This window comes from Bacillus sp. AR13-1 (assembly GCF_008042285.1).
Classification (GTDB): Bacteria; Bacillota; Bacilli; order Bacillales; family Bacillaceae_G; genus Bacillus_A; species Bacillus_A mycoides.
On record NZ_QNUA01000012.1, the window covers coordinates 57,672 to 115,342 of the forward strand.

Consider the following 57,671-nt stretch of genomic DNA (forward strand, 5'->3'; position numbering starts at 1 on the left):
TACAAAGTGGATTTGCAGCGAATAACCAAGAAGCAATTGCATTACTAGGTTCTGATGTCATTCAAGAATATGCTAAAAAACAGTTAATCGTACCTATAGATGAATATGTTAAAAATGATACCAATTTAAAAAAGGAAGATTACGGAAAAGGATTTATAGAGCAAGCAACAATTGACGAGAAGTTATATGGCATTCCGTTTTACGGTACAACGCAAATTTTTTATTACAATAAAAAAGCATTGGCGGAGAATGGCTTTACAAAAGAGGATTTAAAGACGTGGGAAGGTGTAGAAAAGGTAGCAAAAACAGTCGCAAAACGTGGTGAAAACGGAAATGTTTCATATGCTGGCTGGATGCCAATGTGGGGGACGTCAAACTTAATTGATGCAGTTCGCAGTGCTGGCGGTAATGTATTAAGTGAAGATGGTAAAAAAGTATTAATTAACGATGATACTTGGGTTACGGTATGGGAGGAATTCCGCACATGGCTTCATGAAGATAAAATTATGAAAATACATTCAGGTGGTACTGGATGGGAATATTGGGATAAAACAGTAATTGATTTAGTAGAAGGCAGAACATTAGGGTTTACAGGATCATCTGGTGACCAAGGATTTGTTTTCAAATCATTAGGTAAAGGAATGACGGAAGAAGAACGTCTTAACACGTTTGACGCATTGCCACAACCAGCTTGGGGTAATAATAAACCAGCGCCAAAATTAGAAACATATTTATTCACATTAACGAGAAATATTGATCCAGAAGTAGCGAAAGGTGCATATGACTTTATGAAATTTGCGACAAGTACGGAGAAAACGGCTGAATGGTCAATGGCAACAGGCTATATTCCTGTTCGTAACAATGTAACAGAGTACGGTCCATATGCTGAATTTGTTAAAAAACAACCACAAGCATTAGTTCCGTTAGAACAAGCCAACAATAATGGAGTGGGACCATTTGTAGATCCAACGGGCGGAAAAATCAATGACGCTTTAAATGTAGCAAAAGATAAAGTAGAGATTGAAGGGGTTCCAGCAAAGAAAGCATTAGATGAAGCAGCTAAAGTTGCGCAAGAAGAGTTAGATAAAGTTTTGAAAAAGAAGAAGTAAACCTGTTTGTAGTACGAACGTGAGGTGCTTTTGAACGAAGGAAGTGCCTCTAAAATTCACTTGAAAAGGTGTGAGAACTATGATCGAAATAACAAGTACGATAACACTCTCTTCATTCGTAAAAAATAAACACTGTTTCCAAATGGATGAAACTGATATTACAAACTTTACATTAACAATTGATCAAGGGGATAGCCGAAAAATTCCGCTTTTACTAATCTTAAGAGATCCTAACGGTTATGTACGTATACAATATCAAACTCCAATTGTAAATGAAAAACTAGTCGTTTCGAAAGATTCAAAGTTTTGTTCTGCTGGTTGTATTGGAGGAGACATACAGTCAGGTAATTGGGAATTAGAAGTCGTATATATCCCTCATTGTGCAAAGAAAGTAGTGAAATTTACTGGGGAAAAAGTTGACTATACAGTAAATATAGAAGTGAATGATCAGTTGGAGCGAAAGTATAATAGAGAGCATTTTTGTAAGGGCAATGTTTTTATCGATGAAGACCGTTTTAATAAGGTAGTAAATGAAGAACATCGCTGGTACAAAGGGGATTTTCATGAACATACAGATTTAACAGATGGCGAGATAGATGATGAACTTGGAATGGGAGTATGTGAAAAACAAGAATTAGATTTTTTATATGCGACGGAGCACAATATTGTTATGCCATCATATCAAAAAGGAAACACATTAATTATACCATCTATGGAACTTACAACTCCTTATGGTCATTACAACATATTTGGTATAAGAGAATTCATTGATTTTACAGAGTACATAGATGAATCATTTAGCGCTGAAAAAATGAATGCACTATTTTCACTCATGAAAGAAAAAGGCTATTTATTGAGTGTGAATCATCCATTTATGAAGCCTTGGGCGAACCAAGTTAATATTAATTTAGAAAATGTTCATACGATGGAAATTATGTGTGATCCAACTTATAAAAAAAGTAAATCATCTACTTTAGAAGCTTTACGTTGTTTCGATCAAATGTGGTCAAATGGTCTTAAAATCTGGGGAATAGGAGGAAGTGACTCTCATTTACATCCGTCTAAAACATTCCCAGGATCAAAAGACCCATCCATTTACGGTGATCCAGGAACATATGTATTATGTAACGGTTTATCAATTAAAAACTTGAAATTTGCGATCAAAAACGGAAGAATTTATTTCTCTCGATTTAGAAAATTAGCGATAGATATTCAAAACGAAGGTGAAACGATTGCTGTCGGCGATGAGGCTAAAGGAAATATTGTTTATAACGTTCAAACAGATAAACCGTGTGAGTGGAGACTACTTATAAATGGAAGAACGATTGAAAAAGAATACGGCAGCGATGCAACTTTTGCATTCTCTTTAAATGAAGGGGCGTACGCTAGAGTTGAGGGATGGGAAGAGGACGAATTAGTGGCGTTTATTAATCCTATTCATAATAAAGTTCAGATTAAAAATATAAAAACATGGAATGAAGTTATAGGGGGAATAAAGGGTGAATAAAGCGATTATTTTTGATAAAGATGGAACATTAATACAGTTAGATTCAGTTTGGTACAAAATTGTGCATCGTGTGTTAGATGATATATTTCAAACGTATCCAAATGAAAAAAGTAAACGAGATGACTACTTAACGATTATTGGTATGAATGATAACGATTTTGAGAGTACGAGTTTACTAGCTTGTCGCACAAATTACTTTATTGCGGCTGCATGGTATTCGTTGCTAGAAAATCAACATGTGAATAAAGAGGGTTTTATTCAAAATGTATGTCTTCTATTCAAAAAGTACTCTACTGCAGATGATCTTGTATTTACAGAAGTGGAAGGTGCAAAGGAAACGTTACGATATTTAAAAGACAATGAATATATTATTGGGGTTGTTACGGCAGACGATGTTGATGCAGCTATTCATTCTCTGAAAATGACTGAGTTATATGATTATGTAGATTTTTTAGGTGCAGATGATGGTGTGAATAGAACAAAACCTGAAAGTGACTTTTATCATATGTTTAAAGAAAAATTTTCACTAACTGAAGAAGATGTGCTTATGGTAGGTGATACATTAACAGACGTTACATTTGCAAGAAATAGTAACATTAAAGTAGTGGGCGTCTTATCGGGTGCGAGCAGGAAGGAAGATTTAGAAGGAAAAGCGGATTATATTTTAAACAGTATGAAGGACATTTCGAAGATTTTATAATTCATGTCATCATAATTTTTAACAATATCTATAAATATAGCTCGAATTCTAGGAGGATATTATGGCTCAACTATCATTCAAAAACATTTACAAAAAATATGATCATGATGTGACAATCGTAAAAGATTTTAACCTAGAAGTAAATGATGGAGAATTTATCGTTTTGGTTGGCCCTTCAGGGTGTGGGAAATCTACAACATTACGTATGATTGCAGGACTTGAGGAGATTTCAGAGGGCGACTTTTATATTGATGGAAAGCGTGTAAATGATGTTACACCGAAAGATAGAGATATTGCAATGGTATTTCAAAACTATGCGCTTTATCCGCATATGAGTGTGTATGAAAACATGGCGTTTGGATTAAAACTACGAAAATATAGTAAAGAAGAAATTGACCAGCGTGTGCAACATGCAGCAAAAATTCTTGGACTTGAGCAGTATTTAAGCCGAAAGCCAAAAGCACTTTCAGGTGGGCAACGTCAGCGTGTTGCCTTAGGCCGAGCGATTGTTCGAAATGCAAAAGTATTTTTAATGGACGAGCCTTTATCAAACTTAGATGCGAAGTTGCGTGTTCAAATGCGTGCTGAGATTACAAAATTACACAAGCAGCTGCAAACGACATCTGTATATGTCACGCATGATCAAATTGAAGCTATGACGATGGCGACGCGCTTAGTTGTACTAAAAGATGGGATTATACAGCAAGTCGGTACACCGAAAGAAGTGTATGATAATCCAGAGAATGTATTTGTCGGCGGATTCATCGGCTCTCCTGGAATGAATTTTTTCAAAGGAGTATTAACAGATAATGCAGTTATGATTGATAAGTGGAAAATTGAAGTGCCAGAAGAGAAGATGAAAGGCTTGCGAAATAAGGGCTATACGAATAAAGAAATCATAATAGGAATACGTCCAGAAGACTTTTATTATGGAAAAGAAATCGAGGATTTACCATATAACACAAAAGTAATGGTATGTATTGATGTAGCAGAATTAATGGGGGCAGAAACATATCTATATTCTAACATTAATGGCCAATCCTTTGTTGCACGTGTGGACACATCTTTAGATGTGCAAAGTCAATCTAATATAGATCTAGGTTTAAACATGGACAAAGTGCATTACTTTGATTCAGAAACTGAGAAACGAATTGTTTTTTAGATAATAATTAATATGATTATACCTTTAGAATTTCTTCAACTACTACAAATAAATGAATAGCAAAAAGCCGATTATCCTTTAGATTACAGGGAATCGGCTTTTTTATATAAAAGATCGCTTAGCGTACGAAAATCGCTTTTTGTTGGCAGTGCCCTGTCACAATCAAGCTGAGAAAAACAAATAATCCAAAACGAGAAAATTCTTAAGTTGATGGATGTGTGATGCTACTCCTATGTTAAGGTTCGAGTCATTTGAAACAGCACCCTCTATATTGAGTGGTGTTAAAGCGACGTATATGATAAAAAAGATGTATCGCTTGTAAAAAAAATGCATCACCTTGAATGAGCTAATACGACAAGAATCCGTTTCGGGCCTAATTAGGGAATGCAGTACAGATCAGTATATAGTATACAAGCATTCCCTTTCTATAAATACGGTATGTTTTTAATATAATTAAAAGAAAATTTTTGTGTTCTTTAATATGATGTCACATAATACCAGTTTTTTTCTATTTTTGTGATTTCTTTATATTCATTATTAAAGTCGTATTTGTTTGGTCTAGTATCATTTGGTGTATAAATAAATCCTGAAAAATTATCTAATATACCACGATAAGTAAAAAAGAAAACAGAAATACCATTTTTATTTTGTTGAATAATTACATCCCCACCGTTTTTGGAAGTGGATGCAAACTGTTTAGGTAAATGAATTTGTCTACTATCATAATGAACATTAGGAGTTAACTCTTTATGTTCTATAAGTGCTATAACTTTTTCACGGTCTTCTTTATAGATAATAAAATCTAAATTTATATAAATCTTATTAAATGGTATACACATCCAAGTAATTATTATGATTAATTGAATAATTAACGGTTTCCAGTTTTTGTATTTGATAAGATGTATGATTGTGAAAATTAATATTAAGAAAAACAATCCATGAACTATTATTGAAAGAAATGGCATAACAAATGGGGTAAGGAATTCAACTAAATACCATTTGAAAAAATGATAAAGTATGAGAGCGAGACCGCTTATTAATGTAATTTTGGTTAAATTCTTATTCAAATTTTGAATCTCCTTTCTATACTAAAAACATATGATTTTAGTATGAATATAAAATGTGTTTTTCATAAATTTCCCTTAGTTTCATTTTATTAACTTTGTTTGATTAATATTTTGAATATATCATAGATTTGAAATTAAATAAACGGACATTAAATTTTTACATTTTATATAGAATAAAAGTGAGGGAAGTTTTCAAAATAGACTAGTTTTTTATTTGAAATGTAATTTGATTAGTTTCATGAAATAGATCCAGTTCCGGTAAAATCAATTGCAACAAGTGAACATTACGAAACTAAGAGGAGCATATCAAAGTCGGTGACACTGACTTATGGGACAGTTCACTTCTGATTGTGGAAACGGGGCAGTACAGAAGTGGAAAAATTCTGTGTTTCTTTTTAATTAATATATTTATTGGGAAAAACTTCGAAATTTCCGGCACAAATGCTCCTTCTATCCTATAATAGAAGCTATTCTGGACGTAAGTAATTTGTAAGGAATGAGTAAGAAAAAAGAGATTTTCATAGTATAAAATATTTATTATACCTACGTATAACACCTACTACTAATAATGTGTTATAATACAAATTAGCAACATAAAGGAAAGGAATTAGAAAAAATGACCTTACAAAATACTAAAAATTTAAAAAAACAAGTTGCTCCTTTTGAAAAATCAACGGCAAAAAAAAGTGTTTGGCAAATCATCAATACGGTAGTGCCATTTATTATCTTATGGTACCTTGCTTATAAAAGTTTGTCCGTTTCTTATTGGTTAGCATTAGTTCCAGCTGTGTTAGCCGCGGGATTTATGACACGGGTTTTCATTATTTTTCATGATTGTACCCATCATTCTTTCTTTAAAAGCCGTCGTGTAAATAGAATAGTAGGGACATGTATGGGTGTTTTAACTTTATTCCCGTTTGATCAATGGGGGCATGAGCATTCCGTTCATCACGCTACAAGTGGTAATTTGGATAAGCGAGGTACAGGAGATATTTGGACACTTACAGTGAATGAATATTTGGCAGCGCCATTTAGACTCCGTTTAGCATATCGTTTATATCGCAATCCATTGGTTATGTTTGGGTTAGGTCCGATTTATGTTTTCCTACTTAAAAATAGATTTAACAGAAAAGGTGCTAGAAAGAAGGAACGCATGAATACCTATTTGACGAATGTTTTAATCGTTGCTTTAGTAGGGTTACTTTGCTGGACACTCGGATGGCAATCGTTTCTTTTAGTACATGGTTCCATATTCTTAATAGCAGGTTCAATAGGTATTTGGCTGTTTTACGTACAGCACACATTCGAGGATTCTTATTTTGAAGAAGATAAAGAGTGGGAATATGTGAAAGCGGCAGTGGAAGGAAGTTCTTTTTATAAACTACCTAAAATCTTGCAATTTTTAACTGGTAATATTGGATTTCATCATGTTCACCATTTAAGTCCAAGAGTACCTAATTATAAATTAGAAGAGGCACACAATAATACGCTTCCTTTAAAGAATGTACCAACGATTACTCTTGCTACAAGTTTGCGGTCACTCCGTTTCCGTCTTTGGGATGAGCAAAACAACAATTTTGTTAGCTTTAAAGAAGTTAAAAATTTAGTGAAAAATAATGTTTCTATTCCAGTGAAATCAGAACTATAACTTCATCAAATATGACTGACTCCCCTTAATCATTTTCGATTTAAGGGGAGTTTTTGTTTAACTAGTAGATGCACGATATGGAGAAAACTTAAATGATTTAAATTGTAATGGAGGTGGATTAAGAAATAGTAATTAATATTAGAGAACGATAAAAATATTATGTTAACAATTTGGGGAGATTGATATTACTTTTTTCAATAGATATTATGCTTAGTCTCTGAGTATATTTCATCTGGTGTGTATCATGTCTTACAAGAAACGTATGATTTAAAACTTGATAAAATTTGCAGCAAATACATATGAAAATGATGTTCCCTTAATAATAAAAGGGTATTACGCTATAAAATAAATGATAATAAGAACAGGCTAATTATTTTAGGATAATAAAATACAAAACAGACAAACTCAATTCCCCTTGAATTTGTCCGTTCAGTTACTGGTGAAAAAGGAGGAGTATGTAAATGAAATGTGTATATAGTCTAAAACTGTTTAAAGATATGTGAATGTATTTAAAGTGGGTTTCTTTACACTAATTTATTACTTTTTAGTTTGCCTAGATAGTTCAACAGATTTTTGCGTACAACGCTGCATAGCTGAAATGATGGCTGTTCGTAAGCCTTTTTCCTCTAATGTTGCTACAGCTTCTATAGTTGTTCCGCCAGGAGAACAAACCATATCTTTCAATTCACCTGGATGTATGCCTGTTTCTAGTACCATTTTTGCAGAGCCTAACACAGCTTGAGCAGCGAATTTATATGCTTGATTTCTAGGCATACCATCTAATACAGCTGCATCTGCCATCGCTTCTATAATCATATATACGTATGCTGGCGACGAACCACTTACAGATGTTACAACGTCCATTAATTTTTCGCTTACGATCTCTGTTTGACCAAAGCTATTGAAAATGTTTAGCACATCTTCTAAATCTTTTTCTGTCACCATTTCATTAGGGCATAACGCAGACATTCCTTCTCCAACAAGAGCAGGGGTGTTAGGCATTACTCTTACAACCTTTAATTTTTTAGCAAAAGCCTCTTCAGTACTTTTAATGCTTTTCCCGGCAGCGATCGTTACGACGATAACATCGTTTTTGATTATTTCTTTTATTTCGTTAATGATTGATGCGTATAGGTCTGGTTTAATTGATAAAATTAAAATATCAGCATTTTTAGCTACTTCATTGTTGTCAGTAGTTGTAGTTAGCCCATATTTTTCACTAGCATTTTTTAAATTCGTAGTGTTTAAATCCGAACAAAGAATATTATTTGCAGACACTATCTTTTTGTTTAGCATCCCACCAATCATAGCCATTCCCATATTTCCGCAACCGATGAATCCAATTTGTTTATCCATAATAACTCAATCTTGCTCCTTTTATAATAAATTATATCATTTTGAAATTGTTATCTTAAAATAACAATAACATCTCCATGCAATATAAAGAAACATTCTAAGAGAATATATTCCTTTTTGCAACACCAAAAGTTGAAAATCAATTATATTCGACAATATGTAAATATATACACTTTAATTTTAGGTTTTATGTTGATGAATATGAGTTAAACTTATATCGATTTGTATTTTCATTCAGTAGGGTAATAATTTCATACAAGTAACTTGCCGCTCTATTTATTTTTAAAAATACTTCTTGACACCAAATCAAATTATATCGCATAATATAAAAAATTAAACCGAAAATCGTTGAAGGGAAATAGTACATATGTCTTCTTGCGAAAGAGAGTGGAATTCACCGGCTGAAAGATTCCTCGTATAGAATATATCGAACCTATCCCTGAGTCTTAAATGAAAGTTTAGGCGTTCGCCTGCGTTATAGGCGCCAAGTGGATATCTATGTATATCAATTAAGGTGGTACCGCGGAACAATGACCGTTTCGTCCTTTTTATTTTATTAAGGGCGAAGTGGTCATTTTTATTTTGCTCTTTAATAGGCTAGGTGCAGCACTGATAAGAATAGAAGCCGCTGTAAGCTGTATGAATAGAAGTGAAATTTATAAAAAACTTTGATTTTAGACTTGGGGGATACAAAAGTGAAAAAACAACGAATTGTTGTAAAGATTGGGAGTAGTTCCTTGGCAGATAGTCACGGAGGCATTTCTAAAGAACAACTTTCAGATCACGTTGCCGCATTGGCTCGATTGAAAGAGGAAGGGCATGAAGTTTTACTAATTACATCCGGGGCAGTCGCTGCAGGTTTTTCTGCTCTAGGGTATCCTAGCAGACCTGTGACAATTAAAGGGAAACAGGCTGCTGCGGCTGTCGGGCAAAGTTTATTAATGCAGGCATACACGGAGGAATTCCGTAAATATGGTATCGTTACTGCACAACTTTTACTAACGAGAAGTGATTTTTCTAGAAAAGAACAATACAGTAACGCTTACGCTACTTTAGGAGAGCTACTAAACCGTTCTGCTCTTCCTATAATCAATGAAAATGATTCCATTTCTTTAGAAGAGCTAACGTTCGGTGATAATGATATGCTGTCAGCTTTAGTAAGCGGACTTGTTTCGGCAGATATGCTCATGATTTTTACAGATGTGAACGGTTTATATGACCAAAATCCTCAGAAAAATGCGGATGCGAAAAAATATCATTTCCTTCCTGAGGTAACGGAAGAAATTGCTTCTCTTGCAGGAGATGCTGGTTCAAAACTTGGGACTGGCGGTATGAAATCAAAAATCGATGCTGCAAAGACGGCACTATCTCTTGGAGTGAGTGTATTTATCGGAACGGGATGTGGACAGGAGAAGTTTTTAGATGTTATGAAGGGCAAAGGTGATGGAACATATATCGGGAATGCTCCTCAAAAAGTGATTAAGATGAACAAGCAATGGATCGCCTTGCATTCGCTTGTTAGCGGACAAATTGAAGTAGATGCGGGGGCAGTTTCTGCCATCATTCAGCATGGTAAGAGTCTTCTTCCTGCTGGTGTTACAAATGTGTCAGGATTTTTCCAAGTGGGTGAAGTCGTGGAAGTAATCACGCAACAAGGGCGCGTAATAGGAAAAGGACAATGCACATATAGCGCAGAGGAACTAAGGAATTTAAAAGGTATGCAAAGCCAAGATATTCAAGCAAGAGGCGAAAGGCATAATTATGAAGTCATCCATAGAGATCACTGGGTTTCATTTTAAGAAAAGAGAGCACTCAAATTTTAATGGGCAGGAAAGATTTAGATACTGGTGTTAAATAGTTCTCAAATAAAAACTGATTAACCTTAAAAAGGAGGAAATAAAAATGAATGAAGTGTTGGCAAAGGGGAAAAAGGCGAAAGAGGTTGCTAGAGAACTTGTGCTTAAATCTACAGATCAAAAAAATGAAGCACTTGCCGTAATTGCTGATCAGCTGATATTAGAAACAGCTTATATTTTAGAGGAAAACAAACGGGATATTGAAGAAGGGAAGACAAAAGGATTTTCTGAGTCACTCCTTGATCGTCTTATGCTGAATGAACAGCGTATCATTGATATGACTGAAGGTATTAAGCAACTAATTGATTTACGTGATCCTGTTGGAGAGCGTGTTAGTGCATGGGAACGACCAAATGGATTATCTATTCAGGAGATGCGCGTACCACTTGGTGTTGTCGGAATGATTTACGAGGCAAGGCCGAATGTGACAGTGGATGCTGCTACAATTTGCTTAAAAACGGGAAACGCAGTAATACTACGTGGTAGTTCTTCTGCTATTCATTCTAACAAAGCCATCGTTAGCGTTATTCACAGGGCGCTCAAACAAACAAGCTTGCCTTCAGAAAGTGTGCAGCTCATAGAAGATACAACGCGCGATAGTGCAAAGCAGTTGTTTACATTGAATGAGTACTTGGATGTTCTTATCCCAAGAGGTGGCAAACAATTAATTGATACTGTAGTGAGAGAAGCATCTGTTCCAGTACTTGAAACAGGTGCGGGAAATTGTCATATTTTTATTGATGAAACAGCGGATAAACAAATGGCATTTAATATTATTATAAACGCAAAAACGCAGCGTCCATCTGTATGTAATGCAATTGAAACGATTATACTTCATGAGAATTGGGCGCAGCAATTTGGTAGCGAGTTGTTTTCTTCCTTGAAGGAAAGAGGCGTGGAGCTACGTGGTGATAATAAAGCATTGGCAATTGATTCTTCTATTGCATTAGCTTCAGAAGAAGACTGGGAAACAGAGTTTTTATCTCTCACACTGGCAGTTAAAGTGGTTTCCACTACGGAAGAAGCGATTCATCATATAAATACGTATGGATCCATGCATTCCGAAGCGATTATTACAGAGAACGAGGAAAACGTCAGCAAATTTTTCACATCTGTTGATGCCGCGGCACTTTATCATAATGCATCGACTCGTTTTACGGATGGATCTGAATTCGGATTCGGCGCAGAAATTGGCATCAGTACACAAAAGCTACACGTAAGGGGACCAATGGGGTTACCTGCATTAACTTCCACAAAATATGTGATTCGTGGGAATGGACAGATTCGGGGATAAGAATTATAAAAGAACAAGTAATAAGATGAAGACACCCAATTCAGTTTAAGTGTCTTCATCTTATTACAATTATTCATTTACCATACAAAAAGCCCCACAAGCATAGCGCTTAATAAGGAAACAGCCATTCCGCTAACAAGAAGCTTCCAAACATTTTTACCGATTATTGATGATTTTTCCCCGCCAAATAATGAATTGTAAGTTCCATAAATCATACCTACTGTACTAAAGTTTGCAAAAGAAGCTAGAAATGTAGTTGCAACTGCAATTGTATGTGGTTGTAAAGATTTTAAGTTTGATTTTAAATCCATCATTGCAACAAATTCATTCGTTGTGATTTTGATCCCCATTAATTCAGCTACATACATAGCATCTTTGCCTGTTAAACCGAGTAAAAAAGCAAAGGGACTAAAGATAATAGAGAAGATTTTTTGAATTGTTAAACCTGTTACAAAAAAGCTTAAAATACCATTTAAACATGCTGTTAAAGCTACATACCCAATTACCATCGCTAAAATAACAATAACCATATTCATCCCAACTAACATACTGTTTGAAATAGTAGAAAAGAAATCTTTTTTTTCATTTTTTGAAGGTGAATAAATAACATCATCTTCTTTAGTAACTTCTACAGGATTTAAAACATTAGCCAAGATTAATGCGTTAATACAGTTTAAAGGAATAGCGCTGAAAATATATGTTGCTGGAACCATTGATAGATAAGCACCAAGAATGGATCCGCTGACACTACTCATACTCATAATTCCAAAAGTCAACAAACGATTTTCTTTTAACACAGATAATTGATCACGAACAACTGCAAGTGCTTCCGTATTTCCTAAAAACATCATTTGAATGGAAAAGAAGCTTTCTAACTTTGGTAAACGAGAAATCTTTGAAATGATTGCACCAACTTTATCGATAATCCAAGTTAAGATTCCAAAATACGAAAGAATATCAAAGAAAGTGATAACAAAAATGATAGGAAGTAAGGCGCTAAAGAAGAAATCAACTGTTTGATTTTCCATAGCTGAAGGAAATACAAATCGAATTCCTTCATTCGCACATGATAGTAGCCAACTGAAAAATGACGCAATTTTATTAATGATAATACTGCCCAGTTTCGTGCCTAACATAAACCACGTAATAAAAAGCTCCAATATTATTAGAATAACAATTGGTCTCCATTTTATTTTTCTTTTATTAGGCGAACATAGGAAAACGATTAATATTACAACGAAAATCCCTAACATATTTAATATGAAATGCATGTCAACAACTCCTTGAGGCTTATTATTTGTATATAAAAAAGCCCCTATTCTTCCAAATTTGGATTATGATCAGAAGTTATGAAGAATGTAAATTATGTTTGGGATTAGTCTATTTCAATTTATGTACTAAAAATTAATGTTTTTTCGCTTTATAAAGGATATGTATTAATAATGTAAAGCAACAAAATAAATCTATTGGTAGAACGAAGGACAATTAATAGCTGCATCCATTTTTAAATTGTTTAGGTGAAATACCAGTATATTTTTTAAAGATCTTTGTAAAATGACTTTGGCACGCTGAATATATTCATTTAGAGAAATTCTAACTTCCTTTTGATGTTTAGAAGGTTCTAAAAGAACAATACGGCGCCGTTGTAGTAATTGCAGAAACAAACTTAGGCTTTCTAAATCATTTTTCTTACTGCAATAAATTCTCCTTTCTCTTCAATAAACCTGCCTCATAGTTGAACAAGAAAATTAACTGTAGCTTAAATTTAAAAATTTGTAGCAATATAAAGTTTCAGAAGATTTTAAAATTCTAAAAAATTAGAAGGTATAATTCGATAAATATAGAATTTAATAATTAGCAAATAAGGAGGGGATTAAATGGAAGTCTTTCACGTAACGAGTAGAAAGAGGGAAACGTACAACGTTCAAATGAAGTATTCGATACTTTTCGAATGTGCACTTGGCATTGCGGCAGTTACTCATAAAAGGTTAATCGACACGCTTGAAAAATCTCAAAGTGAATGGGAAAAAATTAGACAATCATTATCGGTAGAGATGAGAGAGCATTTACAGTTCGTAGAAGAAAATAATACATGGAAAGCATTACTTCAGTTATTGTATGAGGGAGATTTTCAGGATCTATCACAGTTTATTGCAAATATCGATTCACTTTCAGAAGAAGATTTAAAGTATATATGTTTACCGTTTTTAGGAGAAGCGTATCAAGCGAAAAGACGTTTAGCTGCAAGCGGAGAAGTATCTGTAATACATGAACTAAAGGAACTGACACATGATCATCAGTTTTTCTCTACGTATATAGAGTTTGTATGTCATGCCGATGTGCGCGAACTAAAAACGCATTTAATCGCCGTTATGACAGGTTGGTATGACAGTGTTGTAAAAAAAGAGGCAGAAGAAATTGTTTCTATACTACAGCGAGATTATGAAGCGAAAAATGAAATGAATAAAAAGATGAAACCGGAAGAGTTTGTCGAGTGGGCTACAGGTGGAGTTACATATATGCCAGAGCCAAGTGTTCATCACGTACTTCTTATCCCGCAAATTACATACAGACCGTGGAACATAGAAGCTGATATTGAAGATACGAAAGTGTTTCATTATCCAGTCGCAAATGAAAGTATACATCCAGAAGATCCGTATGAGCCGAGTTATTTTTTAGTTCATAAACATAAGGCGCTCGGGGACGAGGCAAGGCTTCGTATTGTAAAACTACTATTTGAACAAGAGCGTACGCTGCAAGAAATAACGGAAAGATTACAACTAGGAAAATCGACAGTACATCATCATTTGAAACTTTTACGTTCAGCAAAGTTAGTTGATATTCAAGACGGAAAATATGTGTTGAGAAAGAAAGCAGTGCAGTCTTTAGCGAAAGAATTAGATGCATTTTTGAATAGATAATATACAACGAGAATGTACATAAAGGGAGGAATTTAATAGAAAAGTTGGTGAGCTATAGTGAAGAGTGTATTGAAAAACCGTTCATTCTTTTTTATGTGGATAGGTAGTGCGATTTCGGAATTAGGCGGGGCTTTCGGGACGTTATGTAATTCAATTCTCGTTTATGAATTAACAGGATCAAAAACAGCATTAAGTAGCATGTGGTTACTATATTTTATCCCGTCGCTCATACTACAACTTATAAGCGGTCCATATATTGATAAATGGAGCCGAAAGTGGATTATGATTTTTTCACAATGGATACGAGCGTCCGTATTTTTACTACCTTTGGCGATGCTAGTTACAGGTAATATAGAAGTTTGGCACATTTATGTTGTTCAAATTATAGTTGGACTTATTACACCGCTTTATACACCTGCAAGTCAAGCAATTACACCGAGCATTGTAAGTAAAGAGCACCTTCAAAATGCAAATGGGTATATTGATGGGATGACTCGTCTTATGATGTTTCTTGCGCCAGTATTAGGTGGCATCGTTATTCATTTTATTGGAATGAAGCTAACACTGTTCTTTGTGTGTATTTGTCTATTCATTAGTGGAGGGTTGTTGCTTTTCATTAGAGAAAAGAGGATAAAGCAAGAGCTTAGAAAAACGTGGCTAGAGCAGTTTCTTCATGGATTTACATATTTTTTCACAAGACCAGTTATCGTTTGGCTTGGTATCTTTCTAACATTCGTTCAATTTGGAGTAGGAGTAACGATGGTTACGAATCTTCCTTACATTAAAGATGAACTATCGGCAGGGTATGCTGAATACGGTTATTTTATGGCCGGTTTCCCACTTGGCTATGTAGTTGGATCAATATTAGTCGGAAAAGTAACATATAAAAGCCGGCGAATACTTATGCTTGGAGGATTGTTTATAGGTGGCCTTACATACATTTCTCTAGGGTTCAATCACAGTATTATAATTGCGGTAATTATTGAAGTAATTGCAGGTATTTGTATTTCATTTTTCAATGTTCATAATACGACGATATGCCAACAAACAGTACCAAACAATATGATAGGGCAAGTATTTTCAGTGCGATTATTTTTCATACGATCGGCAATGCCATTAGGTGTGTTATTAGGGGGAATATTGAGTGAAATGTGGGGAGTGAGAGTACTATACTTTATCATTGGCTCGATTATATGTGTCACTTCTTTAATAGGAATATTGCTTCCGTATTTCAAATTTTTAGATGAGGCGATTGAGGAGAAGTCAGCATAATTCTAAAGATTTGAAACTTTATAATTGAAAATAATTATCATAATCAATTATAATAGAAGAATACTAGTATTCGTATTACAAAGAGGGAGTGGAATATATGTTTATCGAAACGAAGACATTTACAGTAAAAGAAGGTACATCAGATATAGTTGTAGAGCGTTTTACAGGAGAAGGCATTATTGAAAAATTTGAAGGATTCATCGACTTAAGTGTTCTCGTTAAAAAAGTAAGACGCGGAGACGAAGAAGTTGTAGTTATGATTCGGTGGGAATCGGAAGAAGCATGGAAGAACTGGGAAACAAGTGAAGAGCATTTAGCTGGACATAGAGCGGGCCGTGGTAAACCAAAACCAGATCATATCATTAACGTTGAACACGGTGTTTATTATGTGAAATCATCGAAATCGGCTTATCAACAGTCGTAAAATATAATTAGAGGTAGAGGATATTTGTTTATTAATAAACAAATATCCTCTTTTTTGATTTATAGTAAAATATGGATGTTATATATATTTATTTGTTTAGTTATAAATGGAGGTAAACGAAGTGAAAAAAATATTACTAATGGCAGCTTTAGCAACGACATTATTATCAGTATGTAGTGATAATAATGTGAAAGAAGATGTATCTAAGAATGAGGAAGAAAAACGTAAAAGCAGTGCAAAAATAGTAGAGCAGAAAGAGTATATCGTTATTGATAAGAATTATAATGAAATATTTCTAAAAGATGCTAGCTCAAATAAAGAAGAGAGCGTGAAAGTAAGTTTAAGTAATTTAAACCCAATAAAATGGAAGGCGCCTAAAAGAAACGGTAGCTTAGATATAGGTGATCATATCTCTTTGGAAAAAGAAGAGGGTAAATATACACCTACATTAGTAAAAGATCTTGTAGGTGAAATAAAGTATGATGGTTCAATTAAATATAAAATTTTAGAAGCAACTAATAAGTCAGTAAAGTGGTTACCACTAAATAAAGAGAACAATGGAGGGAGTGTTCCACCAGAGATGGTAAAAGTGGTGAATGCTTCGAAAATAAAAGGTGGAGATATTGTAACGATTCAAGATAAAACAAAAAGCAGTAAAGACGCAATTGTATATGAACTGACAATTGTTGAATAAGTATGTAGAAGATTAAAGGTATTAAGAGAAGTAAAATATATTTAGGTAACGAATAAATCTATAAGAATGTGTTTGGAGGTTACAAATGTTAGAAACACAAATATCTATTAAACATGAACGACATAAAAAATTAGTGAAAACAATAGTAGCTGAAATCTTATCTATAGATAAGGTAACTGGATGTATGCTTATTGGTTCTGTCGCAAGAGGTGATGCATATCCTGATTCGGATTTAGACTTATATATTCTTTTAGAAGACGGACAAAAGAAGCGATTTTATTCTGAAACGAGAGAAGATATTTTAGTTGAATATAAGAGTGCAGATTTTAATCTAATACAAGTAAACTTTAAAAACAATCCGATGGAACTATACTCATTTTTAGAAGGGAAATTTTTATTTGATAAAAGCGGTGAGTTGAAAAAGTTAAAGGAAATAGCTAAACATGAATTTGAAAACTACCGTGTTTCTAGTGATAAAGTAAAAGGCGTTTCTCATTGGTTACATAGTTCGCTAATTAAAATTAAGACTGCTCTGAAGGCAAAAGATGAGTTAAAAGCATCATATATAGTTCAAACATCAACTTGGACATTGTTAGAGGGAATATGGGCTATTAATAACAAGCCAGTACCGCCAGCTGGATCTGTTTTGAAATATATTGAAACATTATCTAAAGTACCAACGAATTTTGCAGGTTTTATAAATAAATTGTTTTTAGGTGATACGACAGAGCGCATCTCTTCAGCAATTTTCTTGATTGAGTGGGTTTTACTTAATTTGGAGAATAAATAATATGGCTATAACACTTGTCAATTTATATAGGTAAATCGATACTCCATGTCGAATTGTTCATATGATTGCATTCATTTCGAAAAACGTTCTAAGCTATAGGAAAAAGCATAAGACTATTAAAAAATAGTCTTATACGGAACACTTGAATATCTTTCCTTACATATGTAAGTGTTATTAATATGAGTATATATACCCTCTGCTTAAAAGGAGATGAGTGAATGAAGTTGAATCATTTAAATCTATGTGTTGATGATTTATCAGAAGCTAGACATTTCTTTGAAACATTTTTTGATTTTCAATTTTTGGAGCAAAAGGGAAAGGCACTTGTAGTAATGAGTGATGAGAGTGGATTTATACTTGTGCTAAGTGATCCAAAAGCATTTAAGGGGAATAAGGAAGTTATGTATCCTGAAGCTTTTCATATTGGTTTTTTAGTGGAAACTTCAAGTGAAGTTGATCAATCATATAATCGTTTAGTAGCTGGTGGCATTGAAATAGGCAAGGAACCTTATACGATGAGAGGTAGTAGTTATGGTTTTTATTTTACAGTATTTAATGGCTTATTAATCGAAGTGTCTTGTATTGATTATAGAGACGGTAAGAAAGTTTCAAAATCCAATGACACTCATCAAGAGTAATTGTTTGAAGGTGTATATGTAGCCCCTTATCCAGTTTGGAAAGGGGCTTGATACCATTTTAATCCTCTTTTTTAATGGAACACTAAAGTGAAAAAGAAGCGTCTTTTAGTCAGAAATCCGACTTATGAGACAGTTCCTTTATTTTTGTTTTCATATTTTATTATAACTGAAACAATTCTCATTTTTTACAATATAATCAATTAATTTAAATATTTAGAAAAATAGGATGTTTATGTGTTAAAATAAATATAGAAAACCATTTATTAACTATCGGCAGGTTAATAGAAAAAGGGTGTAAATAGTTAATAATGTCACAATTAAAATGCAACTAGATAGTTAGGAGGAATGATTATAATGGATACTACACAACAAAACAGTAATGCATGGGATAAGAAGGTTGAAGAAGGTTCTAGATACACTCAACCTGTAAGTAGTGAGGTTATTGAAAAAAGTAAATCAGGTGAATGGGAAATCACAGTCACCACAGAAAAATCAGTTCCTAGAGATTGGTTTCCAAAGTCATTAGAGGGATTAAAGATACTTTGTTTAGCATCAGGTGGAGGGCAACAAGCACCAGTACTGGCTGCTGCTGGAGCAGATGTAACAGTTACTGATATATCTAAGAAGCAATTGGAACAAGATGAAATGGTAGCGGAACGGGATGGATTAACTTTAAAAACAGTACAAGGAGATATGTCAGATCTTAGTGATTTTGAAGATGAATATTTTGATATTGTCGTAAATCCTGTTTCTAATTTGTTTGTAAAAGATGTTCATCTTGTATGGAATGAGATTTCAAGGGTTTTAAAGAATAAAGGTATTCTTATTTCTGGATTTACAAATCCTTTACTATGGATTTTTGATGACAACCAAGAACAAAAGGGTATTTTGGATGTTAAACATTCAATACCTTCATCAACATTGGATTATTTACCAGAGGATGAAGTTCAAGATTATATTAATTTAAATCAAACAATAGAATACGCACATACTCTAGAAGATCAAATCCAAGGTCAAGTTGAAGCTGGTTTTGTTATAACGGGTTTTTACGAGGATGATTTTGGTGGAACAAGGATATTAGATAAGCATATTAAAACTTTTATTGCTACAAAAGCTATAAAGTTAAAGGTTGATTAAAATTTTTGGCTCGTTAGTCGAAGAAGGAAACTTGAAAACAGTAAAAGTTCAATGTATGTCAAAAAGGATGGCAAGTGCCATCCTTTTCCTTGTGTAGTTTGAGTGTCAAAACAAGTTTTACTCCTCTTAACTGAACCCGTTATAATAAATAGTCCATCTTTTCACATTAATTTTTCACATCATTATATAGTTCCAGCGCCTCTTTCACATTCAATCTATTTTTTACAATGCCATGAATCGCTTGAATCATCGCAGTTGGATGTTCGGATTGCCATATGTTTCGGCCCATGTCTACTCCGATTGCGCCTTCTTGCAGCGCATTGTACGTAATGTTTAATGCGTCTTCGATTGAATCTAGTTTCGGTCCGCCCGCGATTACGACTGGAGCAGGGCATGTGCTTGTGATTTTTTCGAATCCTTCGCAGTAGTACGTTTTAATAATATCAGCTCCCATTTCAACACATACGCGGGAGGCGAGTGCTAGAAAGCGAGCTTCACGTTTTTGTAGTTCTTTCGCAACGGCGGTAATACCGAGTACTGGCAGGCCGTAATCGTGAGCTTCAGAGACTACGTTTGCGAGATTTGAAACAGTTTGTGTTTCATAGTCTGATCCAACAAAGACAGAAACGCCGACGCCAATTGCGTTTTGTTTTACTGCTTCTTTCACAGGTGTAACAATTGTTTCATTCGCTAAATCTTTGCCTACTACAGTTGCCCCGCCTGATACACGCATAACCATCGGTGTGTTGCAGTTTTCAGGAATACAGGAACTTAATACGCCTCGTGTTAAAAAGAGGGAATCAGTATATGGAAGCAAGTTTTTAACTGTTTCTAACGGTTGTTCAAGTCCGTGAATTGGCCCTAAAAAGTAGCCGTGATCTATCGCTAACATAACCGCTCTGCCGTCAGGTAAAATTGTGTTTAATCGATTTTTAAATCCCCAAGTCATTAGGAATCACTCCTTAGTTAATGTTGGATTTTCAGTTTGTACAGTATCTTTATTTGGTAAATGTGGTGACTTTATAAAAACAGCTTTAAAAGGCTTATCAGAATGGTTAATAAGATAATGGGATTCATGAGGTCGAACTTGCAAGACATCCCCTTGTTTGATCGGAACTCTCTCGTTATTCACATAGAAATCTATTTCGCCTTCTAACGCATAGAAGACCTCTTCGCACGTTGTATGATAGTGATTTTGAAACTCTTGCCCAGGCTGAATCACGACTAGGCCAAGATCGATATTTGGACCTTGTATTAAATATTTAGGCCCGTTATCACCGAAGCGATAGGAGAAATCATTTTCATTCGCTTTTAACATACATTTCACTCCTTTATGTAATGTGTTACAGAGCACCGGGTGCAATCCACATATGTGAGGTGAGCCCTTTATCGGCTAAAGCGAGCTGACTGTTATACACAGTTTTCCATGTTTCATAGAATTCCTTATATAGTTCATGATTTTCAGTGACTGGCTCAAATGTTTTTTCCCACTGTACAAACTGTTCGGCAGTCGCTGCCATAGATGAATATATACCAGCACCAACCCCAGCAGCAATTGCAGTTCCTAAAGCTGCCGCTTCTTTTACAACTGGTACTTTCACTGGGATTCCAAGAACGTCTGAAAGAATTTGCGGCCAAAGTTTTCCTTTAGCAGCGCCGCCAGCAAAAATCACTTCAGAAGGAAATTTCCCTGTGAGAGCCTCTATTAATTTCAAGTTGCCGAATGTAACGAAGGCGGCATTTTCTTCTATTGCCCGGAACATTTCTTTTTTACCGCATTTTTCAGCATCTAAACTTAAATTTAAAAAGGATGGTGCAGCATGTCGCCAAGAAATATAATTCATTACATTTGAAAAAGTGGGGATTATGCCATGTGAGCCTACAGGAACTTCTTTCGCTTGTTCTTCTAGTAATTCATAAGCATCTACACCGAGTTTTTCAGCGAGCCGTTTTTCTTCATGGCAAAAGGCATCTCGAAACCACCTCATAACAAGGCCAGGGAAGAAAGCAATTGTTTCGTATTGCCATAGGTTAGGAATGACGTGGCAATTAACACGAATCGCCGCATTTGGATCAGTTTCTGGTTTTGTTATATTTACTTCTTGTTGCCAAAAACTGCCTCCGCATATAAATGTTTGTTCAGGCTTTACAACTCCAGTTCCAAGCGATGCCATTTGTGCATCTCCGCCGCCAGCAACGACCGGTGTTCCTTCATGTAATCCTGTTAACTCAGCACTTCGTTTTGTGATATTCCCGATAACTGTACCAGCTTCATTTACTTTTGGAGAAAAGGCTAGAGTAAGACCGCATTGCTCAGCAACCCAGTTATCCCAAGCTCTATTTTGTAAATCGAATATACCGGACGTACATCCGTTTGAAGGATCAATTTGTAGTACGCCGCACAATTTATATAAAATCCAATCGTTTAACATCGTGAAAGAATGAATGCTCCTGTACACGTCTGGTTCATGTTTTTTAATCCAAAGTAAGCGAGGTAAAGCACCTAATGAAAAAGTTTGACCGGATTTTTTATATAAATCCTTTTCAATTTCAGAACGAATTTGTTTTAGTTCACTAACTTCCGCTGACGCGCGGCCATCAACATTTGCACAAGCCCATATTTCCTGCCCGTTTTTATCGTATAAAACAAAGCCTTCACGCATACTCGTTGCACTAATACCTTTAATAGAAGAGGAGGACGTATTACTTTTTTGAAGAACCTCTTTCGTACATTGTTGAACGAGCTGCCAGTTTTCAGTTACATCAAAATTCATAGAACCAGGGTAACGACTATCTGATTTATGAATCCATTCTTTTTGACTAACAGCAAGTTGATTACCGTTTAAATCAAAAAGAACTGCTCGAATGCTCCCTGTACCAGCGTCGTAAGCTAATAGAGTAGACATTGAGAGTCACCTTCCTTTCTTAATAAGGAGAGGGCAGTTTCTTCATCGGTAATTAATGTATGAATGAACTTTCCTTTTAAGGCGCCGTAAATTGCAGCTATCTTTTCCGTACCGCCAGCTACACCAACGACATGTTTCATATTTTGAAGAACAGAGAGTGGTGTGCCGATAAGACGGTTATGATGGGGAAGTTCTAATTGTTTTCCGTCAGTATTATAAAATTGCCCTAAAATATCTCCAACCCCGTTTTGACTACGTATATAAGTCATTTCACGTAGTGTTAATTTTTCTTCTTTCACAATTGTGGCGTCTTGAGATAAGCTGCCAATGCCAACTACTGCTGTATGAGCGAGTGAAGCGACGTGAAGCATATCTTTCACGCTCGGTTCAGATAGAATAATTTGTGTCATTTCGTTTGTAGATGTTAGAAAAGGGGTAGGAATAATATGAAGATCGCCTTGCATGTAGTTTAAATAGCTTTGATTTCTTGGAATATAGTGATTTACGCCTCCTGTAAGAGTAACGATTGAAAGACTCATAGAGCTATCAAAATGAATGTTTTCTAGCATTTTACTTATCGTCTCTCCCCAGCCAATCCCAAGTAAATCTCCTTGTTGCAGATGAGTTTCTAAATATTGTGCGGCAGCTTTTCCGAGTGAAAATGCATAATCTTCTGCTGGCGTTGGAATAACGAAAGCATCTTTTAGATGGAATTTTTTCATAAGATCACGTTCGATGCTTAAACAGTGCAAACCAGTACCTTTTACGTGAAATGTGACGACACCTTCCGTCCGTGCTTTATCTAACAACCGAACGACTTTATTTCTTGAAATGTGAAGAAGTGAAGCAATTTCTTGCTGGGTTAATTGATCTTTATAATAGTACCAAGCTACTTTTGTTAACAAATTGTCTTCAAAGTTCAGCTGTGACATGCTCTTCATCCCTTTCAACAATTGACCACTGCTTAAACATATGTGTTCGTTATTTTGTTTATTCCAGTTGAAGCGATAAATAATCCAGTGAAAAAAGTGTTCTAGATATGAAAAAAGAAATATACAATGCTACAAAACAAGTAGAACAAAAAATCATTTTCTCAAAAAATGTTCTGCATAAAGGCAGGTGACAACATGTGGAGAACGTGCCCTTATTACAAGTCACAAAGATGAGTAAATCATTTGCAGATCAACTCGTATTAAAAGAAGTGAATTTACAATTAGAGCCTGGAGATGTATACGCTTTAGTCGGAGGGAATGGTGCTGGGAAATCAACGTTAATGAAAATATTAACGGGCTTGTATTCATACGATGCTGGCAAGATGTATGTGAAAGGGAAAGTACAACAGTTTTCAAACACAGCAGAAGCACATCAACATAGCATATATTTAATACCACAAGAGCCACTCATCTTTCCGCATATGACAATTGAAGAGAACATTTGTATCGGAATGAAAGCGAAAAAGAAAGAACTTCGAAATAAAATTAATAAGTTGCTAGAGGGCTTAGGTTGGAACATTCAACTTCATAAGCTAGGGTTATCGTTATCCATTGCCCAGCAACAATTAGTAGAAATATTGAGGGGATTAATAAGGGAAGCTGAGATTCTTATTTTAGATGAGCCAACATCGACATTAACAACTCACGAAATTAAGAGTCTTTTTGTGTTGATAAAAAGCTTAAGAGAAAAAGGAATTGGCATGATATACATTACGCATCGTTTTCCAGAAATCTTTGAAATTGCAAATAAAGTAGCAATTTTGCGTGACGGTATGATTGTAAGTCAAGGGGATGTATCAAGCTATACATATGACATGCTAATGGAGGGGTTATTACCGAAAGATTATAAACTTGAGGAGAAGAAAGAAATCGCGCAAGAAGAAATAGAGCATTCGGAAAAAGTATTAGATGTCATGAATGCGTCTAGTTATGCTTTTCAAAATGTATCATTAACTGTACACGCTGGAGAAATTGTCGGGATTTCAGGTATTGTCGGATCAGGTAGGACTGAATTAGCTGAATCAATATTTGGATTAATGCCTTTGAAATCAGGTTCCGTTTTATTAGAGGGAACATCCATTACGAAGTATTCGGTACATAAGCGAATAAAGGAAGGTATGGTGTATGTACCGGAGGACCGGGCAGGGAATGGTATATTTTCAATTGCGTCTGTTAAGGAAAATATAACATCTGCATCTTTAAACAGTATGAGTAGCTTCTTTTTAAACAACAAAAAAGAAAGCGCTTTATCAGAGTTGTATATAAAACAGTTTCGAATTGTTGTCCCTCATATGAATGAGAAAATGACGTCTTTATCAGGTGGGAACCAACAGAAGGTCGTGCTAGCAAAATATCTTGCATGTAATCCGAAAGTGATTATTCTTGATGAACCGACCCGCGGTATTGATGCGAAAGCAAGACTAGAAGTATACGAAACGATACAAAGTTTGAAGAGAGAGGGACTTGCGATCATATTAATCTCTTCAGATGTAGAAGAAATTGTTCAATTAGCGAATCGGGTATATGTGATGAGAAACGGAGAATTCGTCTCTCATTTAGAGAAGAAGGAAATTTGTATTGATGAAGTTACACGCCTTGCGTACGGAGGAAAGAGAGGTGTAACGGAGTGAAACGTTTATTTAAAATGCATGAGACGTCTATTATTATTTTATTACTTTTTTACATAGCCTTCGTTGGAGTAATGAATCCGAGTTTTGTGCAGTTTAGCTCTTTATCTTTAATTATGAAATCAAGCGTTATTTTAGTTGTTTTGGCAATTGGTCAATCTTTCGTATTGTTTACGAAAAATATAGATGTATCAGTAGGGTCTATTATGGGATTAAGCGCTGCGGTTTGCGGGATGTTGTTAACAGATGGATACAGTGCCTTTATTTCGATATTTGCGGCAATTATTTTTGGTGCTCTTATTGGTATGGTAAACGGAATTGGCGTTACGAAATTTCGAGTGCCAGCTATCATTATGACATTAGGAATGCTCGGTATTATTAGAGGTGCAATGTTAATATTTACGGGCGGAAAGTGGATTGAAGATATTCCGAATGAGTATAAACAAATTGCTTCTATTATGATGTTAGGCCTTCCGATAACGGTATGGACCGTTCTTATCATATTACTACTACTATATTTCTTTTTAATGAAAGTTCAAATTGGAAGATATTTTTATGCGGTCGGTGATAATGAAGATGGTGCAAGGCTTATTGGAATACATGTAGATAAAGTGAAAATATACGCGTTTATCATATCAGGCATAAGCGCTGGGCTCGCTGGATGTATATTCGTAATGAATATTGGATTCGTTCCAAATCAAACAGGTACAGGAATAGAATTGCAAGTTATCGCCGCTGCTGTTTTAGGTGGTATTCATTTAAAAGGAGGAACAGGCTCTATATTTGGAGCGGCATTAGGTGCATTCTTCTTAGAAGTGATAAGCAGTTCACTCGTCTTTTTAAAAATACCTGCATTTTGGAATAGTGCTATTTCAGGATTTTTACTTCTACTCATCATCGTATTAGATAGTGTCTTAAAAAAATGGAAGAAACTCCGGCAATTAGAAGAAAGGAGGGTGAATCTATGAAAGGAATACGTAGCTTGTATAGATGGGAAGGGGTTCTTCTCATATTGCTTCTCGTAGAATTCATTCTCTTTAGTTTCATAAATAGTGATTTCTTAAACATTAGTAACCTCCTTTTTAGTATGAACGATTTCCTCATTATTTCAATCGCGGCTATTCCGATGACATTTGTCATTGTAACTGGTGGAATTGATGTTTCAGTAGGATCTATTATGGGGCTTACTTCGATTCTTATCGGAGTACTTTGGATGAATGGTATGCCTATACTGTTGGCTGTTATCATTGCGCTCGTAGTAAGTTGTATAGCGGGCGGATTAAATGGACTTATTATAAAAATGACAGATGTAGAACCTCTTGTTGTTACACTTGGAACGATGTTTTTATATGCGGGAATCGCCCTTGTTATTTCAGGTGGTTCGGGTGCAGCGGGCTATGAAGGAATAAGTGGTTTACCAGATTCGTATGTGCAACTGGCAAATGGTAGTTTTATCGGTATACCTAATCTATTATGGCTCCTTGTCATTTTAACGATAGTATTTACGATATTGTTTCACCGTACAACATATGGTCGCTACGCAAAATTAACTGGCGTAAATGAAAGTACGGCGAAATATTCCGGTATTCGAACGAAGAAAGTGGTGATTATTGCTTACGTACTTTCTGGGGTAGGAGGTGGATTAGGAGGAGCTTTCTTAACAGCTTATTTTGGTTCTGCTCGTGCTGATATTGGAAGTGAAACGATTTTGCCAGTTATTACGGCAGTTGTATTAGGCGGCACACTTATTACGGGCGGAAAAGGGAGTGTTATTGGGACGGTACTAGCAAGTATTTTTATAGGACTCATGCAGTACGGTTTGCAAATGACGGGCTTAACGAATGAACAATCAAATGTAGTAATAGGTATTATCCTTATTATTTCTGTTATTATGAGACATTTCAAATTACAACGATTCACCACGGGGAAAAGAAGGGATTTGCATAAGGGGGAAATGTCATGAAGAGAAAATTGGGGATTGTTATGATTATGTGTATTTGTTTAATCGGTTTAATTGCTTGTTCTAGCCAAACAGCGGATAAGAAAAAAGTAGATGATGTAAAATTTGCGTTCATTCCGAAATTAACGGGAGTTGGCTTCTTCACATCAGGCGGTGAAGGTGCAAAAGAGATGGGAGATAAGTTAGGTGTACAAGTGAAGTACGATGGACCGTCTGAGGCAAGTGTATCCGGGCAAGTAAAATATATAAACAATTTTATTAACCAAAACTATGATGCGATTATGGTTTCATCTACGTCAGTTGATGGTCTCTCGCAATCATTACAACGTGCAAAGAAAAAAGGAATGACAGTATTAACGTGGGATTCTGATGTGAATCCGAAAGACCGTTCGTTTTATATTAGCCAAGGTACACCAGACCAACTTGCAAACTTATTAATTGAAATGACTTCGAAGCAAATTGGAGATAAAGGAAAAGTAGCATTCTTTTATTCAAGCCCGACTGTAACAGATCAAAATCAATGGGTAACGAAGGCAAAAGAGATTATTAAAGAGAAATATCCGAATTGGGAAATTGTAACGACGCAATATGGTGAAAATAATGCGCAAAAATCTTTATCAGTAGGAGAGAGTATTTTAAAAACGTATCCAGATATTAACGCAGTAATATGTCCAGATGCAACAGCACTTCCAGCGATGGCGCAAGCAGCTGAAAATTTGAAAATGGATAAAAAAGTAGTCGTAACTGGTTTTTCGACACCGAACGTTATGCGTGATTATGTAAAACGAGGAACGGTACAACAATTTGGATTATGGGATGTAAAACAACAAGGTGCACTCGCAACGTATGTCGCAAATGAAATTGTTGTAAAAGGGAAAAAATTAAAAGTAGGGGATAGCTTCGAAGTAAAAGGAATCGGCAAAGTGAAAGTAGAACCAAACTCTATTCAAGGGTATGACTATGAGGCAGAAGGAAACGGTATTATCGTACTTCCTGAACGAGTTGTATTTATGAAGGATAATATTGATAAATATAATTTCTAGTTGAGAGTTAACGGAGATTTTTCATTTCTTGTCGAATCGCTGATATAATTTTAGTCACTATATTTCTTCGTCAGACATAATAAAAACGTCCGAATATATCGGACGTTTTTATTATGTCGTTTTTTTAATCTATTCATTAATTGTGAACAGCTTCTTTTTCATTTAACCCAAGTGTGCGTCCTGTTGAAGCATGAAGCTCTTGGAACAGTCTTGGATTTTCCGTAAGTGACACGCCGTAAGAAGGGACCATTTCTTTTATCTTTGGCTCCCATTCTAGTATACGTTCTGGGAAGCATTTTTCTAATACTTCAAGCATAACGTGAACCGCAGTAGAAGCACCTGGAGAAGCACCAAGTAACGCAGCGATTGATCCGTCATTTGCACTAACAACTTCTGTACCAAATTGAAGTGTTCCTTTACCACCTGCATCAGTATCTTTAATTACCTGCACACGTTGTCCAGCAACGACAGTATCCCAATCTTCACTTTTAGCGTTCGGAATAAACTCACGTAATTCTTCCATACGCTTTTCGTGTGATAACATAACTTGTTGGATTAAGTATTTTGTTAATCCCATTTCTTTTACACCGGCTGCTAACATCGTTAAGACGTTATTCGGTTTTACAGAACCGATTAAATCAAGGTTTGAGCCAGTTTTTAAGAATTTAGGTGAGAAGCCTGCAAATGGTCCAAACAGTAAAGCTTTTTTATTGTCTATATATCTCGTATCAAGGTGAGGTACAGACATTGGTGGAGCACCAACTTTAGCTTTTCCGTATACTTTTGCATGATGCTGCTCTACAACTTTTGGGTTTTTACATACCATAAATAGTCCACTTACTGGGAATCCTCCAATATGTTTTGACTCAGGAATACCAGTCTTTTGAAGTAGAGGTAGACTACCACCACCGCCGCCGATAAAGACGAATTTCGCAGTATGATGTTCAATTTTGCCACTATTCATATCATGTACTTTTACTTCCCACAAACCATTCTTCGTGCGTTTAATATTTTCAACACTATGTTTGTAGTTTAGCTCAACATTTTTAGTTTTTAAGTAATCAAATAACATGCGCGTTAACGCACCGAAGTTAACATCTGTTCCAGAGTCAATCTTAGTTGCAGCCATAGATTCATTAGAATTACGACCTTCCATAATGAGTGGAAGCCATTTTTTTAATGTGTCAGGTGCATCAGAAAATTCCATTCCTTGGAATAGAGCGTTTTTTGAAAGCGCTTCAAAACGTTTTTTTAGAAACTCTACATTTTTTTCCCCTTGCACCAAACTCATATGAGGTAGTGGCATAATAAAATCTTGTGGATTACGAATTAAGTTTCTTTTTACAAGATAAGCCCAAAATTGTCTTGAAAGTTGAAATTGCTCATTTACTTTTACAGCTTTACCAATATCTATAGACCCGTCAGATTTTTCGGATGTATAGTTAAGCTCACATAGCGCAGAATGTCCTGTACCAGCATTATTCCATTCGTTAGAACTTTCTTCTCCGGCATTAGCGAGTTTTTCAAATACTTTAATTTCCCATTCAGGTGCCAATTCTTTAAGTAATGATCCTAACGTTGCGCTCATAATTCCTGCGCCAATTAAGATAACGTCTGTTTTTTGCTGCATGTTGCTCATGATAATCTCTCCATCCCCTATATTGGCAAAAAAGAGTAGGTGTTTTTTATATCTAAGCCGTAAAAAGAAAACACCGCCTAGGCCCCACCTAGGTACTTACCTTTTTTGTCTCAATTATATAACCATCTCATAGTCTATTATAATAATTAATAGACTAAAATATCTAGTGTTATCTGATAATTTTAAACTATTTAACGTTTTATTTCATAGAATTCTTCTGTCATAAGGGTAAAAAGCATAGTAGTAAAGCGGGATTTGGAGAAGAATTCCAGTTTGATGTTATGTCAAAAAAACTTCTATTTTTATGTTTTATCTTTGGAAACTAGTAAAATTCTATTTTCGTGACATCTAATTTGAAAAAATAGAGTAAATAACAAATAAATGATAAGATTATTCTGAAAATAATTAAGGAGGGATACCAATGCTTACAAAAGAACAAGTCGCAAACTTATTTCGGAATTTTTCTGTGAATGAATGTAAAGGATCTAGTGACTTATACGAATATTTATCAATAAAAATTTCTGAAGATGAGGAAGTTCTTACGTTAGCTTCCTACGCACAACCTGGTCAACCAGTCCCAAACTTATTATTAGGTGCAGTCCATTATTTATTGTTAAAAGGAAAAGAGCACAGTTTAAAAAACTATTATCAAAGTTTAGTTGAAAATGCTGATATAAATTTTGAAAATGCCTTTTACCAATTTAAAGATTTTTGCCATGTATATCGAGAAGAAATTATCTCTTTATTACAAACGAAACTTGTTCAAACGAATGAAGTAAGACGATGTGCCTATTTATATCCAAGTTTCTGTTACATATTTAATAAAGTGAACAAACCATTGGCGTTAATAGAAATTGGTACAAGTGCGGGATTACAACTATTTTGGGATCAATATCGTTATTCATATGGAACGGAAGAAATGTATGGAAATAGACAATCAAATGTTCATTTACAATCAGAAATAAAAGGGGAGAAGAAGCCCTCCTTTTTAGAACAAAGTCCACCTGTTATGGAAAGAATCGGACTAGATTTACATGTGAATAATTTAAATGATGAAGAAGATTATTTATGGTTACGCGCGCTTATTTGGCCAGAACATAAAGAAAGACTTGAACTATTCGATCAAGCAGCAACGCTTGTAAAAGAAAAATCAGTACAATTAATTGAAGGGGACGGTGTAGCACTTCTTCCAGCCATTGCAAATCAAATAAGGGAAGATGCTGTAATCTGCATTTTCCATACACACGTCGCAAATCAAATACCTGAAAATGTAAAACATAAGCTAGAAAAACAAATTAAAGAAATAGGTGCAAAACGTGATGTATTCCACCTATATAACAACATGTGGGACCGTGACCTTCATATTGATTATTATATTAACGGAAACGAATATTGTGAAACTGTTGGGGAAACGGAAGGGCATGGGAGATGGTTTAGTTGGGGGCTTGGGGATAAGCCGCTTTGTTAATGTAATCCTATATAGGATGGGGCCATTTTGTTTTAAAATTATTTTTTTTGATTAATATGATAATAATTTATGATAAGTTGTATATAAGGATAAAATAAAAAGGATGATAAGCATGCAAAAGAGACCAGAGGCAAATGAATATAACCCGTATTATTCAACGTACATAAACTTAATACCAGATGGAGATATCATACATATTCTAGAGCAACAAATGAAGGAAACGAATCTTTTATTGAAGGATATTTCTGATAGTGAGGGACATTTTAGATATGCTCCTAATAAATGGAGTATAAAAGAAGTAATCGGTCATATTGCGGATACTGAACGTATCATGGCGTATCGATTGCTTTCCATAGCAAGAGGCGAGACAGCAGAACTTCCTGGATATAACGATGATATGTATGTTCTTAGAGCAGATTTTGATAAGCAATCTATGCAAGATCTTCTTGAGAATTTAACAGTTGTTCGCCAATCTACTATGCATTTGCTTAAAAGTTTAGATAAAGAAGCTTGGTTACAAAGGGGAATTGCGAACAATTCTGAAGTCACGGTTCTTGCATTAGCAAACATTATTGCTGGTCATGAGCTTCATCATCGTCAACTTATAAAAGAACGTTATTTGGGTTCTAATGCATATCCAGCATGTTAAAATATGAAAATAAAAAGAGAATGATTCATAGGGAATTTCTGAATTATTCTCTTTTTATTTTTCTGCGTATCAGTGGAATTATAAATGTTTTTTACAAGGTCTATTCCTTCTCGTTGATGCTAATAGGGGGCACTATACATGCCCATCAAGTTAAGAGTGGGTATTGGGGTTTGTGTAGCAATAAAACCAAATCACGCAATAAGCATTAGCGAACATTAGAAATAGTAAAAATGCCACTTTTTCCTGTTAAAACGGGGTGATTTTAAATTTCAAATTCTTCTTTTACAACAGTCGCTAGTCCATCAATTGATTTACGTAAATCTGTTTCCCCTTGTGCAAGATATACTTTTTCTATTGTGATTTCTGACGGCTTATTTATTAGTAAATTCATCGGGAGTCCAAGTAGCGATTTCATTCCCAGGTGCAGCAACTACAAGCCAATCATCAAATTGGACCCCAGCTTGCCAGCATTCATAATAGTCATGAAACCCATTTACAAACATGATTTGCCCGTTCTCAAATGTTATAAATAAATGCGGAGATTCATTAGCAAGTTGTATGTTTGTAACTTTTTGTCTTCTTACATCAAAAATTCTCTTATATTCTTCCTCCTCAGTATAATCGTCAAATTCATCCTCATTAGAAGGGTACTTTTCTGGTGGAGTATGAAATAAAACCCATTTCGATTCGATGTTGATATATAATTGCCCATCATAATCAACTGCAGCTTCAAAATTTGTAAAATGAATTTTTATAGTTGTTGGAGAAATACCAAATTACAATCCATCAACTTGTGCTCCTATGAAGAGATGTTTTAATACATTTTCAGCATAAAGTTTGTCTTCTTTGTTCATTATACGAATCCTCCTTTCTGTAAAATATATAGTATATTTTCATTGTAATAAATAAATTTTTATGTAAAATGAACCTTTTGTGAGAAACGGGCGAATATAGTGTGAAAGCTCATGAGAGGGGAACGTAATTTTGGATGAAGTAGAATTAAAAGAATGGCTGTATAAAATGGAGTCTGGGGACCAAGAAGCCTTTCGAGTTATTTATAAATTAGCAAGTAAAGATATTTATAGACAGTAGTATTTTTATTAGGGAATCAAAAGCAAGATGTCAAAATTGATGAATGTACAGCTTGTTAAATAGTTCAATATTTTTGATTTTTCTCTGGCTGCATAAGTATGATGTTTGTAGGAGGGGATCATATGAGTATACACAAAAAAATCATAGCGATTTCAGGAAGTATTAGGGAAGGATCATTCAACACAAACATATTAAAAACTTTAGCAGCATTTATTCCAGAAGGTATAGATTACACTATTTATAATGGGATAGAGGAACTACCTCATTTTAATCCGGATGTAGATCGAGTTGGAGCACCGGTTGTTGTTGAAGAATTTCGAAAGACATTAAGTGAAGCACATGCACTTATTATTTGTACACCAGAGTATGCAAAAAGTATTCCAGGAGTTTTGAAGAATGCTTTAGAATGGCTTGTTTCATCAGCGGAACTTTATAAAAAGCCAGTGGCTATTATAACAGCTTCACCATCAATTGCGGGAGGGGATAAAGCCCATGAATCTTTATTACTTACACTAGGTATGCTAGATACAATTGTCGTTCAAAATGGCTCGTTATTAATCCCATCTGTGCGAACTAAATTTAGTGATGATGCAAAAGTAACAGATGAGGATACAAAGAAAGCTCTTATCTCTTTAGTTCAAAGTGTAGTAGACGAGATAAAGAAATAGTGATGTAGTTCGTATTAAGGTGAAAATGGGACTTTTATAATAAAAAAAGATAAAGGCAATGCTACGGTTAGTTCAAATGTAGCATTGCCTTTTTATATAGTTAAATATATGTACTCAAAATCTCCCCAGGCAATCCATCAATCTCGCAAACTTTTTCAGATGTAAAACCAACGTTTAGTAAAATCTTCCGAGAGGGGGTATTGCTCGGATCGATAATTGCTTTTAGTACGCTTACATCTGCCTGCTTCGCTATTTCAATTAATTCTCTTGCGATATAACTACCATATCTTTTTCCCCAGTGCTCTGGCAAAATCATATACCCAATTTCAGCTTCTTTTACATTATCTTCATTCACTGTTACATGTCCAAGGCCGATAAATTCATTTGTTGCACTGTCATAAACTTTATAAGACCCAAACAGTTTATGTTTTTCATTGCGCCTTAACAATTTTTCATAGTCGTTTTGTGCCTCTTCTAGCGGAATAGCACGCTCTGTAATTTGTGCCATCACTCTTTCATTTGATACGAGCTGGAAATATGGACTAAAATCTGTTGCTTCAAATTTTTTGAAATGCAGTTTATGCATAGGGTTCCTCCAAACGAATTTTTATTAGTTCTTCAGAAAAGATAAACGATAGTTAAATAGTGATCTCTATTTGATTGCCTTCCGGATCACTAATTACACTTTCGTAATAGCCATCTCCAGTGAAACGTGGTCCATTTAATAAAGGAGAACCAGCTTCTTTTAACGTTTTTGTTAGTTCATTTACACGTTCTTCACTACCAACAGAGAAAGCCATGTGTGCATAGCCAGTGATATTTAGGTTAGGCTCGTTTTCTATGCCTTTCTTACGCATAATTTCAAGGCGCGCTCCAGATTCGAACGTAATAAAATAAGATTCAAAGTGTTTCGCTTCATTATGATATAAAGAGTTTGCTTTACCGTTAAAGTACTTTGTATAGAAAGTACGCATTAATTCTAAATCATTTACCCAAATTGCTATATGTTCGATTTTCATTCGTTTCACTAACCCATTCTTTATGTAAATTAAAAAATATGTACTCTGTAATAATTAGCGAAATTCAACAACACTAATTAGATGTTCACTTTATTAAATTTGCATGCATATTGCAAGAAATAAGAATGGATGTTAGGAAAAAGCGGATTGTAATGAAAAAATTTTATTAATGGTATTAGATAATTTTTAAGTCATAACATGCATACAATGTCTAATTAAGTGAATTACGTACGTCAAAATTTCAAATAAGGAGGGACATTTGTGGGGCAATTTGAACAAATGGTGATTGTCGGTATTTCCATGTCTTTTATACTGTCTATTATGATATTAGGGTCTACGTATTATAATCCTCGCCTTTGGTTAAATGATTATCCGAAAGATATTCAAAAAGTAGTTTTGCCAAAATCGATAAATGAAAAAAAACAAACGTTTTATTTCGGAATTATTTACAATATTATTCTCTTCGGAACGCCTCTAGTTTCTACATATATACTACATCACCATGGAAAATTATTGTATATTGAGGCCTATTTACATACTTTTGGGATTGTAATGATTTTCAATTTAGTAGATTTATTAATAATCGATTGGCTTATATTTTGCTGGATTACTCCAAGATTTGTTGTTATTCCTAGTACTGAGGAAATGAAAGGATATAAAGACTATAAGTTTCACTTAAGAGGTGCAATAGCTGGAACGCCATTTTTAGCAATTGTAAGTTTATTTTTGGCAGGAATTGCGACAACTATCTAGTGTGAAGTAGAAGGTCATGAAGAGTTTATAGAAGATAAGTAGATTTATAATGTATAGAATTAGAAATGAAAATTTGATAATATTGGAGTAGAAAGTTTTAAAAACAGTATATTAAGTGGTATTAATATACTGTTACAAATGTTTTGATACTCTGTGGAAATCCCTAATTTTATGGAAGCATTTGATAGAACTCAAAAAAACGCAATGGAGGCTAATATGAAAAAAATAATTGGCGCAGCAACAGCAACAGTTCTTGGATTGGGGGCTTTTACCACATCTGCTATCGCAGAAACTATCGTAACAGCGGATGTACTTAACGTACGTGAAAAGCCAACTACGGAATCAAAAATTGTCGAAAAAGTAAAAGAAGGACAAAAGTTAAAGGTCATACATACTGAAGAAGGATGGTCAAAAATTGATTTAAATGGTAAAGAATTGTTTGTAAGTTCGGAGTATACAAAAGATATTTATCATGTAACAGCAAACCTATTAAATGTACGTACTGAAGCAAACACAGAATCAGAAATTCTTGGCAGACTGAAACAAGATGATGTAATTGAATCAACACATCAAGTAAAAGATGGATGGCTGCAATTTGAGTATAAAGGAAAAACAGCTTATGCAAATGTTTCTTTCCTATCAAGTACAGCACCAATTGAAAAGAAAGCTGAAGAGAAAACGAAGCGAGTAGCGAAAGTACAAAAAGCAGTTAAAGCAAAGGAAGAAGTAAAAACGCAGAAAGAAGCAAAAGTACAAGAAATAGCAAAAGCGAAAGAAACAACAAAAGAGCAGAAAGAAACGAAAGCAGAAGAAATAGTAAATCCTAAAGAAGAAGCGAAAGTAACAGAGAGAGTAAAAGTTAAGGAAGAAACGAAAGCAGAAGAAATAGTAAAGCCTAAAGAAGAAGCGAAAGTAACAGAGAGAGTAAAAGTTAAGGAAGAAATGAAAGCAGAAGAAATAGCAAAGACCAAGGAAGAAGCAAAAGTACAAGAAATAGAAAAAGTAAAAGAAGAAGCGAAAGCGCAAGAAATAGCAAAAGCTAAGGAAGAAGCAAAAGTACGAGAAATGGAAAAAGCAAAAGCACAAGAAATAGCAAAGGCTAAGGAAGAAGCAAAAGCGCAAGAAATAGCAAAGGCTAAGGAAGAAGCAAAAGCACAAGAAATAGAAAAAGTAAAAGAAGAAGCGAAAGCGCAAGAAATAGCAAAAGCTAAGGAAGAAGCAAAAGTACAAGAAATAGAAAAAGTAAAAGAAGAAGCGAAAGCGCAAGAAATAGCAAAAGCTAAGGAAGAAGCAAAAGTACGAGAAATGGAAAAAGCAAAAGCACAAGAAATAGCAAAGGCTAAGGAAGAAGCAAAAGCACGAGAAATAGAAAAAGCAAAAGAAGAAGCAAAAGCAAAATCGCAGGAAATAGCAAAGGCTAAGGAAGAAGCGCAAGCACGAGAAATAGAAAAAGCGAAAGCAAAAGAAGCAACAAAGACACAAGAAGTATCTAAAAATAACACACAGTCTGCTAAACGTGAATTAACGGTAGTAGCGACAGCATATACTGCTGATCCAAGTGAAAATGGTACATATGGTGGACGCGTTTTAACTGCGATGGGTCATGATTTAACGGAAAATCCTAATATGAGAATTATTGCAGTAGATCCGAAGGTAATCCCATTAGGATCTAAAGTATGGGTAGAAGGTTATGGAGAAGCTATTGCTGGTGATACTGGTAGTGCTATTAAAGGAAATCGTATTGATGTTTTAATGGGTTCAAAAAGTAAAGCTATGAACTGGGGAAGACAAACTGTTAAAGTAAAAATTTTATAATAATGGTTATTCAAATAGAAGTCAGTTCTCTTTATTGAGACTGGCTTTTATTTTTTTACCTTAATGTTATTAATTGGAAAAAAATGAAGGATATGTAAAAGAATAAAACCTTAATTTTGCTGCTGAGTACCGTGAGCAGTAAAAGTAACCCTATTGAATTATATAATCCTTATTTGTATTTCTGACAACCATATTGTTCTTCTATCACTATTAAAATACAATTAGATAAATAGGAGAAAAATATTCATAAAATAGTAATTGTTTTATTTAGTCTTATACTAGGGTTTATAACGTTCCAAATCCCTATAGTGTCAGAATGGATACAGAACTCAGTCTTCTTGTAAATTGTTATTATTTTATTATCGTATTCATACCAAAAAGATAACGGTGATAAGAATGAGAAAAATGATGATTAGCAACAATAAAAAATGTTTTATGTACCGAAAGTTATTAAAAGATTAGTATCGAGGATTACCTTTATAAGCGAGAAGAGGATAGAATATGACAATGGAATTATATGGCGAACATTGGGATGGAATAAAAGGGTATAGAGTAATGGAAGGGAAAGATTCATATAATCATTATTTCGGTGGTCAAGATTGTGAAGTACCATTGTGTAAGTTATGCGGTGAGAAAATGCATCAAATTTTTTGTTTTGATTTGAAAGATGAGAAACTTGCTGAACTTAAAAATGATGAATTGATTGTATTACCATTCATCTCTTGCTTGAATTGTGCGATGGTGTGGGAGCCGCAATATTTTCAATTAAGTAATGGGGGCAAAACGGTACAAATAATAAAACAAGACAATACGGAAGAGTGGATTATGGAAGCTGAGTATAAGCTACCGGTCAATCTTCCAAAAACTAATGTAAAGCTAACGAATATGAAAAATGAAGATATACCTACTGATGAAGATAGTTACTGGGAAGCTTTTGACTTATTCGGTTCGGAATATGTATGTAGATTGGTAGGAGCGCCCCTATACGATGATGCTCCAGAAGATTTAGGATGTCCAACTTGTTCGAAAGAGATGAAATATGTTGCTACAATTACACAAGATCTTGAAGAACGGGAACTTATTTCAGTAGTTGATTTTCTGTTCGGTGAGATGAATATATATTATTACTTATGTAAAGATTGTTCCGTTATGAAAACTGAAATACAAGGAACATAATAAAATAAGACTGACAAAAAGAGTCAGTCTTATTTTTGTATCGTAACATCAGTAATAATCGCATGAAATATATCTCTTTGCGTGAAATCATCTGTAAAAACAGTCTCTCTATTAACCTCAATTGTATCGTGTGGGTTATACCATTTACTCAATAAATCTTTTCCAAATTCAAGTCGTTTTTCTCTAGTATTATGCCGTCTAATCGTTTCTTCAAGTGATAAGTCAAAATAATATGTATAAGCGTTTCCTTCGAAATAATGTATTAATTCTCTTAACATTTCACCGTACCTACGACTGTTTAGTATTCCTTCTAAAATAACAAATTCACATTTTCCTTTTCCGTACTTCGTAATTTCAAATAGTAAATCATGAGATAAGTTACCCATTGTATCGTGAACTTTTAGCATATCTCTGCGCACAACGTCTTGTGAGACTAGAAGTGTTCCTTGCCCGAAATGCTCTTGCAGTTCTTTTGCGATAGTTGTCTTGCCGCTTGCGGAGTTTCCTCGAAGAATAATTAATGTTGATTTCAAAGTCTCATCTCCAAATTGTTTTAGTTTTTTAGGTCCTGTTACAAAAGAACTTCATTATGGGAAACATTCTTTTAGTTAGTTAAATAATAGTTTATGATACTCAGTATAGGTTGAACAGAATAATTTCTTATTGTGGGATTATGCAAATAAAGCTGTTTGAAAAATTTACTATCCGCATATAGAAAAGTTATTATAAGAGTAACTAATAAGGAGGTGACCTATGTTATTCCAAAAGGGAAAATTATTAGTTAGATACGTAATAAAAAACGATGCACCTATCATTTCAAAATGGCTAACAGACCCAGAAGTCCTGCAGTATTACGAAGGACGAGATAATCCGCAATCTGTAGAAAAGGTGCTTGATCATTTTATACATCATCCAAACGGTCATGAAAAAAGATGTTTAATAGAATTTGATGCCGTTCCAATCGGTTACATTCAAATGTATCCAGTTGATTCTGAATGGAAAGCGTTATATGGATATGAAGAATCGCAGAATGTATGGGGAATGGACCAATTTATCGGTGAACCGATCTTTTGGGGAAAAGGAATTGGAACAAAACTTGTTCAAGTAGCTATTACATACATTATGGAGAAATTGGGTGCGGAAGCAATCGCGATGGATCCGAGAGTAAATAATGAACGTGCGATAAGCTGTTATGAAAAATGCGGATTTAAAAAGGTGAAAATATTAAAGAAACATGAACTGCATGAGGGGAAATTAGAAGATTGTTGGATGGTAGAATATAAACAATTATAATAAATATGCAGGGGCTTATAAAAATAAAGGGAGCTGTGTGAAATGAAAAAGGCATTACTAGTTATTGATGTGCAAGCGGGTATGTATACAGCAGGAATCCCAGTACATAATGGGGAAAAGTTTTTAGAAACGTTGCAAGAGCTCATTGGGGAATGTCGTTCAAATGGTATTCCGGTTATTTATGTACAACATAACGGGCCAAAAGATCATCCGTTAGAAAAAGGTACAGATGGCTGGAAAGTGCATGCGGCGATTGCTCCGCGAGAAGGGGAGCTTGTCGTTGAAAAGACGACGCCAGATTCATTCCATAAGACAAACCTAAACGAACTGTTACAAGGAAAAGGGATTGAGCATGTTATTATTTCAGGAATGCAAACAGAGTACTGTGTTGATACGACAACGCGAAGAGCGTTTAGTGAAGGGTATAAAGTAACATTAGTAAGTGATGCACATAGCACATTTGACACAGATGTATTACGCGCTGAAGATATTGTAAAACATCATAATGTTGTATTTGGATCATTTGCAGATGTTATTACGTTAAAAGATTTAAAAGTAAAAGCGTAATTACAGAAGTTGCTGTCTCTTAATGGGGCAGCTTTTTTATTTGAAGATAGGCTATCAAACTTTGTCGATAAATCGATATTTCTTGTCGAATTGTTGATATAATTTCATTCACCGTATTGATATCACAAAAAAACAAAAAGGAGTACCACATTATCAACAAGGGTACTCCTTCACCAAAACGTTATTTCTTCTTATCTTTATCCAACACATTCTGTTCTTCAGCAAACTCGGTACCATATGCAAACCGGCGATTAATTCGAATGTTATCATTGCTGTGCCTTGTGTGGGAATTAGAAAAGCGATGGACGATTACTTCTGATAATGTAAAGACGATGGCAGAAAGGATACTGCCCCATGCAATTTGCATGTAGTTGTCTAATAAAATATTACCGAAAACCCAAACACTTAAGTACGTAAGTAAGAAATCCGTCATAATGGCAGCGGAATTGCCAATTCGATTTAAAATAATTTTATCAACAAACATATAAGAAATGATTGTGACGAAGAGACTAAAAGAAATGATTTGGACGAGCGTTGCTGGGAAAAATAGAGCTAGTCCGATACTAAAAGCGATGATGCATGATATAAATTTGATAAGTATTACAGTAATATCATTCAATATTTACACCTCCCATTTATACATAGTTTTACAATAAATACAGGAGTTCATACATTGGAACGGTTTAATTTATATAAAACTTTATCATGCTGAAATTTTATCTAAATATTAAAAAAATAATCAAAAAATGTTATAGTGAAATGAGAGCGTATGACATTTTTAGGTAAGGGGGAATCCGGGATGTGGATAACTTCAGAAGTAGAAATTCCAGATGAGTTAATCGATCACCTTGAACAAGGTAAGTTAGTATTATTCGTTGGAGCAGGAGTTTCTATGAAGGGGAAATCAAACTTACCGAATTTCGATGATTTAGTTGATGAAATTTCGAAAGCTTTATATGTCGAAAGGCGTGAGATGACAGAACCCCACGATTATTATCTCGGTAAAATTGCGAAAACGAAAGATGTGCATCAAGTTGCAAGAGACCTCGTTAATATAGAAAAATCAAAACCAAATCCATTACACTATGCGATTCCAAGGCTGTTTCCGTTAGATACGGATGTTCGAATTGTAACGACAAACTTTGATCAACATTTTACGTCTGTAATTACAGAAATGAATAGAGAGCTGAATATTTATTATGCACCTGCTTTACCGACAGGGAGAGCGTTTAAAGGGTTGGCTTACATACATGGGAATGTAGAACAAGAGAAAGAAGCTTTAATTTTAACGGATGGTGATTTTGGAAGGGCTTACCTAACAGAAGGGTGGGCGAGACGATTTTTAGTTGATCTATTCTCAAATTACACTGTTTTATTCGTTGGGTATAGTCATAATGATCCTGTAATGAAATATTTAGCAACAGGCTTACCACCGAGTACAAGGCGTTATGCTTTCGTCGCACAAGGTGATAATACATATCATTGGGAGCATTTAGGGATAAGACCGATTGTGTATCCGAATAAAGCAAATAATCATCAGGCGCTTGTGAAAGCGGTGAAGCGGTGGGCGGAATTAATGGGGGATAATTATATTACGAAAAGAATGCGTATTCGTGATATTGTAACCGTTCCTCCATCAGTAGAGCAGGAGCAATTATCCTATATAAAACAGTCAATAAAAAAAATTGAAACCGTTCGGTACTTCGTTGAATTTGCTCGTGATTATGAATGGGTGGAATGGCTTGAAGCAGAAGGGAAACTAAGAAATTTATTTCTGCTTACAGCAAATTATGATGAAGTAGATGAATTGCTTGCGGAATGGTTAGTGGAGCAATTTCTATTTAGTCATCAAAAAGAACTATTTCAATTGATTTTTAAAAATCATTCTAAAATATCCCCGTTATGGTGGCGAACAATTTGTAGTTACTTAAACGAAACGAAAGAAACGATGGACCCTTTGTTGTTTGCAAGATGGACATTGCTTTTATTAGAAACAGCAGAGAAAGATAGTAGCTCTATTGAAATAATCACATATTTATTGCAAAAATGTTCTTTCCCTGAGCATAAAGAAATTGGCTTGTTGCTATTAACGTTTATTTTAGATGGGAAACTTAAATTGAAGCGTGTAAGAAGATGGGGAAATGATACGCAAGAGTCGATTGAACTCGAGGAATCGAGTCGTATACCGATGCCTATTTTTTCTCATGTGGAGCGAATTTGGAAAGAGAAAATGAGACCACATATCGCTTACTACGCAAATCCGATTATGGTTACGGGGTTAGAAAAGATACAACTATTGTCATTAAGACAAAATGCACTGAAAAGAAGAGATAGAGAAATTTCAGAGCAGGAGTTACAGCAAAATGATTTTACATTTTTAATTCAAATTGTAAAAGAGTGTCTTACATATTTATGTGAAAACAATGAGAAAAAAGCAAATCATTATATTACAGAAATGATAGAAACTGATAGTGTACTTCAAAAGCGAATTGCAATTGAAGCAATGATTAATAATGTATTCGTTACAGCGGATGACAAACTGAAGTGGTTGTTACATGTAGATGTTCTGTTAGATTTCACATGTAAACATGAAGTGTTTCAACTTTTAAAGAATTATTACGCAGATGCTTTAGAGGAAACGAAAGAAGAAGTAATTCAACATGTATTAGAGTATCTTGCAGAAGAGAGGGCGTTTGATGCTTGTCTTGTATTAGACTTACTATTCACGTGTGATTCGAATAGTAAGTGTACGGCGGAAGGATACGAGCTAATGAAACAGAAACACCCCCATTTTTCTTCAGATCTATACAGTGTTCCAAAGAAAGAGGCAAATGAACAACGTATTACATGCAATGTAACAGCTGATGGATTACTACAGCTGAAAGACGATGAAATAATGGAGCAAGTTCGGCAATTTTCAAGAGACGGTGTTTTTGAACAACGCCATTTTTTAGAGATGTTATCAAAAGCGTGTAAATTGAATGTAGAGTGGAGTATTTCGTTTGCTTATCAACTAGTAGGCGTGCACGAAATTAGTAATGAAGTATGGTTTGTATGTATTAGAGAGTGGCGAAATAACCGGAATTTGGCGAATGAACAAATTCAAAAAATCATTCCGTTATTGCAGAAATTTATTAGAAATACTGCTTTTCATTGGCTAATTAGTAGTTTTCTATATGAAATTAGCAATCGATTAGAAGAGCTAGAAGAAAACAGTATACGGGTTGTAAAGCGCTTTGCTTTTTCAGTATTTCCACATGTTATGAGAGGGGAAACAGATTTTAAAATTGGAAAACAAGAGTTTTACAATGAGTCTATACAGCATCCTGTTGGGAAGATGACAGCTGTATTGCTAAAACTGTTAGCGTACGATCACTTATATGATCGCAATGTATATGAATATTTATTTTTACTTGAAGAACAGGTAAGGGTTACTTCGGAACGAACGAACTTTATGTTAGCTCGTTTAACAGCAGATATTACGTTTTTATACCATATTGAGAAGCAATGGTGTCGGAAAAATGTACTACCTTACTTAGATTTAAAGAAAGAAAGTGAGCTTACGAAATATGCGTGGGCGGGATTATGTTATACGCAAATTAATCTACCTTTGTTTACAGAAATAAGACGATATATTAAGTATGCAGTAGAACATTTAGATGCACTACATCCATATACGAGAGAAGCATTTTTAAAATGGCTTAGCTTTGTATTTATTAAATGCGTATTATATTGGGAGCAAAAAACAGATTGGTTATATCCACTTTTGATGCAAGAAAACGAAGAGAATAAAATTAAATTTATGCAGTATTTATGCTACTACGTAAAAACGTTAAGTGGTAAGGAACAACAAAAATTTTGGACAGCGTGGCTTAGTGTGTTTTTAAGAGAACGTCCGAAAATGGGCGTAATAACAACGAGAGAATATATGATGCTTTTACGTATTGTTTTATGCATGGATGAGGTTTTAGAAAAAGGATTAAATATTATTTCTAGTAAATTTCAAGGTGTGGAAGGACAATCTAATCAAGAAGAAATGAAACAGTTGTTTATAGAGATACTTGAAAAGAAAGAGCGTATGAAAGCGTATAAAGAATTGTATGCAAATGTGTTTTTCACTTTACTGCAGACGTGTCAAGAAGCCGATTTACTTGAAAGTGAGATCATACAAGTAAAAGAACTATTAACCAGGTATGAAGTAGAAAGACATGTATTAAATTTAATAGAAAATGAAATAATTCGCATCGGAATCGTAACGGAGAATTTACAAGAGGAATCATAGGGCGGAAGTGGAATTTTAAAAAAATATATAAAAAGTTATTGACAGTGTTTTGAAAAGCGTTCTATAATACGAATCATACTTATTCAATTTCAAAAACATTTGAATAAACAAAGTGCAATGAAGAGATCACAGTAGTGGTTAGTCTTACTGTAACAGAGAGCTGGTGGTTGGTGTGAACCAGTACAGGGATAATCATGAATTACAGTCTTGGAGCATCTTTTTCGTAGTAAAGATACTATTGTCTTTATGAAGGAAAAGCGGTCAAATGATCGTTAACAGTGAAGAGAGGTAGACAGAAATATAGTCTACAACTAGGGTGGTACCGCGATAAATATCGTCCCTACTGATTTATTCAGTAGGGACTTTTTGTATTTTAGTGGTCCAACTTGAAAATAAAATAGTCATGCATTGAAAGGAAAAGCAGTAGTTGTTGTTTCCCTGTAACAGAGAGCTGGTGGTTGGTGTGAACCAGTACAAAAACAAGAGCGAATTACAGTCCTGGAGCATCTTTTTCGTAGTAAAGATAGTTATTGTCTTTATGAAGGGAAAGACGGTCAGATGATCGTTAACAATGAAGAGAGGTAGGCGAAATAAGTCTACAACTAGGGTGGTACCGCGATAAATATCGTCCCTACTGATTGAATCAGTAGGGCTTTTTTGTACAAAAAAGTGGCTTATTAACTAGTAGTTAGTGTCTTTATGGTAATTATTAGTTTGAAATAAGAAGAGGTATCGATTCCACTTTAAATTTGTATAATTAACCAGTTCAGAAAATAGAGAATTTTTTATTCTCTTACTATACTTTTAAAACATTAGAGGAGGATTTCCAAATGGCAAATCATGAATTAGATCAATTACGTAAACAGGTAGATGAAATTAACTTACAACTATTACACCTATTAAACAAACGCGGTGAAATCGTTCAAAAGATTGGGGAGCAAAAACAAGTACAAGGTACGAAACGCTTTGATCCAGTACGTGAGCGTGAAGTACTTGATATGCTTGCAGAGCATAACGAAGGACCATTCGAAACGTCAACGATTCAACATATTTTCAAAACGATTTTCAAAGCAAGCTTAGAATTACAAGAAGATGATAACCGTAAAGCATTACTAGTTTCACGTAAAAAGAAAAAAGAAAATACAATTGTTAATGTTAAAGGTGAATTGATTGGAAACGGAACACAAACGTTCATCATGGGACCTTGTGCGGTAGAAAGTTTAGAGCAAGTTCGCCAAGTAGGGCAAGCGATGAAAGATCAAGGACTTAAATTAATGCGCGGCGGTGCTTTCAAACCGAGAACGTCTCCATACGATTTCCAAGGTTTAGGAGTAGAAGGTTTACAAATTTTACGACAAGTAGCAGATGAGTTCGACTTAGCGATTATTAGTGAAATTTTAAATCCGAATGACGTAGAAATGGCGCTAGAATACGTTGATGTAATTCAAGTTGGAGCACGTAACATGCAAAACTTCGATTTACTACGAGCTGTAGGTAAAGTTAATAAGCCAGTATTATTAAAACGTGGATTAGCAGCAACAATTGATGAGTTCATTAATGCAGCGGAATACATTATTGCACAAGGTAATGACCAAATTATTCTTTGTGAGCGCGGTATTCGCACATACGAGAGAGCGACACGTAACACATTAGATATTTCAGCAGTACCGATTTTAAAGAAAGAAACACATTTACCAGTTATCGTTGACGTAACACATTCAACAGGACGTAGAGATTTATTATTACCAACAGCGAAAGCAGCACTTGCAATTGGAGCAGATGCAGTAATGGCTGAAGTTCATCCAGACCCAGCAGTTGCGTTATCAGATTCTGCGCAACAAATGGATATTCCAGAATTCCATAGATTCATGGATGAGTTAAAAGGTTTCAAAAATAAATTATCTTAATTCCATATCATAAATGCACTGAAGAGGAAACAGTAGTGCTTATCTCACTGTTAAAGAGAGCTGATGGCCGGTGTGAATCAGTACAAAGGTAAGCATGAATTACAGCCTTGGAGCATCTTTCCCGCCAACTTTTGGAGAGAAAGACGGTCAAACGATCGTTAAAGAAGAAGAGAGGTAGACGAAAGAAGTCTATAACTAGGGTGGTACCGCGATAAACATCGTCCCTACTGAGCGCTCAGTAGGGACTTTTTTGTACAAAAAAATAGTAAAGGGGCAAGAGAAATGAGATACATTACAGCTGGAGAATCACATGGGCCGCAGTTAACAGTTATTTTAGAAGGTGTACCAGCAGGTTTAACATTAACAGCGGAACATATTAATAAAGAATTATTAAGAAGACAAAAAGGGCATGGGCGCGGAAGACGCATGCAAATTGAAACAGATACAGTTGAAATTGCAAGTGGTGTACGTCACGGAATGACACTTGGTTCACCAATTACGTTAATCGTAAAAAATGATGATTTCAAACATTGGACGAAAGTAATGGGTGCTGAACCAATTTCGGAGCAAGAAAGTAAAGAAATGAAACGTACTATAACGAAACCACGTCCAGGACATGCGGATTTAAACGGGGCAATTAAATACGGCCATCGTGATATAAGAAACGTATTAGAGCGCTCTTCTGCAAGAGAAACGACAGTTCGTGTTGCTGCTGGTGCAGTTGCGAAACAAATTTTGAAAGAACTAGGTGTGGAAATCGCAGGACATGTTCTTGAAATTGGTGGGGTACAAGCGAAGCGTATTTCAAACTTACCAATTGAAGAAATTCAAACGATAACTGAAAATTCACCAGTTCGATGTTTAGATAAAGAAGTAGAACAAGAAATGATGAATGCGATTGATGATGCGAAAAGTAGCGGAGATTCTATAGGCGGTATTGTCGAAGTCATTGCAGAAGGAATGCCAATTGGAGTTGGTAGCTACGTTCATTACGACCGCAAATTAGATGCAAAACTTGCCGGTGCTATTATGAGCGTGAATGCGTTTAAAGGTGCTGAGATCGGAATTGGTTTTGAAGCGGCAAGACAGCCGGGAAGTAAAGTGCACGATGAAATTTTATGGGATGAAGAAAAAGGATACACGAGAAATACGAATAATGCCGGCGGTTTAGAAGGCGGTATGACAACAGGTATGCCAATTGTCGTAAGAGGCGTAATGAAGCCAATTCCTACATTATATAAACCGTTAGCAAGCGTAGATATTGATACGAAAGAAGCGTTCCAAGCGAGTATTGAGAGATCTGATAGCTGTGCAGTACCAGCAGCAGGTGTTGTAGCTGAAGCTGTCGTTGCATGGGAACTTGCCGGTGCACTAGTCGAGCAATTCGGAAAAGATCGCATGGAATTACTAAAACAAAATATTTCGCAACATAACAAATACGCAAAAGAATTTTAATGAAAAGGTGGATTTAACATGCGAGTAAAAGATCAACTATCATCATTACAACCGTATAAACCAGGTAAATCACCAGAGCAAATGAAAGAAGTATACGGGAATCATTCATTTGTTAAGTTAGCATCAAATGAAAATCCATTTGGCTGTTCACCTCGTGTTTTAGGAGAATTACAAAAATCGTGGCAGGAACATGCTTTATATCCTGACGGAGGTGCTGAAGTACTCCGTCAAACAATTGCAGAGAAATTACAAGTGCAAATGGAACAAGTGCTTTGTGGTAGTGGACTTGATGAAGTCATTCAAATTATAAGTCGTGCAGTGCTCTGTAAAGGAGATAATATCGTAACTGCTGGCGCGACATTCCCTCAGTACCGTCATCATGCAATTATTGAAGGCTGTGAAGTGAAAGAAATTGCTTTAAAGAACGGTGTGTATGATCTAGATGAAATTTCTTCAGCAGTTGATGAACATACAAAAATCGTATGGATTTGTAATCCGAACAACCCGACAGGCACATATGTGAATGAGCGAAAATTGACTCAATTCATTGAAAGCATTAGTGAAAATACGTTAATTGTCATTGATGAAGCGTACTATGAATACGTAACAGCAAAAGATTTCCCTGAGACATTACCGCTTCTAGAAAAACATAACAACATTCTTGTACTTAGAACGTTTTCTAAAGCGTACGGATTAGCTTCTTTCCGCGTTGGTTATGCGATTGGACAGGAAGAGTTAATCGAGAAATTAAATGTCGTACGTTTGCCATTTAACGTATCTTCATTAGCGCAAAAAGCAGCGGCGATTGCTTTTAACGATGAAGCGTTTATTGAAGAAATAGTTCGTGTTAATACAGAAGGATTACAACAATACGAGAGTTTTTGTACAGAAAATGAAATTCCATTTTATCCGTCGCAAACGAACTTTATCTTCTTGCCGGTAGATGATGCTGGGGAAATTTATGAAGCTTGTGCGCATGCAGGGTTTATTATTCGTCCGTTCCCAAATGGTGTCCGTATTACAATCGGAACTAGGGAACAAAATGAAGGAGTGATTTCAGTGTTAAAACAACACTTTGAAAATAAAAAAGGTAAGTCTCGAGATGAGGCAAATGTGTAAAAAGGTAGTATTAATCGGTACTGGATTAATAGGAGGCTCTCTTGCATTAGCGATTAAAAAAGAGCACGATGTAACGATTATCGGTTATGACATATTTAAAGAGCAAGTAGAGCGCGCAAAAGAATTACATGTAGTTGATGAAGTAGCAGTAGATTTACAGCGTGCATGTGAGGAGGCAAATTTAATTGTATTTGCCTCTCCAGTTGAAGAAACGAAAAAGTTGTTACACAAACTTGCATCATTTCATTTACGAGAAGATGTCATTGTTACCGATGTAGGAAGTACGAAAGGGACAATCATGAATGAAGCAGAAGCTTTATTAACAAAGCAAGTTTCATTTATCGGCGGACATCCGATGGCAGGTTCTCACAAAACAGGAGTTGAAAGTGCGAAGGCGCATTTATTTGAAAATGCATTTTACATTTTAACACCGATGAATCATGTATTAGATGAGCGAGTAGAAGAGTTGAAAGAATGGTTAAAAGGAACAGGCTCTCATTTTCTTGTATTAAATACAAAAGAACATGATTATATAACAGGAATAGTTAGTCATTTCCCACATTTAATTGCAGCAGGATTAGTAAAACAAGTTGAGAAACATGCTGGTGATAATCCGCTTATTCATCAACTAGCGGCAGGCGGATTTAAAGATATAACACGTATTGCATCAAGTAGTCCGAAAATGTGGAGTGATATCGTAAAGCAAAATCGAGGGCATTTATTGGAACTATTAGAAGAATGGATTTTAGAAATGGAAGAGCTATATAAGACGGTTTCTAAAGGAGATGCAGGAGAAATACAAAGTTATTTTGCAGATGCGAAAGAATATCGTGACTCTTTACCAGTTCGAAAAAGAGGGGCGATTCCTGCCTATCACGACTTATACGTCGACGTTTTAGATAAAGTAGGGGCATTAGCCCATATCACAAGCATTCTAGCAGAAGAAGAAATTAGTATTACGAACTTGCAAATATTAGAAGCGCGAGAAGGATTGCTCGGAGTTTTACGAATTAGTTTCCAAAGAGAAGAGGATCGAACGCAGGCAAAAATTGCGCTCGGAAAAGAAGAATACCAAACGTATGAAACAATTTAATGAGGAGGGTGACAACGTGAAAGAAAAAACAGTACAAACTGTAAATAACGGATTGAATGGCAAAATTACAATCCCTGGAGATAAATCAATTTCCCATCGCGCTGTCATGTTTGGCGCAATCGCGGAAGGTAAAACAACAATTAAAGGATTTCTTCCTGGTGCGGATTGTTTAAGTACTATTTCTTGTTTTAAAGAAATGGGAGTAGAGATTACACAAAATAGAGACGAAGTTACGGTAATTGGAACAGGATTAGAAGGTTTACAAGAGCCAAAAGCTGTATTAGATGTTGGTAATTCTGGTACAACGATTCGATTAATGTCAGGAATACTTGCAAACACACCATTCTTTTCTTGCGTGCAAGGTGATGCTTCAATTGCGAAGAGACCGATGCAACGTGTAACAAATCCACTAAAGCAAATGGGTGCAAAAATTGATGGCCGAAAAGACGGAACGTTTACGCCGCTCACAATACGAGGCGGGAATTTAAAGGCGATTGAATATACTTCACCGGTAGCAAGTGCGCAAGTGAAATCAGCTATTTTACTTGCAGGCCTTCGCGCAGAAGGTGTAACAGCTGTTACAGAACCTCATATTTCCCGCGATCATACAGAAAGAATGCTTGAGGCGTTTGGCGTTACAGTAACTCGCGTGGGGAAAACAGTGAAACTAGCAGGAGGACAGAAGTTAACCGCAACAGATGTTCAAGTGCCAGGTGATGTATCATCAGCGGCATTTTTCTTAGTAGCAGGTGCAATTATTCCAAATAGTAAACTACTATTACAAAATGTGGGAATGAATCCGACTCGTACAGGTATTATTGATGTTCTTGAGAAAATGGGCGCTACGTTTACTGTAGAGCAGATTAACGAAGGAGCATCAGAACCTGCTGCAAATATTACAATTGAAACATCGCCGCTGAAAGGAATCGAAATCGGTGGAGATATCATTCCACGACTGATTGATGAAATCCCAATTATCGCTTTAGCGGCAACACAAGCAGATGGAATTACAGTCATTAAAGATGCACACGAGCTAAAAGTGAAAGAAACGAATCGTATCGATACAGTCGTTGCTGAACTAACGAAACTAGGAGCTCGTATTGAAGCGACCGACGACGGAATGATTATTTACGGTAAATGTAAGCTAAAAGGAAATACAGTACATAGTCACGGTGATCACCGCATTGGAATGATGCTTGCGATTGCCGGCTGTATAGCTGAAGGAGAAACAACGATTGAAGATGCAGAAGCAGTAGGTGTATCGTATCCTACATTTTTTGAAGAACTGCAAACGTTAGCTAAATAAAGTGATGAGAAGCAGATATGCAATGTATCTGCTTTTTTATGTTGGCTTTTTTCTTAAATAATGTTGCTTTATTACGTAAGAATTTTATCCTTATTGATTTTATGAGATTTTTACGCATAATTGTAACTAAGGGAGATGGTTCCAAGTTGAGTAAACAGAATATCAGCACAACAGTTTCAGGGGATTTAATTGTTACCCATCTAATTGGCAAGATTAATACAGCTGATGTTTATGAATGGTTTAATGGCTTCGAGCAGGTTTGTCAGCAATTCATTTCCGAGGGTCGGAAATACAAATTGTTGGTGGATAGAAAAGGATACACGCCAGATCATTTTTCTGTTCAAAAAGCATGGAAAGATAAGTTCTTCAATGAAACCATTTTGAATCACAGTAAGGCAATTGCGTTTCTCCTTGAAGAAGGGGAGATAATGAATTATTTACAACAATCCAATACAAAAGAATCCGTAAAATTTTTCGATGATTATGAACAAGCATTAATTTGGTTGAATGAATATCCAATATAAAACCTTTATTGAACCAGTTTCTCTCAATCAACTGGTTTTTTTTATGCCCGTAATGTTGCCGTTGTCATAAGTTTCATCACTTTCAATGGTACCTCTTAGCTTCGCAAACCCAAGAGAACGCAAGGCGTTTAATATTCTTATGCCGCCAATAGAAAGCAGTTGAAAAGAGCCTTTATGTTAGATTGTTTCTAAATCGATATCTTTTGTTGAAACATCCTCGTAATTTCACTTACCGAATTATAATAGTTTGAATTGTGGTATAATTCAAATGAGGAATGGAGGAGAAATATATGAACGTTATACAATTAAAAGAAGATAAGTTTAGAGAAGCATTACGTTTATCAGAATATGCTTTTCAATATAAAGCAAATGAAGAACGAGTAGAGCAGCAAATTACACGAATGAAGGAAAGCCATCAAATATACGGTATTATGGAAGGAGAAGAGTTAGCTGCAAAGTTGCACTTAATTCCTTTTCATATTTACATAGGAAAAGAAAAGTTTAAAATGGGCGGCGTTGCGGGGGTAGCGACGTATCCGGAATATAGAAGAAGTGGATATGTAAAAGAGTTACTTCAGCATTCACTACAAACTATGAAAAGAGATGGATATAGTGTATCGATGTTACATCCATTTGCAGTTTCATTTTATCGTAAATACGGCTGGGAACTTTGTGCGAATCGAATCGTATGTCAGATGACAAAGAGCGATTTAATAATTAAAAAACAAGTGAATGGTACAGTGAAACGTTTTAGTAAAGATAATCATCCAGAAGAAGTAGAGAATCTATATGAAACATTTGCAGAACGATTTTCTGGTATGTTAGTTCGCGGACGTAAATGGTGGCTACAAGCGGTGTATCATGATTTAATATTGGCAGTTTACTATGATGAAAATAAAACGGTGGCTGGTTACATTTTATACAAAATAGAGAATTCTAAAATGAAAGTAGAAGAATTTGTCCCATTACATAATGAAGCAAGAATTGGTCTTTGGAACTTCATCTGCCAACATGATTCTATGATTAAAGATCTAGAAATGATACTAAGTGAGACAGAACCACTTCTTTACACATTACAAGAACCACGAGTAAAAGCAGAAGTAACTCCATATTTCATGGGAAGAATTGTAGATGTAGAACAGTTTTTCAAACAATATGAATGGAACTGGAACAACGAAGAGCAAGAAGTAATTTTACATATTACAGATTCATTTGCACCGTGGAATAACGTAACGGTTCAACTTAAAAATAATGAAATAACAATCGTTAAAGAAGAAACAGCAAAAGAAAATGGAATTCAAATCGATATTAATGCGTTATCTACTATTATGTTTGGTTACAAGCGACCGCTAGAATTAAATGAAATAGACTTAATAAGCGGTAGTGAAGAGGAGATACGTGCATTTGAGAATGTAGTGCCGGTGCGTAAGCCGTTTATTTATGATTTCTTTTAATTAATGTCATGTGCTATGTATGAGTAACAAAGTACTATAATGATAAACTTTTTATTATAGTACTTTTCTATTTAATAGAGTGAAATCATTGTTTTAGGAGGAAAAGTAAAATGATTAGGCAAGCCGTAGGTGCGGTCGTATTCCAACACAGTGAATTTTTATTGGTACATAAGGTGAAAATTAGCGACATAGATGGAGAATATGCTATGTCAAAGGGGGAATGGGATTTTCCTAAAGGTGGAGTGAAACATACAGATAATGATTTAGAGAGTGCTATTTTGAGAGAGCTGGAAGAAGAAACTGGATCTACAAAGTTTAAAGTTATAAAACAATTTGAAGATAAAATTTGCTTTGGCTTTCCTGAAGAAATCAAAATGAAAATTGGATATGAAGAGCAAGAAACTACTATGTTTTATGTAGAATATATAGGTGACAGAATAGATTTACATCCAAAAGATAATGAAATAAGTCAAGTTCAATTTTTTAAGATACAAGATGTATTGAGGGTTTTAAGTCATGATGATACAAAGAAATTTTTTGATGGGATAACGCAAAAAATGTATTAATATCTTAATTGAGTGTGTTATTTGATAAATGTTTCAATAGCGTATTTACACACTTGACTTTTAATCCATGTAATTTATAATTATAAACGGAATGAATTTTCATTCCTGAAAATTGAGGTGAGAAAAATGGCTAAAAATAAGCAAGAGGATATTTTTGATGCTGGTATAAAACTTTTCGCAGAGCGTGGTTACGATGGTACGACAATACCGATGATCGCTGAAAAAGCAAATGTCGGCGCTGGTACTATTTATCGCTATTTTGAAAATAAAGAGGCACTCGTTAACTCATTATTTTCAAAAAGCATGATACAGCTATCTGAAACAATAAAAACTGATTTTCCTGTTGAAGCAAATATTCGAGAACAGTTTAGTCATACGTATAACCGTTTATTTGAATTTGCGAGAAACAATGTGGATGCTTTTCTTTTTACAAATTCGCACTGTGATAGTTATTTTCTTGATGAACAGAGTAAGAAAATATTTGACGATTTTATAGGCTTCTTTATGAATATTATTGAAGATGGAATCGAAAAAGGTTTTCTTCGTCCATTGCCTATAATTGCTTTAATTATTATTGTATATCAACCGCTTGAAAAATTAATAAAAGTAATGGCGACAGGGCAATTAGAATACTCAAAAGAATTAGTAAAAGAATTGGAAGAGAGCTCTTGGAATGCTATTAGAATCATTTGATTCTATAGCTTTATAAGGACAGGAATGAACATTCATTCCCAAATAAATATAAAAAATGATTACAGGAGATGATATATCTGTACAATTAAAGGAATGAATATTCATTCCGCAGGGAGTGATTTAATAGAATTGAAAAATAATTTAATAGGATAATAGGAATGAACGTTCATTCCGAAATAATATTTTCAAAAACAGGGAATGAATATTCATTCTCTATGCACCATGAAACTCTAATAACAGGAGATGATTCGAATGAGCAAGCTAAAAAGTTGGAGAAGTTTATTTTTTCTATTATGGATAGTTATTACTATTGCAATGGTCGTAACGATGCCTAATATGGATCAGTTAGTGAAGGAAAAAGGGCAAATCACGATTCCTAATACAGAACAAAGCAGTATTGCTGACAAGATGATAAAGGAGATGGATAAAGAAGGGGCTGAAAAGTATGAAATTATAGCTGTCTTTAATAGTGGAAGTAAGAAGGCTTTAACAAATGAGCAAAAAGAGGAAATAACGAAAACGATCAATGCCCTGCAAAATGAAAAAGAGCAATTAGGAATTAAGGAAGTCGTTTCACATTTAGATAATAAAGAACTGGAGAAACAATTAGTTTCTAAAGATAATACGACTATTTTAACGCAAATGTCGGTAGATAAAAAACATGGTAAAATATCAAAAATTGCAAATAATCTTCATAAAAAAGTACAAACGAAAGGAGTTACAACGTACTTAACAGGAAGTGATTTAATAGCGGGTGATTTTCTTACATCCTCTCAAGAGGGCGTGAAAAAGACAGAAGTTATTTCGATCATTTTCATTCTTGTAGTATTAATCATTGTATTCCGTTCACCAGTCGTTCCGATTATTTCTCTTCTTACAGTTGGTGTTTCGTATTTAATTTCAATGGGGATTATTGGCCATCTTGTAGATCAATTTAATTTTCCGTTTTCAAACTTTACGCAAGTGTTTGTAGTAGTCGTCCTGTTTGGAGTGGGAACAGACTATAACATTTTATTATATACAAGATTTAAAGAAGAATTAAGTAAACAAGAAAATGCATATTTAGCTACGAAAGAAACGTTTAAATCGGCAGGTAAAACCGTTTTATATAGCGGGATAGCAGTACTAATTGGCTTTGCATCTCTTGCTTTAGCAAGTTTTAAATTATATCAATCTACTTCAGCGGTAGCAATTGGTGTCGCAGTACTACTACTCGTATTAACCACTTTAAATCCATTTTTCATGGTGCTTTTAGGAAAAGGAATGTTTTATCCAGTTAAAACATTTAAAGGACATGAGGATAGTCGTTTATGGGGATTCTTTGCGAAAAATTCAGTAGCAAGACCATTTATCGCTTTAATTATCGTATTCGTGATATCGATTCCATTCGTATTAAAATATTCTAACACGCTTAATTACAATGATTTATTTGAAGTGGATAATAAATATGAATCAAAAATGGGGATTAACGTAATAGAAGAGCATTTTCCGCCTGGTTTTTCTTCACCAAGTACGTTAGTCATTCAATCGGATAAAAAGTTAGATGAGGCGAATTCTTTACAAACTTTAGATGAACTTACTGATAAAATCTCGAAAGTCAAAGGAGTCTCAGAAGTATATTCACCGACGCGTCCAACTGGAGATAAGATTAAAGAATTATATATAAATAAACAAGCCGGAGAATTGAATACAGGCTTAGGAGATGCAAATGGTGGCATAAAAGAAATTAATGAAGGATTAACTGATGCGAAAGATAAAATGGGTAGTAATGATTCAAATAGTCTTGCAAATGTTCAAAAGTTAATTGATGGAACAAATGAAGCGAAAAATGGCGTATCAGCATTAGGGACAGCTTTAAATCAATTATCGAATGGAATAAACAATGGAGCACAAGGAGCGAAGCAAATAGAGGATGGGCTAGCATCATTAAACGGAAATATCAATGCCCTGTCAAATGCAACTTCGCAGCTTCATGCTGGTTATGCTCAGTTAGAAAAAGGTTTAAGTTCGTACGATCAATATTTCGGAAGTATTTCTCAAGCGATTGATGGTGCGAAAAAAGGATATGAACAAATTGAAACGTTAATGAACAATTTCATTCAAACAAAACCAGAATTAGCAAATGATCCTAATGTGCAGCAAACATTAGGAATTGCAAAAGAAGCTCAGAGGCAATTGAGTGTTCTTTCAAATGAATTAAATCAATTAGCGACGCAGCACAAAGCAGCGATGAGTTCATTTAAAGAAGCAAATCAATCATTATTAAAAGTAGATAATGGTTTAAAGGAAATGAACAATGGAGTAACGCAACTACAAAAAGGAGCTGCTGAACTGAAAAATGGATTGAACGAAGGAGCTACAGGTTCAAAACAAATTTCGAACAAATCGGCTGACTTACAATCTGGATTAATGAAAATAAACGATGGGCAAGGACAGTTATTAACTGGACTGAAAGATTTACAAGAAAAGATGGGGCAATTGCAATCAGGTTTATCTAAAAGTACAGAGGGGTTAGGAAAAGTAAGTAACGGTCTAGGTGACGCTCAAAAATATTTAGGAGAGTTAAATGAGTCGAAAAGCTCTGAGAAATTTTATATTCCGAAAGAAGTTTTAGAAGGAGAAGATTTCCAAAAAGCATTGAATACGTACATGTCACATAATAGAAAGATTGCTAAAATGACAATTATTTTAGACGTAAACCCGTATTCAAAAGAAGCGATGCCTATCATTCAAGAAATTAATAAAACGATAGATGGTACGTTAAAGGGAACAGAACTAAATGATGCGAAAAAAGCAATTGGCGGGACAACAGCTAGAAACGTTGATTTAAAAGAAGTAACCGGGCAAGATTTCCTACGTACTGCTACGATTATGTTATTAGGGATTTCGCTTGTATTAATCGTGATTACACGCTCATTCTTAAACTCAATCTTTATTATTGGGTCGTTAATTTTAGCGTACTTTGCATCACTTGGTATAAGTGAACAAATTAGTGCACATGTATTAAACATAGGGTCATTAAGCTGGAA

The 57,671-nt window shown here is 35.0% G+C and carries 51 protein-coding genes, 3 pseudogenes and 4 other annotated features (2 of these 58 cut by a window edge); of the genes and pseudogenes, 38 read left to right on the forward strand and 16 right to left on the reverse strand.

Translation table 11 applies throughout. From position 1 onward, the window contains the following. From DN408_RS10950 to DN408_RS10965, 4 genes are all read left to right on the forward strand, one after another. Positions 1–1,109 carry the 3' portion of an extracellular solute-binding protein gene (locus DN408_RS10950; protein WP_016127178.1) on the forward strand. Its footprint begins 253 nt before the window's first position, so the window shows 1,109 of its 1,362 coding nt (coding positions 254–1,362); its start codon lies beyond the left edge, outside the window; the stop codon is at positions 1,107–1,109. A gap of 79 nt (positions 1,110–1,188) precedes the next feature. After that, positions 1,189–2,616: a CehA/McbA family metallohydrolase gene (locus DN408_RS10955; RefSeq protein WP_078179107.1), complete on the forward strand. Its 1,428-nt coding sequence runs from the start codon at positions 1,189–1,191 to the stop codon at positions 2,614–2,616. After that, positions 2,609–3,316 carry an HAD family hydrolase gene (locus DN408_RS10960; RefSeq protein WP_002110510.1) on the forward strand — a complete coding sequence of 236 codons (708 nt, stop codon included), beginning with the start codon at positions 2,609–2,611 and terminating at the stop codon, positions 3,314–3,316. Before DN408_RS10955 ends, DN408_RS10960 begins: the two co-directional genes overlap by 8 nt. A gap of 61 nt (positions 3,317–3,377) precedes the next feature. Further along, complete coding sequence (locus DN408_RS10965; RefSeq protein WP_002165550.1) at positions 3,378–4,478, forward strand: ABC transporter ATP-binding protein; 1,101 nt, start codon at positions 3,378–3,380, stop codon at positions 4,476–4,478. A 476-nt stretch (positions 4,479–4,954) separates the two neighbouring features. Here the strand turns inward: DN408_RS10965 and DN408_RS10970 are convergent, their stop codons facing one another. Then, positions 4,955–5,545, reverse strand: a complete 591-nt coding sequence (locus DN408_RS10970; RefSeq protein ID WP_147740102.1) for a hypothetical protein — start codon at positions 5,543–5,545, stop codon at positions 4,955–4,957. A 616-nt stretch (positions 5,546–6,161) separates the two neighbouring features. Here DN408_RS10970 and desA point away from each other — a divergent pair. Then, positions 6,162–7,193 carry a Delta(5) desaturase DesA gene (gene desA / locus DN408_RS10980; protein ID WP_002013512.1) on the forward strand — a complete coding sequence of 344 codons (1,032 nt, stop codon included), beginning with the start codon at positions 6,162–6,164 and terminating at the stop codon, positions 7,191–7,193. A 537-nt stretch (positions 7,194–7,730) separates the two neighbouring features. Here desA and proC read toward each other — a convergent pair. Continuing rightward, a complete protein-coding gene (gene proC / locus DN408_RS10985; protein ID WP_002168136.1) occupies positions 7,731–8,549 on the reverse strand; it encodes a pyrroline-5-carboxylate reductase in 819 nt (272 codons plus the stop codon). A gap of 339 nt (positions 8,550–8,888) precedes the next feature. Continuing rightward, positions 8,889–9,099 (forward strand) — a binding site (T-box leader). Between the two features lie 145 nt (positions 9,100–9,244). On the opposite strand from proC, the gene proB reads away from it, so the two are divergent. Both proB and DN408_RS10995 read left to right on the forward strand, forming a co-directional pair. Beyond that, a complete protein-coding gene (gene proB / locus DN408_RS10990) occupies positions 9,245–10,348 on the forward strand; it encodes a glutamate 5-kinase (protein WP_078179164.1) in 1,104 nt (367 codons plus the stop codon). Positions 10,349–10,451: 103 nt separating this feature from the next. Next, entirely contained in the window at positions 10,452–11,699 is a 1,248-nt protein-coding gene (locus DN408_RS10995; RefSeq protein ID WP_002165561.1) for a glutamate-5-semialdehyde dehydrogenase, read from the forward strand. 77 nt (positions 11,700–11,776) lie between these two features. On the opposite strand, the gene DN408_RS11000 is transcribed toward DN408_RS10995, so the two are convergent. Together DN408_RS11000 and DN408_RS32455 are read right to left on the reverse strand one after the other, a co-directional pair. Further along, positions 11,777–12,970: a nucleoside transporter C-terminal domain-containing protein gene (locus DN408_RS11000; RefSeq protein WP_002165562.1), complete on the reverse strand. Its 1,194-nt coding sequence runs from the start codon at positions 12,968–12,970 to the stop codon at positions 11,777–11,779. A 214-nt stretch (positions 12,971–13,184) separates the two neighbouring features. Beyond that, positions 13,185–13,262 (reverse strand): annotated as a pseudogene (locus DN408_RS32455) (AraC family transcriptional regulator); the annotation flags it as partial. Positions 13,263–13,576: 314 nt separating this feature from the next. Between DN408_RS32455 and DN408_RS11010 the strand changes: the two are divergent. From DN408_RS11010 to DN408_RS11040, 7 genes are all read left to right on the forward strand, one after another. Continuing rightward, a complete protein-coding gene (locus tag DN408_RS11010) occupies positions 13,577–14,620 on the forward strand; it encodes an ArsR/SmtB family transcription factor (RefSeq protein ID WP_003190247.1) in 1,044 nt (347 codons plus the stop codon). Between the two features lie 57 nt (positions 14,621–14,677). Then, positions 14,678–15,892: an MFS transporter gene (locus DN408_RS11015; protein ID WP_078179264.1), complete on the forward strand. Its 1,215-nt coding sequence runs from the start codon at positions 14,678–14,680 to the stop codon at positions 15,890–15,892. A 97-nt stretch (positions 15,893–15,989) separates the two neighbouring features. Beyond that, positions 15,990–16,316 (forward strand): heme-degrading monooxygenase HmoA, encoded by a 327-nt coding sequence (gene hmoA, locus DN408_RS11020; RefSeq protein WP_002185566.1) that lies wholly within the window; start codon positions 15,990–15,992, stop codon positions 16,314–16,316. A gap of 106 nt (positions 16,317–16,422) precedes the next feature. Further along, on the forward strand, positions 16,423–17,010 hold the full coding sequence (locus tag DN408_RS11025; RefSeq protein ID WP_078179258.1) for a hypothetical protein: 588 nt from the start codon (positions 16,423–16,425) through the stop codon (positions 17,008–17,010). Positions 17,011–17,095: 85 nt separating this feature from the next. Then, positions 17,096–17,800: a nucleotidyltransferase domain-containing protein gene (locus DN408_RS11030; RefSeq protein WP_002127903.1), complete on the forward strand. Its 705-nt coding sequence runs from the start codon at positions 17,096–17,098 to the stop codon at positions 17,798–17,800. Positions 17,801–18,018: 218 nt separating this feature from the next. Beyond that, complete coding sequence (locus DN408_RS11035) at positions 18,019–18,438, forward strand: VOC family protein (RefSeq protein WP_002127901.1); 420 nt, start codon at positions 18,019–18,021, stop codon at positions 18,436–18,438. A 354-nt stretch (positions 18,439–18,792) separates the two neighbouring features. After that, the gene (locus DN408_RS11040; protein ID WP_002127899.1) at positions 18,793–19,575 is read left to right on the forward strand and encodes a class I SAM-dependent methyltransferase; all 783 of its coding nucleotides are present in this window, start codon (positions 18,793–18,795) and stop codon (positions 19,573–19,575) included. A 166-nt stretch (positions 19,576–19,741) separates the two neighbouring features. Here the strand turns inward: DN408_RS11040 and lsrF are convergent, their stop codons facing one another. The 4 genes from lsrF to DN408_RS11060 are packed head-to-tail and all read right to left on the reverse strand — an operon-like array spanning position 19,742 to position 23,413. Beyond that, on the reverse strand, positions 19,742–20,524 hold the full coding sequence (gene lsrF / locus DN408_RS11045) for a 3-hydroxy-5-phosphonooxypentane-2,4-dione thiolase (RefSeq protein WP_002032842.1): 783 nt from the start codon (positions 20,522–20,524) through the stop codon (positions 19,742–19,744). A gap of 6 nt (positions 20,525–20,530) precedes the next feature. Further along, the gene (locus DN408_RS11050; protein WP_000909986.1) at positions 20,531–20,893 is read right to left on the reverse strand and encodes a cupin domain-containing protein; all 363 of its coding nucleotides are present in this window, start codon (positions 20,891–20,893) and stop codon (positions 20,531–20,533) included. A 25-nt stretch (positions 20,894–20,918) separates the two neighbouring features. After that, positions 20,919–22,481, reverse strand: coding sequence for an autoinducer-2 kinase (gene lsrK / locus DN408_RS11055; RefSeq protein ID WP_016127174.1), 1,563 nt, complete (start codon positions 22,479–22,481; stop codon positions 20,919–20,921). Further along, entirely contained in the window at positions 22,466–23,413 is a 948-nt protein-coding gene (locus DN408_RS11060; RefSeq protein WP_078178991.1) for a sugar-binding transcriptional regulator, read from the reverse strand. Before DN408_RS11060 ends, lsrK begins: the two co-directional genes overlap by 16 nt. Before the next feature lie 197 nt (positions 23,414–23,610). Between DN408_RS11060 and DN408_RS11065 the strand changes: the two genes are divergently transcribed. Genes DN408_RS11065 through lsrB form a run of 4 tightly spaced genes read left to right on the forward strand, consistent with a single transcriptional unit; the run spans position 23,611 to position 28,104 of the window. Continuing rightward, entirely contained in the window at positions 23,611–25,104 is a 1,494-nt protein-coding gene (locus DN408_RS11065) for a sugar ABC transporter ATP-binding protein (RefSeq protein WP_002168147.1), read from the forward strand. Beyond that, positions 25,101–26,069 (forward strand): ABC transporter permease subunit, encoded by a 969-nt coding sequence (locus DN408_RS11070; RefSeq protein WP_016127172.1) that lies wholly within the window; start codon positions 25,101–25,103, stop codon positions 26,067–26,069. Before DN408_RS11065 ends, DN408_RS11070 begins: the two co-directional genes overlap by 4 nt. After that, entirely contained in the window at positions 26,066–27,064 is a 999-nt protein-coding gene (locus tag DN408_RS11075; RefSeq protein ID WP_002168149.1) for an ABC transporter permease, read from the forward strand. The genes DN408_RS11070 and DN408_RS11075 overlap by 4 nt, the downstream gene beginning before the upstream one ends. Further along, on the forward strand, positions 27,061–28,104 hold the full coding sequence (gene lsrB / locus DN408_RS11080) for an autoinducer 2 ABC transporter substrate-binding protein LsrB (RefSeq protein WP_002168150.1): 1,044 nt from the start codon (positions 27,061–27,063) through the stop codon (positions 28,102–28,104). Before DN408_RS11075 ends, lsrB begins: the two co-directional genes overlap by 4 nt. Before the next feature lie 136 nt (positions 28,105–28,240). On the opposite strand, the gene DN408_RS11085 is transcribed toward lsrB, so the two are convergent. Further along, the gene (locus DN408_RS11085; RefSeq protein WP_078178990.1) at positions 28,241–29,743 is read right to left on the reverse strand and encodes a malate:quinone oxidoreductase; all 1,503 of its coding nucleotides are present in this window, start codon (positions 29,741–29,743) and stop codon (positions 28,241–28,243) included. Positions 29,744–30,164: 421 nt separating this feature from the next. Here DN408_RS11085 and DN408_RS11090 point away from each other — a divergent pair, with 421 nt between their 5' ends. Together DN408_RS11090 and DN408_RS11095 are read left to right on the forward strand one after the other, a co-directional pair. Continuing rightward, positions 30,165–31,211: a DUF2332 domain-containing protein gene (locus DN408_RS11090; RefSeq protein WP_002127890.1), complete on the forward strand. Its 1,047-nt coding sequence runs from the start codon at positions 30,165–30,167 to the stop codon at positions 31,209–31,211. A gap of 112 nt (positions 31,212–31,323) precedes the next feature. Then, positions 31,324–31,860: a DinB family protein gene (locus DN408_RS11095; RefSeq protein ID WP_002127888.1), complete on the forward strand. Its 537-nt coding sequence runs from the start codon at positions 31,324–31,326 to the stop codon at positions 31,858–31,860. Between the two features lie 262 nt (positions 31,861–32,122). On the opposite strand, the gene tnpB is transcribed toward DN408_RS11095, so the two are convergent. Next, positions 32,123–32,251, reverse strand: a complete 129-nt coding sequence (gene tnpB, locus DN408_RS11100) for an IS66 family insertion sequence element accessory protein TnpB (protein ID WP_002127887.1) — start codon at positions 32,249–32,251, stop codon at positions 32,123–32,125. Next, positions 32,232–32,630 (reverse strand): hypothetical protein, encoded by a 399-nt coding sequence (locus tag DN408_RS31950; protein WP_232294830.1) that lies wholly within the window; start codon positions 32,628–32,630, stop codon positions 32,232–32,234. Before DN408_RS31950 ends, tnpB begins: the two co-directional genes overlap by 20 nt. Positions 32,631–32,844: 214 nt before the next feature. Between DN408_RS31950 and DN408_RS11110 the strand changes: the two are divergent. Both DN408_RS11110 and DN408_RS11115 read left to right on the forward strand, forming a co-directional pair. Next, positions 32,845–32,984: pseudogene (locus tag DN408_RS11110) on the forward strand (sigma-70 family RNA polymerase sigma factor); the annotation flags it as partial. A 90-nt stretch (positions 32,985–33,074) separates the two neighbouring features. After that, a complete protein-coding gene (locus DN408_RS11115; protein WP_078179011.1) occupies positions 33,075–33,620 on the forward strand; it encodes an NADPH-dependent FMN reductase in 546 nt (181 codons plus the stop codon). A 100-nt stretch (positions 33,621–33,720) separates the two neighbouring features. Here DN408_RS11115 and DN408_RS11120 read toward each other — a convergent pair whose 3' ends face one another. Together DN408_RS11120 and DN408_RS11125 are read right to left on the reverse strand one after the other, a co-directional pair. Beyond that, positions 33,721–34,206: a GNAT family N-acetyltransferase gene (locus DN408_RS11120; RefSeq protein WP_078179010.1), complete on the reverse strand. Its 486-nt coding sequence runs from the start codon at positions 34,204–34,206 to the stop codon at positions 33,721–33,723. Between the two features lie 52 nt (positions 34,207–34,258). After that, positions 34,259–34,639, reverse strand: coding sequence for a VOC family protein (locus tag DN408_RS11125; RefSeq protein WP_002127880.1), 381 nt, complete (start codon positions 34,637–34,639; stop codon positions 34,259–34,261). A gap of 261 nt (positions 34,640–34,900) precedes the next feature. On the opposite strand from DN408_RS11125, the gene DN408_RS11130 reads away from it, so the two are divergent. The 3 genes from DN408_RS11130 to DN408_RS11140 all read left to right on the forward strand — a co-directional run bounded on the left by DN408_RS11130 (position 34,901) and on the right by DN408_RS11140 (position 38,383). After that, positions 34,901–35,392 (forward strand): hypothetical protein, encoded by a 492-nt coding sequence (locus DN408_RS11130; protein WP_002168155.1) that lies wholly within the window; start codon positions 34,901–34,903, stop codon positions 35,390–35,392. A 216-nt stretch (positions 35,393–35,608) separates the two neighbouring features. Next, positions 35,609–37,207 carry a cell wall-binding protein EntB gene (entB, locus tag DN408_RS11135; protein ID WP_255449077.1) on the forward strand — a complete coding sequence of 533 codons (1,599 nt, stop codon included), beginning with the start codon at positions 35,609–35,611 and terminating at the stop codon, positions 37,205–37,207. Between the two features lie 501 nt (positions 37,208–37,708). Then, a complete protein-coding gene (locus DN408_RS11140; protein WP_016127163.1) occupies positions 37,709–38,383 on the forward strand; it encodes a hypothetical protein in 675 nt (224 codons plus the stop codon). 29 nt (positions 38,384–38,412) lie between these two features. Here DN408_RS11140 and DN408_RS11145 read toward each other — a convergent pair whose 3' ends face one another. Further along, positions 38,413–38,916 (reverse strand): kinase, encoded by a 504-nt coding sequence (locus DN408_RS11145; protein WP_003189952.1) that lies wholly within the window; start codon positions 38,914–38,916, stop codon positions 38,413–38,415. 220 nt (positions 38,917–39,136) lie between these two features. On the opposite strand from DN408_RS11145, the gene DN408_RS11150 reads away from it, so the two are divergent. Further along, positions 39,137–39,676 carry a GNAT family N-acetyltransferase gene (locus tag DN408_RS11150; protein ID WP_078179008.1) on the forward strand — a complete coding sequence of 180 codons (540 nt, stop codon included), beginning with the start codon at positions 39,137–39,139 and terminating at the stop codon, positions 39,674–39,676. A 42-nt stretch (positions 39,677–39,718) separates the two neighbouring features. After that, positions 39,719–40,243, forward strand: coding sequence for a cysteine hydrolase family protein (locus tag DN408_RS11155; protein ID WP_078179007.1), 525 nt, complete (start codon positions 39,719–39,721; stop codon positions 40,241–40,243). A gap of 181 nt (positions 40,244–40,424) precedes the next feature. Here the strand turns inward: DN408_RS11155 and DN408_RS11165 are convergent, their stop codons facing one another. Further along, positions 40,425–40,862: a YndM family protein gene (locus DN408_RS11165; protein ID WP_078179006.1), complete on the reverse strand. Its 438-nt coding sequence runs from the start codon at positions 40,860–40,862 to the stop codon at positions 40,425–40,427. Between the two features lie 150 nt (positions 40,863–41,012). Between DN408_RS11165 and DN408_RS11170 the strand changes: the two genes are divergently transcribed. From DN408_RS11170 to DN408_RS11200, 7 genes are all read left to right on the forward strand, one after another. Further along, positions 41,013–44,525: a DUF4020 domain-containing protein gene (locus DN408_RS11170; RefSeq protein ID WP_078178653.1), complete on the forward strand. Its 3,513-nt coding sequence runs from the start codon at positions 41,013–41,015 to the stop codon at positions 44,523–44,525. Between the two features lie 108 nt (positions 44,526–44,633). Continuing rightward, positions 44,634–44,870, forward strand: a binding site (T-box leader). Between the two features lie 54 nt (positions 44,871–44,924). Continuing rightward, positions 44,925–45,161: a binding site (T-box leader), on the forward strand. A 194-nt stretch (positions 45,162–45,355) separates the two neighbouring features. Beyond that, a complete protein-coding gene (locus DN408_RS11175; RefSeq protein ID WP_002013433.1) occupies positions 45,356–46,432 on the forward strand; it encodes a bifunctional 3-deoxy-7-phosphoheptulonate synthase/chorismate mutase in 1,077 nt (358 codons plus the stop codon). Positions 46,433–46,441: 9 nt separating this feature from the next. Beyond that, positions 46,442–46,661: a binding site (T-box leader), on the forward strand. A 53-nt stretch (positions 46,662–46,714) separates the two neighbouring features. Beyond that, complete coding sequence (gene aroC, locus DN408_RS11180) at positions 46,715–47,887, forward strand: chorismate synthase (RefSeq protein ID WP_002013434.1); 1,173 nt, start codon at positions 46,715–46,717, stop codon at positions 47,885–47,887. An 18-nt stretch (positions 47,888–47,905) separates the two neighbouring features. Next, the gene (gene hisC, locus DN408_RS11185; protein WP_078178654.1) at positions 47,906–49,006 is read left to right on the forward strand and encodes a histidinol-phosphate transaminase; all 1,101 of its coding nucleotides are present in this window, start codon (positions 47,906–47,908) and stop codon (positions 49,004–49,006) included. Continuing rightward, positions 48,999–50,099, forward strand: a complete 1,101-nt coding sequence (tyrA, locus tag DN408_RS11190) for a prephenate dehydrogenase (RefSeq protein ID WP_002168163.1) — start codon at positions 48,999–49,001, stop codon at positions 50,097–50,099. The genes hisC and tyrA overlap by 8 nt, the downstream gene beginning before the upstream one ends. 16 nt (positions 50,100–50,115) lie before the next feature. Then, complete coding sequence (gene aroA, locus DN408_RS11195) at positions 50,116–51,405, forward strand: 3-phosphoshikimate 1-carboxyvinyltransferase (RefSeq protein ID WP_003189969.1); 1,290 nt, start codon at positions 50,116–50,118, stop codon at positions 51,403–51,405. Positions 51,406–51,422: 17 nt separating this feature from the next. Further along, positions 51,423–51,929 (forward strand): SpoIIAA family protein, encoded by a 507-nt coding sequence (locus DN408_RS11200; protein ID WP_033734078.1) that lies wholly within the window; start codon positions 51,423–51,425, stop codon positions 51,927–51,929. A 45-nt stretch (positions 51,930–51,974) separates the two neighbouring features. Here the strand turns inward: DN408_RS11200 and DN408_RS32460 are convergent. After that, positions 51,975–52,092, reverse strand: a pseudogene (locus DN408_RS32460) (IS1595 family transposase); the annotation flags it as partial. A gap of 127 nt (positions 52,093–52,219) precedes the next feature. On the opposite strand from DN408_RS32460, the gene DN408_RS11205 reads away from it, so the two are divergent. The 4 genes from DN408_RS11205 to DN408_RS11225 form a co-directional block, all read left to right on the forward strand. Beyond that, entirely contained in the window at positions 52,220–53,383 is a 1,164-nt protein-coding gene (locus tag DN408_RS11205; protein ID WP_050001094.1) for a GNAT family N-acetyltransferase, read from the forward strand. Between the two features lie 110 nt (positions 53,384–53,493). Continuing rightward, complete coding sequence (locus DN408_RS11210) at positions 53,494–53,949, forward strand: NUDIX domain-containing protein (protein ID WP_147740104.1); 456 nt, start codon at positions 53,494–53,496, stop codon at positions 53,947–53,949. Between the two features lie 126 nt (positions 53,950–54,075). Further along, positions 54,076–54,642, forward strand: coding sequence for a TetR/AcrR family transcriptional regulator (locus DN408_RS11215; RefSeq protein ID WP_002185597.1), 567 nt, complete (start codon positions 54,076–54,078; stop codon positions 54,640–54,642). Positions 54,643–54,894: 252 nt separating this feature from the next. Further along, positions 54,895–57,671: the 5' portion of an MMPL family transporter gene (locus tag DN408_RS11225; protein WP_147740105.1), read on the forward strand. 340 nt of this gene lie beyond the right edge of the window; the window shows 2,777 of its 3,117 coding nt (coding positions 1–2,777); it begins with the start codon at positions 54,895–54,897; its stop codon lies beyond the right edge, outside the window.

What these genes read in the sequence shown, in the direction of transcription:
- DN408_RS10955 (WP_078179107.1), top strand. Translation starts at nt 1,189, where the DNA reads ATGATCGAAATAACAAGTACGATAACACTCTCTTCATTCGTAAAAAAT.
- DN408_RS11150 (WP_078179008.1), top strand. Translation starts at nt 39,137, where the DNA reads ATGTTATTCCAAAAGGGAAAATTATTAGTTAGATACGTAATAAAAAAC.
- DN408_RS11035 (WP_002127901.1), top strand. Translation starts at nt 18,019, where the DNA reads ATGAAGTTGAATCATTTAAATCTATGTGTTGATGATTTATCAGAAGCT.
- DN408_RS11025 (WP_078179258.1), top strand. Translation starts at nt 16,423, where the DNA reads ATGGAGGTAAACGAAGTGAAAAAAATATTACTAATGGCAGCTTTAGCA.
- lsrF (WP_002032842.1), bottom strand. Translation starts at nt 20,524, where the DNA reads ATGACTTGGGGATTTAAAAATCGATTAAACACAATTTTACCTGACGGC.
- proC (WP_002168136.1), bottom strand. Translation starts at nt 8,549, where the DNA reads ATGGATAAACAAATTGGATTCATCGGTTGCGGAAATATGGGAATGGCT.
- DN408_RS10995 (WP_002165561.1), top strand. Translation starts at nt 10,452, where the DNA reads ATGAATGAAGTGTTGGCAAAGGGGAAAAAGGCGAAAGAGGTTGCTAGA.
- lsrK (WP_016127174.1), bottom strand. Translation starts at nt 22,481, where the DNA reads ATGTCTACTCTATTAGCTTACGACGCTGGTACAGGGAGCATTCGAGCA.
- DN408_RS11140 (WP_016127163.1), top strand. Translation starts at nt 37,709, where the DNA reads ATGACAATGGAATTATATGGCGAACATTGGGATGGAATAAAAGGGTAT.
- DN408_RS11215 (WP_002185597.1), top strand. Translation starts at nt 54,076, where the DNA reads ATGGCTAAAAATAAGCAAGAGGATATTTTTGATGCTGGTATAAAACTT.
- DN408_RS11170 (WP_078178653.1), top strand. Translation starts at nt 41,013, where the DNA reads ATGACATTTTTAGGTAAGGGGGAATCCGGGATGTGGATAACTTCAGAA.
- DN408_RS11050 (WP_000909986.1), bottom strand. Translation starts at nt 20,893, where the DNA reads ATGTTAAAAGCGAATGAAAATGATTTCTCCTATCGCTTCGGTGATAAC.
- DN408_RS11090 (WP_002127890.1), top strand. Translation starts at nt 30,165, where the DNA reads ATGCTTACAAAAGAACAAGTCGCAAACTTATTTCGGAATTTTTCTGTG.
- DN408_RS11200 (WP_033734078.1), top strand. Translation starts at nt 51,423, where the DNA reads ATGCAATGTATCTGCTTTTTTATGTTGGCTTTTTTCTTAAATAATGTT.
- tyrA (WP_002168163.1), top strand. Translation starts at nt 48,999, where the DNA reads ATGTGTAAAAAGGTAGTATTAATCGGTACTGGATTAATAGGAGGCTCT.
- aroC (WP_002013434.1), top strand. Translation starts at nt 46,715, where the DNA reads ATGAGATACATTACAGCTGGAGAATCACATGGGCCGCAGTTAACAGTT.
- DN408_RS11075 (WP_002168149.1), top strand. Translation starts at nt 26,066, where the DNA reads ATGAAAGGAATACGTAGCTTGTATAGATGGGAAGGGGTTCTTCTCATA.
- DN408_RS11125 (WP_002127880.1), bottom strand. Translation starts at nt 34,639, where the DNA reads ATGAAAATCGAACATATAGCAATTTGGGTAAATGATTTAGAATTAATG.
- desA (WP_002013512.1), top strand. Translation starts at nt 6,162, where the DNA reads ATGACCTTACAAAATACTAAAAATTTAAAAAAACAAGTTGCTCCTTTT.
- tnpB (WP_002127887.1), bottom strand. Translation starts at nt 32,251, where the DNA reads ATGAATTTACTAATAAATAAGCCGTCAGAAATCACAATAGAAAAAGTA.
- DN408_RS11095 (WP_002127888.1), top strand. Translation starts at nt 31,324, where the DNA reads ATGCAAAAGAGACCAGAGGCAAATGAATATAACCCGTATTATTCAACG.
- DN408_RS11040 (WP_002127899.1), top strand. Translation starts at nt 18,793, where the DNA reads ATGGATACTACACAACAAAACAGTAATGCATGGGATAAGAAGGTTGAA.
- DN408_RS11175 (WP_002013433.1), top strand. Translation starts at nt 45,356, where the DNA reads ATGGCAAATCATGAATTAGATCAATTACGTAAACAGGTAGATGAAATT.
- DN408_RS11155 (WP_078179007.1), top strand. Translation starts at nt 39,719, where the DNA reads ATGAAAAAGGCATTACTAGTTATTGATGTGCAAGCGGGTATGTATACA.
- DN408_RS11085 (WP_078178990.1), bottom strand. Translation starts at nt 29,743, where the DNA reads ATGAGCAACATGCAGCAAAAAACAGACGTTATCTTAATTGGCGCAGGA.
- DN408_RS11115 (WP_078179011.1), top strand. Translation starts at nt 33,075, where the DNA reads ATGAGTATACACAAAAAAATCATAGCGATTTCAGGAAGTATTAGGGAA.
- entB (WP_255449077.1), top strand. Translation starts at nt 35,609, where the DNA reads ATGAAAAAAATAATTGGCGCAGCAACAGCAACAGTTCTTGGATTGGGG.
- lsrB (WP_002168150.1), top strand. Translation starts at nt 27,061, where the DNA reads ATGAAGAGAAAATTGGGGATTGTTATGATTATGTGTATTTGTTTAATC.
- DN408_RS11120 (WP_078179010.1), bottom strand. Translation starts at nt 34,206, where the DNA reads ATGCATAAACTGCATTTCAAAAAATTTGAAGCAACAGATTTTAGTCCA.
- DN408_RS11000 (WP_002165562.1), bottom strand. Translation starts at nt 12,970, where the DNA reads ATGCATTTCATATTAAATATGTTAGGGATTTTCGTTGTAATATTAATC.
- DN408_RS11010 (WP_003190247.1), top strand. Translation starts at nt 13,577, where the DNA reads ATGGAAGTCTTTCACGTAACGAGTAGAAAGAGGGAAACGTACAACGTT.
- hmoA (WP_002185566.1), top strand. Translation starts at nt 15,990, where the DNA reads ATGTTTATCGAAACGAAGACATTTACAGTAAAAGAAGGTACATCAGAT.
- DN408_RS11030 (WP_002127903.1), top strand. Translation starts at nt 17,096, where the DNA reads ATGTTAGAAACACAAATATCTATTAAACATGAACGACATAAAAAATTA.
- DN408_RS11210 (WP_147740104.1), top strand. Translation starts at nt 53,494, where the DNA reads ATGATTAGGCAAGCCGTAGGTGCGGTCGTATTCCAACACAGTGAATTT.
- DN408_RS10965 (WP_002165550.1), top strand. Translation starts at nt 3,378, where the DNA reads ATGGCTCAACTATCATTCAAAAACATTTACAAAAAATATGATCATGAT.
- hisC (WP_078178654.1), top strand. Translation starts at nt 47,906, where the DNA reads ATGCGAGTAAAAGATCAACTATCATCATTACAACCGTATAAACCAGGT.
- DN408_RS11205 (WP_050001094.1), top strand. Translation starts at nt 52,220, where the DNA reads ATGAACGTTATACAATTAAAAGAAGATAAGTTTAGAGAAGCATTACGT.
- DN408_RS11060 (WP_078178991.1), bottom strand. Translation starts at nt 23,413, where the DNA reads ATGTCACAGCTGAACTTTGAAGACAATTTGTTAACAAAAGTAGCTTGG.